The sequence below is a fragment of the Pseudomonas sp. XP1 genome (assembly GCF_053557675.1).
In genome coordinates, this window is record NZ_JBNRIJ010000001.1 from 27,885 (window position 1) to 85,555 (window position 57,671).

Here is a 57,671-nt window from a genome sequence, read left to right on the forward strand (position 1 = left end):
GGCAGCGCACTCTGCGGGTGCTGTGGCTCCTGCAGGCTGGCCAGCCGCAACCCCGCCATGTCCAGCGCGCTCAGCCAGCTGGCCAGGGTACGGAAGTACCACGGCATCACCTGCCAATCCCCGGCGAACCCGGCAAACGATTCCTCCCGCCAGCCATCCTGGTAATCCCCATCCGCCACGCCCCACGGGTGCAGGGTCTGGATCACCAGCGCACCGCCGGGCGCCAGCAACGCATTCATCGCCGCCAGCAGCGGGATGATGTCCTGCTGCAACAGGGCGAAGTTGGCACAGATCAGGTCATAGTCCTTGCCAACATAGGCCTGCCCGGCGGCCAGCTGTGCATAGCTGGCCAGGTGTACCTCGGCGGAACCGGCAGCACGCGCGGCATCCACCAGCGCCCGGTCTCCATCCACACCTACCGCCTCGACACCCCGGTCAGCCAGCGCGCGCAGCAGCCAGCCTTCACCACAGCCCAGGTCGAGCACCCGTTCGGGTTGGCGGCCAAGAATGGCCAGCAGGATGGCCTGGTCGGTGACCTGGCGACGGCTCTCGATACTGCCGCTGCGCACGGCATCGATCCAGGCCTGGGCGTTGTACTGCCAGCTGTCGAGCAAGGCGTCTTCAGGATTGCGCATGGTCATCTCCGTTGTGCTCGATTTCGCCAGCGGCCGCCAGGGCACTCAGCCGGCCGCAGCGCGCTGTCGCTTGATCCGGTACATATCGCCATCAGCATGGCGCAGCAGCATGTCGGCATCGTTGCCGTCATCGGGGAAACGGGCTACGCCAATGCTGCAGGATGGCGCATCGATGCCGGCAAACTCGGCGCCAAGTGGCTCGGCCATGGCGGCCAGGATGCGTGCCAGCTGCTCGGCGATGGCCTCTGGCGACACGTAGTCGGTCAACAGCACGGTGAACTCGTCACCGCCCATCCGCGCGACTGTATCGGTCGCACCTACGCAACCTTCCAGGCGCCGGGCCAGGGTGCACAACACGCGGTCACCCACGCTGTGGCCATGGTTGTCGTTGATGTCCTTGAAGTCATTGATATCGATGAACAGCAACGCCAGCGGCTGGTTGTGATGTCGGGCCGCGGCAAGGGCGGTGTCCAGCCGCTTGTTGAACATGGCCCGGTTGGCCAGGCGGGTGAGGGGGTCATGGTGGGCCAGGAAGCGCAGTTCTTCCTCGGCCTGGTGTTGGGCGGTGACATCCCGCGCCACACCGATGCGGGCATCGGCCTCATCGGACCAGCAGGCTGCCCACAGGATGTGCACGATACCGCCATCCTTGCGGATGTAGCGGTTGCGGAAGTCGTAATGGGATTGGCCGTTCATCACCCGGAGGATCGATGCACGGGTGATCGCCAGGTCGTCAGGGTGCATGTAGTCGGTGATCGGGGTGCCGATCAGTTCGCAGGCCCGGTAGCCCAGCAGCGCCTCGCAGGCATCGCTGACGAAAACGATCTGGTTGTCCCTGTCGACCACGAACACCGTGTCCAGCATCAGGTGGATCAGCCTGGGGTATAACGCTTGCAAGTCTACGGGCATGGGGCAGGGCGTCCGCGGCAGGGTGACCGATCATAGCCTGAAATGGAACAAAATGCGGCAGGTGCCGCATACCCTGTGGGAGCGGCCGTGCGTCGCGATGGGCTGCGCAGCAGCCCCAGGTTTTCAGCACCAATGCACAAATTGCCGGGGCCGCTTTGCGGCCCTTTCGCGACACAAGGCCGCTCCCACAAAGGCAGCATCAATTGGTAACCAATAGTTCCGGCCCGAGGTAATCGTTGATCTGCTGGATATCGTCATCCCCCAGGCTGCCCACCGACGATGCCAGGCGCAGCCGCGACATCAGGTAGTTCAGCTTCGCCTCGAACAGGTCATGCCGGGCGTCAAACAGCAATTCCTCGGCATTGAGCACATCCGAGTTGGTGCTGGTGCCGCCTTCCCTGAACCCCTTGCGGGCCGAAAGCAGCGAGCGTTCGTTGGATGCCACGGCCTTTTCCAGCGCCTGAATGCGCAAGGCGCCACTCTGCACGCCGCGGTACTCGCGGGTGGTGCCAGAGATCACTTCCTCGCGTGTGGCGTCCAGTTCATCCAGGGCCTTGGAACTGTTGGCGCTGGCCTGGCGGGTGAGGGCGCTGGTGCTGCCGCCGCTGTACAGCGGAATGTTCAGCTCCAGCCCGATCGAGCTGTAGTGGTTGCGCTGGTTCAGTTCGGAAATCGACTGGCTGCTGCCGGCGGTATAGCCTGCCACGAAATCCAGGGTCGGCCAGTGCCCGGCGCGGGCGCGTTTCACTTCTTCTTCGGCCAGCTCGTAATTGTGCCGGCGCGCATGAATCAACGGGCTGTCGGCCTGGGCCTTGACCAGCCAGTCCTGCAGGTTGCCCGGCATCAGCGGCGGGGTGCTGAAGCCCGGCTGCAAGGTGGTCAGCGACTCCGGCGTTTCACCGATGTACTCTTCCAGCTTTCGGCGGGCGTTGACCAGGTTGTCCTGGGCCTCGATCAGGTCTGCCTCGGCCAGGTCGCGACGGGCTACCGACTCGTCGATGTCGGTGATGGTGCCGGCACCCAGCTCCATGCGCCGCTTGGCCGACGCCAACTGCTCTTCGAAGGCATTCAGCTTGGCCTTGGCCAGGGTGATGGTTTCACTGGCCAGCAGCACGTCGAAGTAGGCGTCTGCCAGACGCACCGCAGCGTCCTGGCTCTTGGCATCGAACACCGCCACGCTGTAGTCGGCACGTTGCTGGCCCTGACGGTATTCGGCCATCTTCTGCTTGTTGAACAGCGGTTGGCGCAAACGCACGTTGGCGCCCTTGGAGTCATAGTCCAGGTCGCTGTCCCGGCCATTCTGACGCTGGCTGCCATTGACCTTGTTGAAGTAGCCCGCAGCGTTGATCTGCGGTAGCAGGCCGGCCTGGCCGATGGCGCGGTTCTCGCTGCCGGCTTCTTTCTCGTGCACCGCGGCGCGGTAGATCGGGCCTTGGTACTGCAGCAGGTCCCAGGCTTGCTTCAGGTCCATGGCACTGGCCTGTACGGACAACCCCAACAGGCACAACATCAGGCACGGGCGATTCATGTCATTGCTCCTTGAACGAGGCGTCCACGCGTTCGAGCATCGGCTTGAGCAGGTAGCTGAGCAGGTTGCGCTCGCCGGTCTTGATGGTGACGGTGGCCGGCATGCCGGGGCGGATGTGGTTGCTGCCCAGCAAGCCCATGCCGTCCTGCGTCACTTCCACCTGGGCCAGGTAGTACGGCTGCTTGCTTTCTTCGTCCATCAGGCGGTCGGCCGAGATCGTCTTGACCCGCCCCGGGATGTTTGGCGTCTGCGCATGGTTGAAGGCGGGGAAGGCCAGGTCCACGTCCAGGCCCGGCACCATCTTGTCGATGGCCTGCACCGGGATCATCGCGTCCACCTGCAACGGCTGGTCGAGCGGCACCACCTCCATGATCTTTGCCCCAGGCTGGATGATGCCGCCGACCGTGGCGATGCTCAGGGCCTGGACCATGCCGTCGATCGGCGAGCGGATCACCGTGTGGGTCACTTCATAGTCCAGCGCGCGCAGGCGATCGGCCAGGGTGGTGTTCTCCTTGGCGGTATCGGTCAGTTGCGATTCCACTTCCTTGAGGTAGTCGTGCTGGCGTTGCAGGATGCGCAGCTTGATCTCGGTGGCCTGGCTGCGCGTCCGGGCAATGTTGTTGAGGTTTTCGGCCTGGCCGGCGGACAGGTCGGCATTGTTGCGCTCAAGCTCCAGCAGGCGGTTGCGTGGCACATAGCCTTCGGCGGCCAGCACGCGTGTGCCTTGCAGTTCCTGGTTGAGGAAGCCGATCTGCGAGGCCCGGGCGCCATACACCTGCTGCAGCCCCTTGAGCTGCACCGCCGTGGCAGCAAGGTTTTCCTCGAGGATGCTCAGTTCACCGGCCAGGCCAGCGCGGCGTGTATCCAGCAGGCGCTGTTGCAGGTCCATGGCGGCCAGCAGGCGCGGGTCGCCGTCGTAGTGCTTGAGCAGTGCAGGGTCGAAGGTGACTGTGTCGCGGCCATCGCGTTCGGCTTCCAGGCGGTTTTCCACGGTCTTGCTGACGATGTACTGGGCACTGACCGCGCCCTGTTCGGCCACCGCGCGCAGGGCGTCCAGGCGTACCACTTCCTGGCCTTTCCTCACCACATCGCCTTCGCGCACCAGGATCGCCTCGACCGTGCCGCCGGTCAGGTGCTGCACCGCCTTGCGGTTGCTGGTGACCTTGACCGTGCCAGTGGCGACCACGCCGGCGTCCAGCGGCGCCAGGCACGACCACAGCAGGAAGCCGCCAAAGCCGGCGATGACCAGCCATACCCCCCAGCGTGCCGGCCGCCCTGCGTCCAGGTCGATCAGGTTGCGGGCCTCGGCAGGAATCAATTCGGCGTGTTGGGTCATCTGCATGATTCGGTCACTCCCGTACTTTTACCGAGGCCAGCGGCGCTGCGGTCGCCGCCGGGATCACGCTGGCCTTGCGCAGCGCCGCGAACACCTCGTCGCGGCTGCCGAGCATGTGCACGGCGCCGTCACGCAACATCAGCACCTTGTCGACCGCACACAGCACATTGGGCCGGTGGGAAATCAGGATTACCGTGGCCCCGCGCGCCTTGAGTTCGGCCAGCGCATCGACCAGGGCCTTTTCGCCGACGTCATCCAGGTTGGCATTGGGCTCGTCCAGCACTACCAGGTTCGGCTCACCATACAGCGCACGGGCCAGGGCGATGCGTTGCTTCTGGCCACCGGACAGCGGGCTGCCGTCGGCTGCCAGGCGGGTGTCGTAGCCCTGCGGGAAGCGCAGGATCATGTCGTGCACGCCGCTGCTACGGGCCGCACGGATCACCGCTTCGCTGTCCACCTCGGCGAAGCGTGCGATGTTCTCGGCGATGGTGCCCTCGAACAACTCCACGTCCTGGGGCAGGTAGCCCAGCCACGGGCCGAGTTCGGCCTTGTTCCAGGTGAAGATGTCGGCGCCGTCCAGGCGCACCTTGCCGGCCTGGGTCGGCCACACGCCTACCAGCAGGCGGGCGAGGGTGGACTTGCCCGAGGCCGAAGGGCCGATGATGCCCAGGCTTTCACCCGGGACCAGGCTGAAGCTGACCCCGCGCACGATGTTGTTGCTGGTGCCGGGGGCGCCGGCGATCACGTTTTCCACGGCCAGCATGCCCATAGGCCGCTGCAGCGACATGCTCGGTGGCCGCTGCGGGTAGTCGTGCAGCAGGTCGTTTAGCCGGCCCCAGGCAGAACGGCAGCCCAGCAGCTGCTTCCATGCGGCGATCACCTGTTCCACCGGGGCCAGGGCGCGGCCGGTAAGGATCGAGCAGGCGATCATCATGCCGGGGGTGATCTTGCCTTCGATCGCCAGCAGTGCGCCGGCACCGAGGATTACCGATTGCAAGGTGATGCGCACGAAGCGCCCGGTGCTGCTGATCACCGCGGCGCGGTCGGAGGCCAGTGTCTGCATCTGCAGGATGCGCAAGTGCCCCTGGTACCAGCGCTTGCCAATCGCCGGCAGCATGCCCATGGCTTCGATCACTTCGGCGTTGCGCAGGTTGTTGTTGGCATAGCTGGCCGAGGCCAGGGCCGCCTGGTTGGCTTCGGCCAAGGGTTTTTGCGTGGCCTTCTCGGTGAGGTAGGCCAGGCCTACCAGGATCAGCGAGCCGATCAGCGTTACCAGCCCCAGCAGCGGGTGGATCAGGTAGCAGACCAGCAGGTAGATCGGTGTCCAGGGGGCATCGAAGAAGGCAAACAGGCCGTTGCCGGTCAGAAACTGGCGCACCTGCGCAAGGTCCTGCAGGGCCTGGGCGGGGTTGCCGCCGGCGCGGCTCAGGTTGCGTTCGAAGGCAGCGCTGAAGATGCGTCGGTTCAGGTCCATGTCGAGGAAGTTGCCGACCCGGATCAGAACGCGGGTGCGGACCATCTCCAGGGCCGACATCAGCATGAACAAGCCGATCACCAGCAGGGTGAGCATGGTCAGGGTGGTGACGTTGCGGCTGACCAGGGCGCGGTCATACACCTGCAACATATAAATTGCTGGCGTCAACATCATGACGTTTATCACGCCGCTGAAGGCGGCCAGGGTAAAAAAGCTGCGGCGCAGGCGGAACAGCACATCGGCCAGCTCTGAGCGAGTGCGTGGTGGCTTGTGCATCGGGGCCTCCCTTTTATCGCAAATCGGGAAGCCCTTGCGGCGCCCCGTACAGCGGTAGTTGTGGCTTCTGGTCGGCTCGCAGGCGGGTCGCTCTAAGGGCGAATGGTCCAAAACGCTGCGCTGCTCCCACATGCTGGAGCGTAGGTTGCAGCTGGGTGGCCGGTAATATCGTTTCGCTCTATAAAATCTCTGAACTTTTCATAAGTGCCAAAAAAACAGCTAGTTGCATCGCATTATCATCGAGCGATGATTTTTTTGACGGGATATTGACAATGTTTTGCCCTACGACTTTAGTCTGAAGTATTCGGGCCCTGTGCGAGCTGGGGTCGATGCATGTGCGTTACAGCTGTATCGCATGCTTAACAAGGCCCCCTGACAGCGGTGCCGGCTTGCGAATGATTAGGCCAGTGGGAGCCAGCACAAGAGTGTTGTGCCCACTGCACCTGTAATACCGAACCAGTATCTGCGCACGTCAACACTGACTGGGCGCGGGAAGGACCCTGTTGCCCTGTGTCATCTCCGGACAGATCGAGGGCAATTGAAATGGCAGATTTCAGCAAGTCGGACCTGGAGTTCATCCTTCAGCAGATTTTCATCGCCGAAGCCCACGCCGATGGCGCGAGCCTGATCGACCTGCTGCCCAACAGCCAGGTACCGTTCGGCCTGCGCACCGTGGACGGCAGCTACAACAACCTGGTGACCGGGCAGAGTGAGTTCGGCGCCGCCGACAATTCGTTCCTGCGCCTGCTCAGTCCGTCCTTCACCGGCGCCTATGCCGGCACCGGTACGGTCACCGACTCGCAACCACGTACCATCAGCAACCTGATCGTCGACCAGACGGCGAACAACCCGGCCGCAGTCGAAGCCAATGGCGGCGCCGCCCCGGTGATCAGCCCCGGCATCGACGGGGTATTCGGTACCGCTGACGACAAAGAAGTGTTTTTCATTCCCAACGTGTCGCCCGACGTCGGCCTGACCGCCGGCTTCAACGCCTGGATGACCTTCTTCGGGCAGTTCTTCGACCACGGTCTGGACCTGGTCACCAAAAGCAGCACCGACGTCGTGTTCATCCCGCTGCAGCCGGACGACCCGCTATTCGTTGAGGGCAGCCCGACCAACTTCATGGTGCTGCCGCGTGCCGTACGCACTGCCGGCGCCGATGGTGTGGTGGGTACGGCCGACGATGGTCAGACCAACACCACCTCGCCGTTCGTCGACCAGAGCCAGACCTACAGCTCGCACCCCTCGCACCAGGTGTTCCTGCGTGAATACACGCTCAATGCCGCAGGCGACCCGGTAGCCACCGGGCGGCTTATCACCAACCGTGATCTGGGCGCCGATGGCCGCTTCGGCACTGCTGACGATGGCAATGGCGAAAACGGTGGCATGGCCACCTGGGCAGTGGTCAAGGCCCAGGCCCGCGACCTGCTCGGCATCAACCTGACCGACGCCGACGTGCACAGCGTGCCGCTGCTGGCCACCGACCCCTACGGCAACTTCCTGCGCGGGCCCAACGGCATGCCGCAGGTAGTGATGCGCGTGAACAATGGCGCCGACGGCATCGCCGGTACCGCCGACGACGTCACCACGCTGGTCGAAGGCAACCGCGACGCGCCGATCAGCCTGGCCAATGCCGTGAGCACCGGGCATGGCTTCCTTGACGACATCGCCCACAACGCCGCGCCGGTGATCGTGAACGGTGTGCTGCAGGCCGACGCCGATACTGCTGTGGGCAACGCACAGCCGGTGGGGCCGGGTGGCAACAACCTGACCTACGACAACGAACTGCTCGACGCCCACTACATCGCCGGCGACGGGCGGGTGAACGAGAACATCGGCCTCACTGCCGTGCACCATGTGTTCCACTCCGAGCACAACCGCCTGGTGCAGCAGACCAAGGACACCCTGTTGGCTTCTGGCGATGTGGCGTTCCTCAACCAGTGGCTGATCGATGATGTTGCTGCCATCCCCACCACGCCCGCCGAAATCGCCGCGCTGGTATGGGACGGCGAGCGGCTGTTCCAGGCTGCCAAGTTCGGCACCGAGATGCAGTACCAGCACCTGGTGTTCGAAGAGTTCGCCCGCACCATCCAGCCGCAGATCGACGAATTCCTCGCCCCCAACGGCTACGACACCTCGATCGACCCGGCCATCCTCGCCGAGTTCGCCCATGTGGTGTACCGCTTCGGTCACTCGATGCTGACCGAGACCGTCGACCGCTTCGACCCGGCATTCGCCCCGGTGAACGGCGACCCGCAGCTCGGCCTGATCGCTGCCTTCCTCAACCCGCTGGCCTTCGCTGGCAGTGGCGCTACCGCCGATGAAGCGGCCGGCGCGATCATCCGTGGCGTCACCCGTCAGCTGGGCAACGAAATCGACGAGTTCGTCACCGAGGCGCTGCGCAACAACCTGCTTGGCCTGCCGCTGGATCTGCCCGCGCTGAACATTGCCCGTGGCCGTGACACCGGCATCCCCACCCTCAACGAGGCGCGGCGCGATTTCTACGCCATGACCGGCGACAGTCAGCTCAAGCCGTACATCAGCTGGGCCGACTTTGCCGACCATCTCAAGCACCCGGCGTCGCTGATCAACTTCATCGCTGCCTACGGCACCCACGCCACCATCACCGGGGCGGACACCGAAGCGGCCAAGCGCGCCGCCGCCGTGGCGCTGGTGCTTGGTGGTGACGGCGCGCCAGCGGACCGCCTGGACTTCCTCAACGGCACCGGCGCCTATGCCAACGTGACACTGGCCGGCGCGGACGGCATCCCCGGCACCGCCGATGACATCAGCGGGGTGACCGTGACCGGCGTCGATGATATCGACTTCTGGGTCGGTGGCCTGGCAGAGCAGAAGATGCCATTCGGCGGCATGCTCGGCTCCAGCTTCAACTTCGTCTTCGAGACCCAGCTGGAAGCCCTGCAGAACGGCGACCGGTTCTACTACCTGTCGCGCACCGCGGGCATGAACTTCGGCACCGAACTGGAGAACAACTCCTTCGCCAAGCTGATCATGCTCAACTCCGATGTCACCCACCTGTCGAACACCGTGTTCCTCACGCCCACCTTCACCCTGGAGGTGGACCAGACCAAGCAGTTCACCGGCCTGGGCGCCGACGGCCGGGCCGACCCGACGGGCGGCATCATGATCAACGGTGTCGAAGTGGTGCCGCTGGTGATTCGCGACAACCCCGATACCGTGGGTACCGACACGAACTTCCTGCATTACACCGGCGAAGACCACGTGGTGCTGGGCGGCACCTCCGGCAACGACATCATCATCTCCGGTGAGGGCGACGATACCCTATACGGTGACGCCGGCAACGACACCCTTGAAGGCGGTGCGGGCAACGATGCGGTCCTGGGCGGCGCCGGTGACGACATCATCACCGACTCCTTCGGCGACAACCGCCTGGAAGGCAACGACGGCAACGATGTGATCGTCGCCGGCAGCATGCTGGTGGGCGGTAACCTGATCCTGGGCGGCAACGGCCAGGACTTCATCATCACCACCGAAGACATCAGCACCACATTCGGCGGCCAGGGCGACGACTTCATCCTCGGCGCCAAGACCAACCTGCCACCGACCGGCAACGAGGGGGACGACTGGATCGAGAAGGGCACCCAGGACGGTGCACCTGGCGACAACTTCGCGCCGCTGCTGGGTGACGAAGTGATCGGCAACGACATCTTCGTCGGTGGCGGTGGCTTCGACGAAATGATCGGCGAGGGCGGTGACGACATCTTTGTCGGCAGCGACGCCCAGGACAAGATGGACGGCATGTCCGGCTTCGACTGGATTACCAACAAGAATGACCAGGTTGGTGTCACCGTCGACCTGAGCCTGGCTGCCCTGGCTCAACCCCATGGCAACGCACCGAACCAGAACACCGGCATTTTCAACCCGGTCGGCGCTTCGCCGGCTTCCATCCTCGACCGCTTCGCCGAAGTCGAGGGCGTGTCCGGCTCGAACTTCGCCGATGTGCTCAAGGGCGATGATGTCGATGCCGTGACCATCCTCAACCACGGCGGTGCCACCGGCAGTGCGCTGACCAACGTGGCACTGATCCGTGGCCTGCAGCAGTTCCTGGCCGATGCCGGGTTGCCGACCACCGGCTTTGCCACCGGCAACATCATGCTTGGCGGCAACGGCAGCGACCTGATCGAAGGCCGCGGGGGGGATGACCTGATCGACGGCGACAAGTGGCTCAACGTGCGCATTGCCGTGTATGCCCCGGGAGACGTCGACCACACCGGCCCCGAGATCGCCAGCTTCGACAGCATGGTCGACATGATCCCGTTCATGCTCGACCGTACCTATAACCCCGGGCAGCTCAAGGCCGTGCGGGAAATCCTGCCTGGCACCTCGACAGGTGGAGCGGCGTTCGACACGGCGGTGTTCTCGGGGGTGCAGAGCGAGTACACGGTGACTCAGAACACCAAAGGTACGCTCGACACATCCGATGATGTCTGGACGGTGACCGACAACGTGGCTGGCCGCGATGGCGTCGATACCCTGTTGCACATCGAACGCCTGCAGTTCGCCGACAGCCAGCGGGTGCTGGTGGAAGGCGTGAATGCGCAACCTGTCGGCAGCCCGGCCATTACCGACGGCAACGGCGGTGCTATCACCGTGGGCGATCTGCTTACGGTTAACGTGGCCGGCGTGCGGGATGCCGATAACATCAGCGCCGGCAACCCGTTGGGCACGCTCGCCGACCGGTCGGTGTCGTACTACTGGCAGTTCGAGGCTACCCCGGGCAGCGGTGTGTTCGAAGACATCATCCTGCTGCCGGCCGGCGACCTGGCGTTCCAGAGTGCCGACGGCACCTCGTTCAAGGTGTCACCAGACCTGGCCGGGTTGTCCCTTCGGGTCAAGGCGATCTACCAGGACGCCCATGGCACCACCGAAGTGCTGTTCTCCCAGCCCACCACCGTGGTGCAACCGGGCGCGCCTGTGGTACCGACACCAGCCACGCCGGTGGCGGATGCCACGGCTGGCGGTGCCGGGTTGCACATGGTGCGTTCCGACCTCAACTTCATCCTCGAGCAGATTAAGATTGCCGAGGCCGACGCCAACGGGGCAGATATCCTCTCGCTGCTGCCCAACATTCGCGCGCCACTGGGCCTGCGGGCGGTGGATGGTTCGAACAACAACCTGATGAACCTCAACGGTATCAACAACACGCAGTACGGTGCTGCCGACAACGTCTTCCCGCGCGTGACCGACCCAGTGTTCAACCCGGCCGAGGGTGCACCGGCCGGCTTCTTCGGCCCTGGTTCGCCGGCCATTCCGGGCTCGTCGTACGAGCAGACCAGCGGCCCGGTATTCGACTCGCAACCACGCACCATCAGTAACCTGGTGGTCGACCAGACCTCCAACAACCCGGCGGCCTATGCCACCGCGTATGACCCCGGTGCGGACGGCGTGCTCAACTTCGGCGCCGTGGGCAACGACGACGTGCTCAAGGACGGCGTGCGCATCGTCGCCAGCCCGGGCATGGACGGCCAGTTCGGCACCGCCGACGACCACGACGTGTACCTGTTCGAGAACACCGCCGCCGATGCTGGCCTGTCCGCGCCGTTCAACGCCTGGATGACCTTCTTCGGGCAGTTCTTCGACCATGGCCTGGACCTGGTCACCAAGGGGGGCTCCGGCACCATCTACATCCCGCTGCAACCGGATGACCCGCTGTACGTGGAGGGCGGTTTCACCAACTTCATGGTGGTGACCCGTGCCACCAACCTGCCCGGGCCGGATGGCATCCTCGGCAATGCCGATGACATCCACGAGCACACCAATACCACCACCCCGTTCGTGGACCAGAACCAGACCTACAGCTCGCATCCTTCGCACCAGGTGTTCCTGCGCGGTTATGTGCTGACCGACGACGGGCCTGTCGCTACTGGCCGGTTGATCACCAACCGGGACTTGGGCGCCGACGGCCGTTACGGTACCGCCGACGACACCGAAATTGGTGGCATGGCGACCTGGAAGGTGGTCAAGGCCCAAGCCCGTGACGTACTGGGCATCAACCTGACCGATGCTGACGTCGACAACGTGCCGCTGCTGGCGACCGATGCCTACGGCAACTTCATCAAGGGGCCCAACGGCTTCCCGATGGTGATCATGAAAGGGGCCGATGGCATTGCCGGCACGGCCGACGACCAACAGGTCGAAGGCAATCCGCTAGCGCCGATCGACCTGACCAACGCCGTGCGCACCGGCCACCAGTTCCTTGCCGACATCGCGCACAATGCCGTGCCGGTGTTCAGCAATGGCATACTGGTGCCTGATGCCGATACCGACGTGGGCAACGCCGTGCCGGTGAACCCCCAGACCGGCGCCAACCTGGCCTACGACAACGAGCTGCTCGATGCGCACTACATCGCCGGCGACGGCCGGGTCAACGAGAACATCGGCCTGACTGCCGTGCATGCGATCTTCCACTCCGAGCACAACCGGCTGGTGGCGCAGACCATGGACACCGTGCTCGACTCGGGTGACCTGGCCTTCATCAACGAGTGGTTGCTCAACCCGATAGCCGTGCTGCCGGCCGACCAGGCCGCAATCGACGCACTGGTGTGGAATGGCGAGCGCTTGTTCCAGGCGGCGAAGTTCGGTACCGAAATGCAGTACCAGCACCTGGTGTTCGAGGAGTTCGCCCGCACCGTGCAACCGCGTGTCGACCTGTTCTTCGCCCCGACCCAGGTGTATGACGTCGACCTCGATGCGTCGATCGTTGCCGAGTTCGCACACACCGTGTACCGCTTCGGCCACTCGATGCTGACCGAGACCGTCGACCGCTTCGACGTCGACTTCAACGTCATCAGCGACCCGGCCAGCGCCAATCCCGACCAGCAACTGGGCCTGATCGCGGCGTTCCTCAACCCGCTGGCGTATGCCGCCAGCGGTGTCACCCCCGAGGATGCCACCAGCGCCATCGTGCGCGGGGTCACCCGCCAGGCCGGTAACGAGATCGACGAGTTCGTCACCGAGGCGCTGCGCAACAACCTGCTCGGCCTGCCCCTGGACCTGCCGGCGATCAACATCGCCCGCGGCCGCGACGTCGGTATCCCTTCGCTGAACGCTGTGCGCCGCGACATCTACGCGCAAACCGGCGATACCCAGCTCAAGCCTTACACCAGCTGGGTCGACCTGGTGCAGCACCTGAAGCATCCGGAGTCGCTGATCAACTTCATTGCTGCCTACGGCACCCACAGCACCATCACCGGGGCTACCACGTTGCTGGAAAAACGTGCGGCAGCCATGGCCTTGGTGTTCGGCGGCGACGGTGCACCAGCCGATCGCCTGGACTTCCTCAACAGCACCGGTGCCTATGCCAATGTCACGCTTCCTGGCAAGGATGGCGTACTCGGCACCGTCGATGACCTGCGGGCGGTGACCGTGACCGGGGTCGATGCCATCGACCTTTGGATCGGCGGCCTGGCGGAGGCGAAAACCCCGTTCGGCGGCATGCTCGGCACCACCTTCAACTTCGTGTTCGAGAACCAGATGGAGAAACTGCAGGACGGCGACCGCTTCTACTACCTGGAGCGCACTGCTGGCCTGTCGATGAACGCCGAACTGGAAAGCAACTCGTTCGCCAAGCTGATCATGGCCAACACCTCGGCCACCCACCTGCCGGGCCTGGTGTTCTCCGACCCGGGCTTCTACCTGGAAGTGGACCAGAGCAAGCAGTTCAACGAAGGCCTGGGCAATGCCGACCCACTGGGCGAAAACGGCGAGCAGGTGGTGTTCCGCGACAGCCCGCTGACAGCAGGCCCGGACACCAACTACATCCGCTATGCCGGTGACCAGCACATCGTGCTGGGTGGCACCGACGGTGACGACATCCTGGTCTCCAGCGAGGGTGACGACACGGTCTGGGGCGATGGTGGCAACGACCGCATCGAAGGTGGCGATGGCAACGACCAGCTGCGTGGTGGTGCCGGCGACGACATCATCAGCGACATGGGTGGTGACGACAACATCCAGGGCGGCGACGGCAACGATGTGCTGCACGGCGGTAATGGCGTCAACCTGATCATCGGCGGTTTCGGCAACGACTTCATCGTCACCGGTGAGGACGCCTCCGAAGCCATCGGCGGCCAGGGCAACGACTTCATCCTGGGCAGCAAGGCCAACGAGCAGGACATGGGCAACGAAGGTGACGACTGGATCGAGAAGGGCACCTCGGACGGTGCGCCTGGCGACAACTTCGACCCGCTCGGCAACGACCCGATCATCGGCAACGACGTGTTCATCGGAGGCAACGAGAACGACAAGTTCAACGGTGAAGGCGGCGACGACATCATGGTTGGCAGCCTGGGCTTCGGTGACCGCTACATCGGTGGTTCCGGCTACGACTGGGCGACCTTCAAGGGGCTGGCCCAGGGCGTGACCGTCGACTTCAGCGACCGCTTCTTCGATGTGCCGCCGGTACCGGGTTCGGGCGCGTCTGCGCTGGTGCGCTTCGACATCATGGAAGGCCTGTCGGGTTCGGCCCATGGCGACTTCCTGCGCGGTGACAGCGAAACTTCTGCCACCTTGCCTACCAATGGCGCCAACGGCAGCGTGCTGACCAACATCAGCCTGATTGACGGCCTGGCCGGCCTGCTGGCTGCCGGGGCAACGTTCTACGACGGTGGCAACATCATCCTCGGCGGTAGTGGTAGCGACCTGATCGAAGGCCGTGGTGGCGACGACATCCTCGACGGTGACAAGTGGCTGAACGTGCGCATCAGCGTGCGCGCCAACAGCGACGGCACCGGCCCGGAAATCGCCAGCTACGACAGCATGGAGCCGATGGTGCCGCTGATGCTCAATGGCACCTACAACCCGGGCCAGCTGGTGATCGTCCGTGAAATCCTGAGCGGCACCGACAGCTACGACACGGCGGTGTTCTCGGGGGTGGCCAGCGACTATAGCGTGGTGGTCGATGGCAACTCGGTGATCGTCACTGACCTGGTGGACGGGCGTGATGGTGTCGACCGCCTGACCGGTATCGAACGCCTGCAGTTCTCCGACAGCGCCCAGGCCTCCGGTGTGGGTACTGCGGTCAACGCCGGCCCAACGGGCCACCTGGCGATCCTCGACGCTGTCACCGGCCTGCGTAACGACACATCGGTCAGCGGTCAGTTGCTGCGGGTTAGCAACCTGGCGGTACACGATGCCGACAATGTCAGCGCCACCAATGCGAGCGGCGCCATCAACGGGCCTGTGGCGTACTATTGGCAAGTCGAGACCCTGCCAGGTTCGGGTGTCTATGAAGACATCACCTTCGTCGCTGCCGGCGAAGTTTCCCGGGCCACCGGCGCCACCTACCGGGTCACGGACGATGTGGCGGGGCTGAACATCCGCGTTCGGGCGGTGTATCAGGACGCCAAGGGCACGCTGGAAATCGTCGATTCGGCGGCGAACAGCGCGCCGACCGCCGGGCCGACCGTGACCGGGCTGCTGGTGCAGAACCAGACGCTCACCGCCAACACGGCGACCATCGTCGATGCCGACGGCCTGAGCAACCCGCAGTTCACCTTCCAGTGGCAGTCCAACCGAGGGCTCGGCTGGGTCAATATTGCCGGCGCCATCAGCAGCACCTTTGTCCTTACCCAGGAACAGGTAGGGCAGAACATGCGGGTGGTGGTCAGCTATGTGGACGACTTCGGCGTGCAGGAAAGCATCGCCTCCGACATCCTCGACCCGGTGGCCAACGTAAACGATGCGCCTACCGGTGCCGTGCTGATCAGCGACACCACGCCAGCCCAGGGGCAGACGTTGACGGCGCTTACCGGCAGTATTGCCGACCTGGACGGGCTGGGGGCGTTCAGCTTCCAGTGGCAGCAAGGTACTGGCGGCATCTTCACCAACATCATTGGTGCCACTTCGGCCACCTTCGCCCCGGGCCTCGACCAGGGAGGCCAGCAACTGCAGGTGATCGTGCGCTACACCGACGCCTTCGGCACGCAGGAGTCACTCACCTCGGCGGCGACTGCTGCAGTGCCAGCCTTGACGCTGGTCGGCACCAATGGCGCCGATATCCTGATCGGGAGCGCAGGCAATGACGTGATCTCTGGCCTGGACGGTGCCGATCAGCTGTTTGGCGGGCTTGGCAACGACATCCTCAACGGCGGGCTTGGCGCGGATGCCATGAACGGCGGTGGTGGCAACGACACCTTCGTGGTCGACAACGTCGGCGACACAGTGATCGAGGCGCTTAACGGCGGTGTCGACTTGGTGCAGACCAGCCTGGCCAGCTACGCCTTGGGTGCCAACGTTGAAAGCCTGACATATACCGGGGTGGGTAACTTCATCGGTACCGGTAACGCGCTGGACAACGTCATCACCGGGGGCGCTGGCAACGATCTGCTCAATGGCGGTGCGGGTGCCGACCGTCTGGTGGGCGGTCTGGGGAACGACATCTATGTGGTGGATAACGCCGCGGATGTGGTGATCGAGGCCACGGGGGGCGGTACTGATACCGTGCGTACGACGCTAGCCAGCTACGGCATGGCCAGCAACATCGAGAACCTGATCTATACCGGGGTGGGCAATTTCTTCGGTGGTGGTAACACGCTGGACAACATCATCAGCGGAGGCGCAGGCAACGACTTGCTCAATGGCGGTATAGGTGCCGACCGTCTGGTGGGTGGTCTCGGTAACGATACCTATATGGTGGATAACGCCGGGGATGTGGTGATCGAGGCTGCGGGGGCCGGTACTGATACCGTGCGTACCTCGCTCGCTAGCTACGGTATGGCCAACAACATCGAGAACCTGATCTATACCGGGGTGGGCAATTTCTTCGGTGGTGGTAACACGCTGGACAACGTCATCACCGGTGGCGCTGGCAACGATCTGCTCAATGGCGGTGCGGGTGCCGACCGTATGGTGGGTGGCCTGGGGAACGACATCTATGTAGTGGATAACGCCGCTGATGTGGTGATCGAGACCACGGGGGCCGGTACTGATACCGTGCGTACGACGCTAGCCAGCTACGGCATGGCCAACAACATCGAGAACCTGATCTATACCGGGGTGGGCAATTTCTTCGGTGGTGGTAACACGCTGGACAACATCATCAGCGGAGGCGCAGGCGACGACTTGCTCAATGGCGGGATAGGTGCCGACCGTCTGGTGGGTGGTCTCGGCAACGACACCTATATGGTGGATAACACCGGGGATGTGGTGATCGAGGCTGCGGGGGCCGGTACTGATACCGTGCGTACGACGCTAGCCAGCTACGGCATGGCCAACAACATCGAGAACCTGATTTATACCGGGGTGGGCAACTTCTTCGGTGGCGGTAATACGCAGGACAACATAATTAGCGGAGGTGCTGGCAACGACGTGCTCAATGGCGGTGTGGGTAACGACCTGCTGAACGGTGGTGCGGGCAATGACCTGCTCAACGGTGGTGCAGGTAACGACCAACTGCTGGGTGGCATTGGCAACGATAACTTGGACGGTGGCGACGGCAACGACAGCCTGGATGGTGGCCTCGGTGTCGACATCCTGAACGGCGGGGCAGGCAACGACACGCTGTTCGGCGATGATGGCAACGACATCCTGTCGGGTGGTAGCGGAAGTGACTTCCTCAACGGCGCAGCAGGCGATGATACGGTCAACGGCGGTGCGGGCGATGACACGATGATGGCCACTGATGGCAATGATGTCTTCCAGTTCGCCGCAGGCTTCGGCAATGACCTGATCATCAACTTCGACAGCGATGCGACGGGTGGGCAGGACCTGCTGGATATCACTGCCTTCAACATCACCGCGGCTACCTTTGCCGCCAACGTTACCATCGCCGATGACGGCGCGGACACGCTGGTCAGCATCGGTGCTACCGACTCCATCCGCCTGGTGGGAGTGGCGGATGCAACCACAGTGACTGCAGCGGACTTCAACCTGTCGGTTTGAGGAACCGAAGGATAAGCTGTCGGCTTGAAATGCACGGGCTGCTGCGTGGCCCATCGCGACACAAGGCCGCTCCTACAGGAGATCCCCTGTAGGAGCGGCCTTGTGTCGCGAAGGGCCGCAAAGCGGCCCCATGTCGCACGCAGTTACTTGATGAACCGCACCTGGCTGTTGATCTTCTCGATCACCGCCCCCTTGCGTTCGTTGAACCGGGCCTTGTTCTGCTCGAACAGGTTGTTGCCCTTGGTGTCGATGGAGATGATCAGCGGGCCGAACTCGCGCACGCGGTTAACCCACAGCGTCTCCGGCATGCCCAGGTCCTGCCATTCCGCCCGCTCGATCTCTTCCACCTGGGTCGCTGCCAGCACCGCGCAACCGCCCGGGAACACTGCATGCACTGCCATGTTCTCCAGGCAACCGGTCGTGGTTTCCGGGCCCATGCCGCCCTTGCCGACGATCAGCTTGACGCCGGTCTGCTCGATGAACTGCTTCTCGAACTTTTCCATGCGCATGCTGGTGGTCGGGCCAATGGAGACCATCTCGAAGCTGCCATCGTCCTTCTTCCTGACGATGGGGCCCGCGTGGAAAATCGCGCCGCCACGCAAGTCGACCGGCAGCTCGCGGCCCAGCTCGATGAGCCGGCGGTGGGCAACGTCACGGCAGGTCACCAGTTGGCCGGTGAGGTAGACCACATCGCCCACGTTGAGGTTGGCCAGGTCTTCGTCGCTGATAGGTGTGCTCAGGATCTTTTTCACAGTACTACCCCTTCGTGCGAGAGGATGTCGTAGGACAGGTCGGCGTTGATGCGGATCTTGCCGCGGCGGTGCGCCCAGCAGCCGGTGGACACCGCCACACCGATGGTGGACGGGTGGCGGGCCGAAGACTCGATGTTCACGCCCATCACGCTGCTGTTGCCGGTAAGGCCCTGCGGGCCGATGCCGATTTCGTTGAGGCCTTCCTCCAGCAACTTTTCCATCATCGCCGCGCTTTCGTTGGGGTGGCTGGAGTCCACTTCGCGCAGGATGGCCTTCTTCGACAGGCGTGCCGCTGTCTCCACCGAGGTCGATACCCCTACACCCACCAGCAGTGGCGGGCAGGCATTGACACCGCGCGAGGTGATGACATCGAAGACGAACTCGGTCACCCCTTCATAGCCTTGCCCCGGCATCAGTACCTTGGCCGAGCCCGGTAGGGTGCAGCCACCGCCGGCCATGTACACGTCGATGATGGCGTAGTCGGCATCGGGGATGATTTCCCAGTCCAGCCACGGGATTTTCGAGCCAGTGTTGGTGCCGGTGTTCTTCTCGATGAAGGTTTCCACCGCATTGTGACGCAGCGGCCCCTGGATGGTGGCTTCCCTGGTGGCGTTCTCGAGGATGCCTTCCATCTCGCCCAGCAGCGGGAAGCGCGCGCCTGCCGAGACGAAGTACTGGATGACGCCGGTGTCCTGGCAACTGGGCCGGTTGAGCTTGTCGGCGTATTCCTGGTTGTCGGCCATCGAGTCGTACACGGCGATGGCCAGCGGGTTGGTTTCGGCGGCGCGCAACTTGGCGGTCTTTTCCTTGACGTCGCGGGGCAGGCGCTTGCCGATATAGGCGGTGAACTTGGCCATCACGTCGGTAAGCGATGACACGGCTGTTTCTTTGTCCATGATTATTTCCTCACTGCATCACAAGGCGGGTTCTTTTTGCTGATTTTCGAAAGGTCAGGGTGCGGGTGTGCCGGCCTCCATGCGTGCGAGGGCAGGGTGCGGCGCAGCGGCTTCGGGTTCGGGGGCGGCCGGCAGCTGGCCGTCCAGGGCCTGGGCCATGCGCTGCTTGTCCAGCGCACCCACCCAGCTGGCGATGGCCACGGTGCCGACCGCGTTGCCGATGGTGTTGGTGATGGCCCGGGCTTCGGACATGAAGCGGTCCACGCCCAGCAGCAGGACCATGCCGGCGACCGGGATGTTGTCCATGGTCGCCAGGGTCGCGGCCAGGGTGATGAAGCCCGAGCCGGTTACGCCTGCAGAGCCTTTGGAGGTGAGCAGCAGCACACCCAGCACGATCAGTTGGTCCATCAGGGGCAACGGTGTGTTGGTGGCCTGGGCGATGAAGATGGCGGCCATGGTGTAGTAGATGCACTGGCCGTCCGGGTTGAAAGTAAGGCCCGAAGGGATCACCAGGCCGACCACAGGCTTGGACACGCCAACCTTTTCCAGCTTGTTCATCAGTTGCGGCACCACCGACTCGGATGAGCTGGTACCCAGTACCGTGAACAGTTCTTCCTTGAGGTACTTGAGGAACTTCCACAGGTTGAAGCCGCACAGCCGGGCGATGGCGCCCAGCACCACCACCACGAACAGGAAGCAGGTCAGGTACATGGTCGCCATCAGCTTGCCTAGCGAAACGATCGAGCCCAGCCCGTACTTGCCCACGGTGAAGGCCATGGCCCCGCAGGCGGCCAGCGGTGCCACGCGCATGATCATGCCGACGATGAAGAACATGCCGTGGGAGAACGCTTCAAGCACATCCACCATCGGCTTGCCGCGCGGGCCCAGGTGGGAGAGGGCGATGCCGAACAGGGTGCTGAACAGCAGGATCGGCAGGATCTCGTTCTTGGCGAAGGCATCGGTCACGCTGCCGGGTATCACGTGCAGCAGGAAGTCGATGAAGCCGCCGCTGTTGCCGGCTGCCGCGGCGGTGTAAGTGGAGATGCTCTTGGCATCCAGGGTGGCAGGGTCGACGTTCATGCCCTGGCCGGGCTGCACGATGTTGACCACCACCAGGCCCAGTACCAGGGCAAAGGTGGACAGCACTTCGAAGTAGATCAGCGCGCGCACGCCGACACGGCCGAGTTCCTTCATGTTTTCCATCTTGGCGATGCCCAGCACCACCGTGGCGAAGATGATCGGGGCGAAGACCATCTTGATCAGTTTGATGAAGGCATCACCAATGGGCTTCAGGTCAGCGCCAACCTGTGGCCAGAACACCCCGATCAGCACCCCGAGGGTTACGCCGATCAATACCTGTACGTAGAGCTTGCCGAACAATCGCTTGGCCATTGCCGTCTCCGAATTATTGTTGTGAGTCGGATTTATCTGGCGGCCGGGCTGCTCGTGAGGGTGCAGGTCACACCTGGCCTTGGCGGCCGAAGAGCCCAGCTTTGTTGTGGTTAATCACGCAGGGCAAAAGGTAATGGTTTTTCAAAAATGCTGTAATACAATGAAATTCAACTCATTATTTCCCTCAGGTTAATTATGAATCCGGTATCGGAGCTGGCGTTCTTCACCCAACTGATCAGGGTGGGAAGCCTGGCGGGCACTGCTCGCGAACTGAACCTGACCCCGCCAGCTGTCTCCAAGCGCCTGGCGCAGCTGGAACAGCGCCTGGGCGTGCGCCTGCTAAACCGCACTACACGCAGCATCAGCCTTACCGCCGAGGGCGAGACTTACCTGGTGAATGCCAAGCGCATACTGGGCGAGATCGAGGAAATGGAGCGGCAGGTGTCCAGCAGCCGCGCCGAGCCCAAGGGCTTGCTGCGGGTCAATGCGCCGCTGGGCTTTGGCCGAACTCACGTGGGGCCGGCGGTGTCATCGTTTGCCAAGCGCTACCCCGAGGTGGAGGTGCAGTTGCACCTGACCGACCGCCCCATTGCCCTGCCGAACGACGCCATAGACGTGGGCATCCGCTTTGGCGAGTTGCCCGACTCGCGGCTGATCGCCCGCAAGATCGCGGCCAACCGCCGGCGATTGTGCGCGTCGCCCGGTTACCTGGAGGCCCACGGTACCCCTGAGGCGCCGAAGGACCTGGCCAGCCACAACTGCATCGTATTGCGCCAGAACGACGCCGCGTTCGGTATCTGGCGGCTCAGCCGCGGCAAGCAGAGCGAGTCGGTGAAGGTGCATGGCAGCCTCAGCACCAACGATGGCGAGGTCGCCCTGAACTGGGCGCTGGACGGGCAGGGTATCCTGCTACGGGCCGAGTGGAACCTGGCCGACCACCTGCGCAGCGGGCGCCTGGTGGAAGTGTTGGGCGATTACCAGACGCCGCCTGCGGACATTTATGCGGTGTACCTGGAGCGCCTCAACCTGTCGGCCAAGGTGTCGTGCTTCGTCGAGCACCTGAGGGCGTTCTTCCGCCAGGGCGACAGCCGGGCGGCGTGGCAGTAAGGCCGTGTCAGGAAGTTGGCAAGCACTGCAATTGCCCAGCCGGCCTCCGATCATGCAGTGACTACTTTCTTGAAGCCTTGCCGCTGGGCACATGCAGATAGGACATCACGCTTTCTGTCAATTCTGTCGCCAGCTTCACCGCTTCCTTGTTGCGCGCCATGGCGCCGGCTACCAGCCCTTCTATCAGTGCCAGCACGGCAATGTTGGAGCTGGTAAGCACCGGATGATCGGCGGGCGCGAACAACACATGGTGAGCGATGGCTGTAAGGGGGGAAGCGGGCGAATCGGTAATCGCCAGCACCGTGGCATTGCGCTCGCGGGCAAAGCGCGACAGCTGGAGGGTGTCCTGGGAGTAGCGGGGCAGGGTAATCGCCAGCAGCACGTCCTGCTCGGTGATGGCAGCCAGACGGTAGGCGGCATTCTCGTTGCCACCCTCCATGCTGATGGCACATGTGTCCTTACAGAACGGTACCAGCGTCGAGGCCGCGAGGCCGGCCATGTAGACACTGTTGCCGAAACCCAGCACGTAGACTTTGCGTGCCGCGATCAGGTTGCTGACGAAGGCTTCGAACGCATCGGCCTGGTTGTTGCTGGCGGCAGTGGCCAGGTTGCTGCTGGCGCTCTGGATCTGCTCATGCAGCCCAAAGTCGCCACCGGGCCGCTGGGCCAGCTCATTGCGCAGTTTGTCCACGGGCGAGACCATTTGCTGCAAGGTCGTCACCAGCTCGGCTTTCATGCCGCTGTAGCCGCCCAGTTGCAGGGCCTTGGCCAGGCGATTGACGGCCGCTGGCGAAGTGCCCGTGGCTTGGGCCATGTCTTCGATCGTCAGGGTCGCTGCCTTCAGCGGGTGACGCAGGATGTAATCGGCAACCTTGCGCAGCGAAGGCGGCAGGTCGGTCAGGCTCTCCGACAACTTGCGCATGACTGGCGAGGCGTACACGGTGGTGTTTTTCGAATTGCTCGGCATGCGGCTCAACACTCCCTGAATGAGTGCCGTAGTGTATCCCAAGGCTTCCCCGGCAGCAGCCGGGGGCGCTTGTCGAGGCTTACTTGAGGCTGCCAGCAAGGAATTGCTGCAAGCGTTCGGACTGCGGACGAACGAGTACCTCGCGCGGATCGCCACGCTCCAGGGCCAGCCCCTGATGCAGGAACATGACCTGGTTGGAGACCTCGCGAGCGAAGCCCATTTCATGGGTGACCACCACCATGGTCCGGCCCTCCTGGGCCAGCTCCTGCATGACCTTCAGCACCTCGCCGACCAGTTCCGGGTCGAGCGCCGAGGTCGGTTCATCGAACAGCATCACCTCCGGCTCCATGGCCAGGGCCCGGGCGATCGCCACGCGCTGCTGTTCGCCACCGGACATGTGTGCAGGGTAGGTGTCACTGCGATGGCTGACGCCGACCTTGTGCAGGTAGTACTCGGCTTTGTCACGGGCGTCCTTGCGGCTCATGCCCAGCACATGCACCGGGGCTTCCATGACGTTCTCCAGGGCGCTCATGTGTGACCAGAGATTGAAATGCTGAAAGACCATGCTCAGCCGCGAGCGCAGGCGCTGCAGTTGGCTCGGGTCAGCTGCCCGCAGCCCGGCGCGTGGGCAGGTGCGCAACTTCAGGCGTTCGCCATTGACCATGATCTGCCCGGCATTGGGTTGCTCGAGCAGATTGATACAGCGCAGGAAGGTGCTTTTGCCCGAGCCGCTGGAGCCGATGATGCTGATCACGTCGCCTGCCTTGGCCTGCAGCGAAACGCCCTTGAGTACCTGGTGGTTGCCGTAGCTTTTGTGCAGGTCCTGAATTTCCAGTTTGTTCATCGATGGGTACTCGTTGGTATCAGTCGCTGAGCAAGCGACCATGGCGAATGGGCAGGCTGCCAGCGACTTTCGCCAGCCAGAGGCCCGGTTGGGCGAAGCGAAGGCGTTCGCGGGCATAGAGAATGCCGTCGGTTGTGGCCCTGACTACGCTGTGGCGGTCACTGAGCGGGTCGATGACTTCGAACAGTGGGTCCCCGGTTCTAACCTGGGCACCCAGAGGTTGCAGATAGCTGACTACGCCGGGGTGTTCGGCATAGGCGTACTGGGCGCCGGCAAACGGCGTGGCCTGGCAGCAATGGGTCGGTGCCTCCGGCCATGGGCCGCTGACCAAGCCCTGGTCGGCCAGGTAGGCAAGAATGTGCTCTGCGTCGGCTTGGCAACGTTCTCGCTCGGTATCGGCCATGCCGCGCAGCTCGATGGTGGTGGCGATACAGGCCAACGGGATGTTTGCCTGCGTAAAATGCTCGGCCAGCTTCACCCATGGCAGCGCACAGGCTTCGTCGAACGCATTGCCGCCAGCATCCTCGGCCAGCAATGCAGCTTCAGCACCCAGGCGTGCCGCCAGCGAGCGCAAGCGGGGCCAGTTTTGCGGCAGTGCATACAGCAGCATCACCGATTCGAAATCACAGTGCAGGTCCAGCACCACATCGGCGTCGCACGCATGCTGCAGAAGCAGGCGACGAAGGCCTTCGAGCTCCGATGGCGCAGCAGGCAGGTCGTGGAGGATGTCGAGCATGGTGCGGCGAATGATGGCCACGTTGGCCTCGCCATCCTTGCCTAGGTGGCCCTCCAGGCGCCTGATAAGCGCTTCGGTCAGTGCCGGAAAATCGCGGTTGAAGTTCTTGCCGCTGCTGAACTCGAAACGGCCTTGATGGGTGGCCTGCAACATCTGGCCGATACCGATCGGGTTGGCCAGTGGCACCAGTTCTATCACGCCCGTGAGTCGGCCCTGGGCTTCCAGCTCGGTCAGACGGGCCTTCAATGCCACCGCCACGCGCATGCCGGGCAGTTCGTCAGCGTGCAGAGAGGCCTGAATATACGCTTTGCGCGGGCCGTTGCCGAAGCGGAAGAGGCGCAGAGTGCGCTGGGTACCGCAGGCACTCCAGGGCAGGATATGGTCGATTTGCTGCATGGATGCTCCTCAGTGCTTGCGTGGGGCCAGGTGCGTCAGCCAGCGGCGCTCGGCCAGCTTGAAGAGGCGAACCAGCAGGAACGTCAGGGCCAGGTAGATCAGCCCCGCAGTAATGAATGCCTCGAACGGAAGGTAGTAACGAGCGTTGAAGGTTTTTGCCGCGCCTGTGATATCGACCAGGGTGACGATCGAAGCCAGGCTGGTTGTCTGTAGCATCATCAGCACTTCGTTGCTGTACTGCGGCAGCGATCGACGCAGGGCCGACGGCAGCAGGATGCGCCGGTACAAGGCCAGGCGCGACATGCCCATGGCACGTGCGGCTTCAACTTCGCCGTGCGGCGTGGCCCGCAGGCTGCCGGCCAGCAACTCGGCGCTGTAGGCGCTGGTGTTGAGGGCGAACGCCAGGCAGGTGCAGAAGGTTGCGCTGGACAGGTACGGCCAGAGCGGGCTCTGACGCACAAGTTCGAACTGAGCCAGGCCGTAATACACCAGAAACAACTGCACCAGCATCGGTGTGCCACGAATGACATAGGTGTAGAGCCAGGCCGGGTAGCGCAGCAGGCAGGAGTGCGAAACGCGCATCAGTGCCAGTGGGATAGCCAGTGCCAGGCCGCAGGCCAGGGAAATCAGCAGCACCTTCAGGGTCAGCGCAATGCCGTTCAGGTACAGCGGCAGGTTCTGCCAGATAAGTGGGTAGTCAAGCATCATGCAAACCTTCCCTTCATAGGTCGGCGGCTTTGAAACCGAACGAATAACGCTTTTCCACGCTGCGCAGCAGGACCAGCGACAGGCTGGTCAGCAGCAGGTAGAGCCCAGCCACGGTGAGGAAGAACGTGAACGGTTCATGGGTGGCATCGGCTGCGTTCTTGGCCTTGAACATCATGTCCTGCAGGCCGATCACGGAAATCAGCGCAGTCGACTTGATCAATACCAGCCAGTTGTTGGTGAAACCCGGCAGGGCCAGGCGCACCAGCTGCGGCACGCTGATCCGCCAGAACACCTGGAGGCTGCCCATGCCAAAAGCGGCCCCCGCTTCGGCCTGGCCCTTGGGAATGGCGAGAAACGCCCCGCGAAAGGTCTCCGAAAGATAGGCACCGAAAATGAAACCCATGGTGCAGACTCCGGCGATGAACGGGTTGATGTCGATGTACTGCTCGTAGCCCAGTGCCAGCGCAAGACGGTTGATCAGGTCCTGTCCGCCGTAGAACACCAGCAGAATCAGGACCAGGTCAGGAATACCGCGCACTGCCGTGGTGTAGATCTCGCCCAGGGCTGCCAACCATCGCAGTGGTGACAGCCGGCAGGCGGCGCCGACCAGGCCGAGGCTGATGGCCAGGGCCATCGCCATCAGGGCCAGGCTGATGCTTAAACACGCGCCATCGAGAATGCTCGATCCGTAGCCGTGAAGCATGATGAAAGTCCTCGTCAGCCGGGGTCATTGGCCGTAGATATCGAACGGGAAGTACTTGCTCTGCACTTGCTGGTAGGTCCCGTTGGCGCGAATGGCCGCAATGGCGGCGTTGAAGCGCGCCAGGTTGGCGCTGTCCCCCTTGCGCACGGCAATTCCCGCACCCCGACCGAAGTAGCGGGGGTCGTTTATATCCGGACCGACAAGCGCAAAACCTTGGCCGGCGGGCGTCTTGATGAAGCTCTCTTCGGTATTGACGATGTCGGCGAGGGTGGCATCCAGCCGCCCCGCGGCCAGGTCGAGGAAAGCTTCGTTCTGCGAGGCGTAGCGCACGACCTCGACACCTGCACTCTCCAGCTGCTCGGTAGCGAAGCGGTCATAGGTGGAGGCGCGCTGCACGCCGAGTTTCTTGCCCTTGAGGTCCTGCATCGGGTCGCTGATCTGGCTGCCGGACTTCATCGCGAACTTGCCCGGGGTGTGGTAGTACTTGTCGGTAAAGTCGACGGACTTGAGCCGGTCTTCAGTAATCGACATTGACGACAGCACGGCATCAATCTTGCGCACCTTCAACGACGGGATCATCCCGTCGAACTCCTGGATCACCCACTGACACTTGACTTGCATCTGCGCGCACAGGGCGTTGCCGATGTCGTAGTCAAAGCCGGCGAGTTCGCCTTCGGGGGTGCGGTAGGAGAAGGGCGGATACGCCACTTCGATCCCGATGCGCAGGCTGCCTTCGTCAGCCTGGGAAAGTGCGCTGCAGGCACAGAGTGCCAATGCGCCTAGAAGTCCGGTCTTGTTCATATTCTTGACTCCGGTGGATAGGGCGGTACCAGCCTGGGCCCATTGTGGGGCTCGGTTCGGCAGGAAGAAAAATGACACGTTTAATTTCACAAATCAATATTAATGAAAATATATGTGTCAGTTCGGTGGCTGCCGGTCATCCGGCGTGCGCGGAGGTGGGTGAGAAGATGGCTGCTTCGTGAGGCGTGGGGTTGGCCAGGCGTATCGTGTCCTGGCTCGCTGGGCGACCACGGCACTTGCATCACGCTATACTCCGCGCCTTTTGCCAGCACCGGAATCCGCCCATGCGCCAGATTTTGCTCATCGTCGATGTCCAGTCCACCTTCAGCCCGCCCGAGTGGCTGGTCGATGGCCTGCGCCGGTTGTCGGCGAACATCCCCACCATTGCCTCGGTCGAGTTGCACGATGAACAGGTCACGCCGTTCGAGCGCCAGCTCGGCTGGCACCCGGCGGCGGAGGACGAGAGCCTGGTCGAAGCCGACCAGGTGTTCGTCAAGCATGGCTACGGGCAGAGTGCAGAGGCCATCGAGTACATTCGGCAACTGGGCGTGGAGAGAGTGCTGGTATGTGGGCTGCAGACCGAAACCTGCGTGCTGGCCGCGGGTTTTGCCCTGTTCGACGCGGGGCTGATGCCCACCCTGGTCACGGACATGACAGTAGGATCTTCGCTGGACAGGTCGGGCAAGCTGGGCATCGACCTTTGGAAGCATCACTTCCGCCAGGTCACCACCTCGGCCGAGGTGTTCGCTGAACTGGCCGCACGAGGCTAGTGCATGTCGTCATCATGCGGGGTAGCTTTAGCCGCGAAGAATCCAACGCGGAGCATGGCACCGGCTGCGCCGGTGTTCGCGGCTGAAGCCGCTCCCACAGAGTCCCTGCCAATTCAATGAGTCGTGTGCAGTTCTGCGGGAGCGGCCTTTGTCGCGAAAGGGCTGCATGGCAGCCCCGGCAATCTCAAGCTGTTTGCATGGCCCGCGGCCGCTGGCTGCGTTGCTCGTCATCCGCATGCGCTGCCGGCTGCAGACAGAAGTCGAACACCACCCGCGCCACGCCGCCCTCGAGCCGTTCCACCTCGCCCACCAACCCGTCGCGGGTAGCATGGGCAAAGTCATCCCACAGGTACGCGTCACCCGCCAGGTTGATCTGTGTGGTCAGGTGCCGGTACCCCGGTGCACTGATGAAGAAGTGGATATGCGCAGGGCGCTGGCCATGCCGGCCCAACTGGTCCAGGCAGGCCTGGGTCGGGCCATCGGCCGGGCAGCCGTAGCCGCTCGGGACGATGCTGTAGGCGCGGTAGCGGCCTTGGGCGTCGGTGACAATGCGGCGGCGCAGGTTGTAGGCCGACTGGCCGGAATCGAAGTAGGAATAAAGGCCTTGGGTATTGGCGTGCCACACGTCGACGATAGCCCCGGCCAGCGGCTGGCCGGCCAGGTCCAGCACCTGGCCTTCAAGCAGCATCGGCTGGCCTGGGTCACGGCCGTCGTCCAGCCGCGCCTCGCCTTCGCACAGCGGCGCACCGGCCACGTACAGCGGACCTTCGATGGTGCGCGGGGTGCCGCCGGTATGCCCAGCCTGGCTGTCGCGGGCATCGCTGAGCAGGTCGAGGAAGTGCTCCAGGCCAAGGCCGGCCATCAGCAGTCCGGCTTCGTTGCGGCTGCCCAAGCGGTTGAGGTAGTCGACAGCGGTCCAGAATTCGTCGTCGCTGATCGCCAGGTCCTCGATCAGCTTCGCGCTGTCCTGCAGTATGCGCAGCACGATCTGCTTCAGGCGTGGGTTGCCCTGGTCGTTGCCAACGCCTGCCGCTTTCGCGAAGAAGGCTTGTACTTCGGGGGAATGGGAAATCGCTACTGTCATGGTTGCCTCACCGGTCGTTGTTGTTTTGCGGTGCAAGGCTCGAGGCAAATGCGATGCCATATTCATAACTGTTTGATATAAAAAGAATTTTTATTTTTCACTTACCGGGTGCCGGCGCGCGCTCGATCATATGATCAATTCGCACCAGCACCATTGCGCAAATGCTCAAGGCTTGTCGGTCACGCTTTCGCCTGGGGCTTTCTTCAGCCGATAGGCCAGGGCCGGGCGGGTCATGCCGAGCAGGCGCGCGGCTTCCGAGACGTTCTGCCGGCAGCGCTGCATGGCTTCCTGCATCAGCGCTTCCTCGACGGCATCCAGGCTGGTGCCGCTGTCGAGGATCTGTGCCACCCAGCCGGGCGCGGCCTGGTCACTGGCCGCCACCAGCCGACCATCGCTGGCCAGGCCGATGCTGTCGGCGGCCGGTGGCGCATGCGGGAACAGTGCATCCAGGCCGATGCTCTGGTTTTCGTCGGTGATGATCACGCCGCGTTCCATGAGGTTTTCCAGCTCGCGGATGTTGCCCGGCCAGTCGTACTGCAGGCACACCTCCAAGGCCCGGTCGCTGAGGCCACGGGTTTTCTTGCCGTAGCTCTGGTGCAGGCGGCCGAGGAAGTGCTCAATCAGCAGCGGGATGTCTTCGCGGCGCTCGCGCAGCGCCGGGACATGCACCGGGAACACGTTCAGGCGGTAGAACAGGTCGGCGCGAAAACGCCCGTCCTTGACCGCCTGTTCGAGGTTTTCGTGGGTGGCGGCGATCACCCGTACATCCACCGGCCGCGTGCGGCTGTCACCCACCCGTTCCAACTCGCCCTCCTGCAGTACGCGCAACAGGCTGGCCTGCGCGCGCGGCGTGAGCTCGACGATTTCATCGAGGAACAGGGTGCCGCCGTTGGCCCGCTCGAAGCGGCCCATGCGCGCCTGCTGGGCGCCGGTGTAGGCACCTTTCTCGACGCCGAACAGCTCGGCCTCGATCAGGTCGGGCGGGATGGTCGCGCAGTTCAGCGCCACGAACGCCGCGCCGGCGCGCTCGCTGCGCAGGTGCAGGCTGCGGGCGATCACCTCCTTGCCGACCCCGGTTTCGCCCAGCAGCAGCACCGAGGCCTTGCCCGGGGCCACCTTGTCGGTCAGTGCGCAGCAGCGCCGGTACACCGCCGACTGGCCGATACCGTAGAACTGTCCCGACTCGTACTGCAGACGCTGGCGCAGGTTGGCCACCTGCACCTGCAGCGATTGCAGCTCGTCGATCACCGGGTCGCTCTGGAAGTAGCGCAGGAAAGTCTCGGCATCTTCCCACTGTTCCACCGGCTTGCCGATGATGCGGCATTCGCTGCCACCGCAGCCGCGGCAGCTGACTTCCTTGTAAAGCACCTGGCGACCGAGGAAGAACGAGCTGTAGCTGATCGCGTAACCCAGCAGCATCCAGCACACCGGCTGCTCGGAATGCAGGCCTTCGGACTGGCAGTTTTCCACCTCGAAGGAGTCCTGCCACTCGATGTCGGCGTAGAAGTGGCCGCTGTCCATGTCGATTTCCAGCTGTAGCGGGCGCACCTTGACCATGCCCTTGAGCGAGTGCAGCTGGGGGCCGATGAAGAACATCTCCACCGGGTTGCCGTTGGGGCGCAGCTTGCGCGCCAGTTCGGCGTCCTTCAAGCCCGACTGGTAGCCCAGGCGCAGGAAGAAGCCCTTGGCCCGTTCCACACCGAGCATTTCGATCAGCTCGCGGCGCATGCTGGCCATGGTCGCGGCCTGTACCAGCAACATTCGCTGCTCGTCCAGCCAGATCTTGCCTTCGGTGCCGAGGAACCGCACCCGCTCGGTAAGGTCCTTCAGCGCCGGTGCAGGCTCCGGCGCCCTGTACTGGGTAATCATTCGCTTGCGCCCCTTGCTTGTAGTTGTATGGGGAGGTGGCGTGCGCCCCGCTCAGGCAAGGCGGGTACTGGGCGCGCCGGGACGACCGCGGCGCTGCAGGCAAGGCTCGGGTCGCTCTTTTACTAAACCGCCTGAAAGCGGCGCAAAAGTCAATCGCCGGTCTTGTTCGCCATTTGCTCGAAGCGCCCTGGCCCGATTGAGCAAATGATCAATCGAGCCGGCTGTGGCGCGTCGGCCGCACAGGCGGTGGTCAACCCATCCATGATTAAAAGATTATTAAAAACAATTGGTTATGTCTTGGCTTTGAGGCTTTTCAAGCGCCTGGCACAGCCGTTGCTCTAGTCCTTGGCACGTCCAACCGGAGCACCTGCGCATGACCCCAGCCACCACACCCTTCGAGCAGATGCCGCGTTACGTCCGCGTACGCAGCGAGCCGGACTCCACCTTTGTCGAGTTCGACTTTGCCATCGGTTACCCGGACCTGTTCGTCGAACTGGTCCTGCCGCGTACTGCCTTCGCCAGCTTCTGCGCCAGCAACCGGGTCCGCCACATGGACGCTGCGATGGCCGCCGCCGTCGATGCCGACATGCAGAAGTGGCGCTATGGCGAAAGCCGCGACGAGGACGAATGAAGCGCCGTTTGTCGGCACGTTGCATCCCCACAACAACAAGTACAGGACGCCTTGCATGAGTATCGAGATCAAGACGGCCACGGTCGAGCCGATCCGCCAGACCTTCAGCCATACCCGCCGCCGTTTCGGCGACAAGCCGGCCAGCCGCTACCAGGAAGCCAGTTTCGACATCGAAGCGGCCACCAACTTCCACTACCGCCCGCTGTGGCAGCCCGACAAGCTGCTCAACGACCCCAGCCGCACCGCGCTGCAGATGGCCGACTGGTACGCCGTCAGCGACCCGCGCCAGTACTACTACGGCACGTACGTGCAGGCCCGGGCGCGCATGCAGGAAAACGCCGAGCACAGCTTTGCCTTCTGTGAAAAGCGCGAGCTGCTGGCCAGCCTGCCGGCGGCAACCCGTGCCCTGGTCGCACGCCTGCTGCTGCCGCTGCGCCACGCCGAACTGGGCGCCAACATGAACAACAGCGGCATCGCCGCCGACGCCTTCGGCACCAGCGTCACCCAGATGCACATGTTCCAGGCCATGGACCGCCTGGCCATCGCCCAGTACCTGTCGCGCATCGGCCTGCTGCTGGAGGACGATGGCCTGGCACTGCTGGCCGAGGCCAAGCAGCGCTGGCTGGACGATCCGGCCTGGCAAGGGGTGCGGCGCTATGTCGAGGACAGTCTGGTGATACGCGACTGGTTCGAGCTGAGCCTGGCGCAGAACCTGGTCAGCGACGGCCTGGTGTACCCGTTGCTGTTCGAATACTTCGATGCGCAGCTGGTGGCCGCCGGGGCAGGGCAGCTGGGCATGCTCACCGAATTCATGCGCCTGTGGTTCGCCGAGAGCCAGCGCTGGGTAGATGCGCTGGTCAAGACCGCGGTCGCCGAGAGCCCGCACAACCGCCAGCTGATCGAAGGTTGGGTCAGCCAATGGCGCGGACGAGCCGTGCAAGCGCTGCTGCCGCTGGCCGAGGCCGGCCCCGGCCGTGATGCGCTGGATGCCTGCGACAGCGCCTTTGGCGCACGCCTGAAAAAGCTCGGCCTCAGTGGAGACGCCGCATGACTTCCCTCGTCTACATCGCCTTCCAGGACAACGACAGCGCCCGCTACATCGTCGAGGCCATCACCCAGGACAACCCCCACGCCCAGGTGCAGCACCAGCCGGCGATGATCCGCGTACAGGCCGAAGGGCGCCTGGAAATCCACCGTGCCACGGTGGAAGAAAAAATCGGCCGTGAATGGGACGTGCAGGAAATGCTGATCGACGTGATCACCTTGGGTGGCAACGTCGAGGAAGACGAAGACTGCTTCGCCTTGCACTGGAACTGATCCGCACACGACAAGAACCCGGAGACCACCATGGCCGCCAAGCGCCTCAACCAGAAAGACAAGTACCGCTGCCTGACCCGAGACCTGGGCTGGGAGCCGAGCTACCAGAGCAAGGACGCCATCTACCCCTACGAGCGGTTCGAAGGTATCAAGATCACCGACTGGGACAAGTGGGAAGACCCGTTCCGCCTGACCATGGACGCCTACTGGAAATACCAGGCCGAGAAAGAGAAGAAGCTGTACGCCATCTTCGATGCCTTTGCCCAGAACAACGGCCACCAGAACATCTCCGACGCCCGTTACGTCAATGCCCTGAAGTTGTTCCTGAGCGGTGTCACTCCCCTGGAGTACCAGGCCTACCAAGGCTTTGCCCGGGTTGGCCGGCACTTTGGCGGCGCCGGTGCGCGGGTGGCCTGCCAGATGCAGGCCATCGACGAACTGCGCCACGTGCAGACCCAGGTGCACGCCATGAGCCACTACAACAAGCACTTCAACGGCCTGCATGACTTTGCCCACATGCACGACCGGGTGTGGTTCCTGTCGGTGCCCAAGTCGTTCTTCGAGGATGCGCGCACGGCTGGGCCGTTCGAGTTCCTCACTGCCATTTCGTTCTCGTTCGAGTACGTGCTGACCAACCTGCTGTTCGTGCCGTTCATGTCGGGCGCGGCTTTCAATGGCGACATGGCCACGGTCACCTTTGGCTTCTCGGCGCAGTCCGACGAGGCCAGGCACATGACCCTGGGCCTGGAGGTGATCAAGTTCCTGCTGGAACAGCACGAGGACAACGTGCCCATCGTGCAGCGCTGGATCGACAAGTGGTTCTGGCGTGGCTATCGGTTGCTGACCCTGGTCGGGATGATGATGGACTACATGCTGCCGAACAAGGTGATGTCCTGGGCCGAAGCCTGGGAGGTGTACTTCGAGCAGGCCGGCGGCGCGCTGTTCAAGGACCTGGAACGCTACGGCATTCGCCCGCCGAAGTATGTAGAGCAGACCACCATCGGCAAGGAACACATCAGCCACCAGGCCTGGTCGATCTTCTACCAGTACAGCCAGGCCACCAACTTTCACACCTGGATCCCCACCGACGAGGAACTGGACTGGCTGTCGGCCAAGTACCCGGACACCTTCGACCGCTACTACCGGCCACGCTACGAGCACTGGCGCGAACTGCAAGCGCGCGGCGAGCGCTTCTACAACCCGACGCTGCCGATGCTGTGCCAGGTGTGCCAGATTCCGCTGGCCTTTACCGAGCCGGATGCGCCCACGCAGCTGAGCCACCGCAGCCTGGTGCATGAAGGCGAGCGTTACCACTTCTGCTCCGATGGCTGCTGCGACATCTTCGCCTTCGAACCGGAAAAGTACGTGCAGGCCTGGCTGCCGGTGCACCAGATCCTGCAGGGCAACTGCGGTGGCGGTGATGTCGAGGCAGTGGTGCGCGACTACTACAACATCGCCCCCGGGCAGGACAACTTCGAGTATCAGGGCTCACCCGAACAGCAGCGCTGGCAGGCCGTGCAGGGCACCGAGCGCCAGGCCGGCTGAGCCACTGAAGCGCCAGGGCGCCGTTGCTGCGCCCTGGTTCCGACAAGAACAAGAGGAACATTGCCATGCCCGTGACCGCCATCGGCACCTACACTGCCCAACCCCTGGACCGCCAGGCCAACTTCCACGGCGCCCAGCTGGTGTACCTGTGCTGGGAAAACCACTTGCTGTTCTGCGCACCCTTCACCCTGCCGGTGGACCCGGCGCAACCCTTCGCCGCCTTCATCGAGCAGGTAGTCAAGCCGGCCATTGCCCTGCACCCGGATGCCGCCCGGGTCGACTTTACCGTGGCGCGCTGGCGCCTGGACGAGCAGCCGTTCAGCCCTGACCTGGCCTGTGGCCTGGCCGCCAACGGTATCGCCCACAAAAGCCTGCTGCACCTGCATACCCCTGGCCTCGAAGGCCTGGGCGGCAGCCATAACTGAGGAATGCTGCCATGAGCTACCAAGTCACCATCGAACCAACCGGCGAACAGATTGAAGTGGAGGAGGGCCAGACTATCCTCGAGGCCGCCCTGCGCCAAGGCGTGTGGCTGCCGTTTGCCTGCGGCCACGGCACCTGTGCCACCTGCAAGTGTCAGGTGCTCGAAGGCGAAGTCGACCTGGGGGGGGCCTCGTCATTTGCGCTGATGGACATGGAGCGCGACGAGGGCAAGGTGCTGGCCTGTTGTGCCATCCCGCAGAGCGACCTGGTGATTGAAGCCGACATCGATGTCGACCCGGACTTCGCCGGCCTGCCGGTGCAGGACTACCGCGCCGTGGTCACCCGACTTGTGGAATTGTCGCCGACCATCCGCGGTGTTCACCTCAAGCTCGACCGGCCGATGGCCTTCCAGGCCGGGCAGTACGTGAACCTGCTACTGCCGGGCATTGAAGGCACCCGGGCGTTCTCCCTGGCCAACCCGCCGCAGCAGGCCGACGAGTTGGAGCTGCATGTGCGCCTGGTGGAAGGCGGCGTGGCTACCGGGCACATCCACCGGCAGCTCAAGGTGGGCGACGCACTGGAGCTGTCCGGCCCTTACGGGCAGTTCTTCGTGCGCAGCTCGCAGCCGGGGGACCTGATTTTCATCGCTGGTGGTTCGGGGCTGTCCAGCCCGCAGTCGATGATCCTCGACCTGCTGGCGCGTGGCGACACCCGGCGCATCACCCTGTTCCAGGGCGCCCGCACCCGTGCCGAGCTGTACAACCGCGAGCTGTTCGAGGCGCTGGCTACCCGGCATGCCAATTTCAGCTACGTGCCGGCCCTCAGCCAGGCCGCCGAGGACGTGCAGTGGCAAGGTGTGCGCGGCTACGTGCACGACGCGGCCAGGCAGCATTTCGAGGGCCGTTTCAACGGCCACAAGGCCTACCTTTGCGGCCCGCCACCGATGATCGATGCGGCCATCACTTGCCTGATGCAGGGGCGCCTGTTCGAGCGCGACATCTTCATGGAGCGCTTCTACAGCGCCGCAGACGGTGCCGCCGACGGCCAGCGTTCGGCCCTGTTCAAGCGCATCTGAACCCTGTGCTGCCCGGCTCCCTGACCTGCGGGGGGCCTGCGTGCACCCGACCGATAACAACAACAAAGGTTGACCCGATGAACCCGACCCTAGCGAACCTGCTTCGCCTTGCCGTGTGCGCCTCGTTGTTTGGCGCTGCCAACCTGTCCCATGCCACCGAAGGGGGCGGCACCTCGTACCCGCTGGGTGCCGAAAACTACATGTCCGGCGCCATGCCGCCGCCGGGCTTCTATGGCCAGCTGTTCGTCAACCATTACGAAGCCGACAACCTGCGTGGCAACGACGGGCGCAAGCTGCCGGTGGACTTTCGCGTGCGCGCCAACGCCATCGTGCCGCGGCTGATCTGGGTGAGTGACTACACGGTGCTGGGCGCCAGCCTGGCGCTGCATGCGATCGTGCCGCTGGTGGACGTCAAGGTGTCGCTCAATGGTCAGTCGCAGCGCAACAGCGGCCTGGGCGACGTGATCTTCGGCCCGGCGCTGGGCTTTCACCACAGCGACAAGTTCCACAGCATCCTGGCTTTCGACATGATTGCCCCCACCGGCCGCTACGACAAGAATGACCTGGCCAATCCCGGGCGTAACTACTGGGTGTTCGAGCCGGTGTATGCGATGAGCTATGTCGACCCGGCCGGGCTCAATCTGGATGCCAAGGTGATGTACGACTTCAATCGCCGCAACCCGGCCACCGATTACCGCTCGGGCCAGGAATTTCATGTGGACTATGCCGTGGGTTGGGGGCTTGGGAATGGTTGGGTGCTGGGGGTAGGGGGGTATTACTACCGGCAGACGACAGACGACAATCAGGATGGCGAGCGCATCGACGACAACAAAGGGCGCAGCTTTGCCGTTGGCCCGTCAATCAAGTACAGCGGCAAGGATGGCTGGTTCGTGACGGCGAAATGGTCGAAGGAAACCGGAGTGCGCAACCGCGCACAGGGTGATGCCTACTGGTTGAAGCTGACCTTGCCCTTCTGAAAAGGGGCTGCTGTGCAGCCCATCGCCGCGGTTCGTGCCACGGCAAGCCAGCCCCCACAGGGACCATACAGGCCTTACATCAATTTTCAGGCCTGCATGGTTCCTGTGTTAGCTGGCTTGCCGGCGATGAGGCCAGCACAGGCAATACAAGGCAGCCTGAACTGGCCCGATCCATCAGGCCACATCCACCAGTACGATCTCGCTGTCCTCGATGGCGGTAACCCGCAGCACCTCCTCCTGCTCGATCGCCACGCCATCGCGCGCCTTGGCACGCAGCCCGTTGACCTCCACCAGCCCCTTGGCTGGCACCAGGTAACCCCGGCGAGCGGTATCGAAGCGGTACTCGGCAGTTTCACCGGCCCGCAGGGTGGCAGCCACCAACCGCGCATCGGTGCGGATCTGCAGGCTGTCCTCATCGCCCGCACGGCCGCTGGCCAGGGTTACGAAGCCTTCGCCACGCTCACCTTTGGGGAACGGCCGGGTACCCCATTGCGGTGCTTCGCCGGTGCGCTCCGGCACGATCCAGATCTGGAAAATACGCGTGTCGACGTCTTCCAGGTTGTACTCGCTATGCACGATGCCAGTGCCGGCGCTCATCACCTGCACGTCACCGGCTTCGGTACGGCCTTTGTTTCCCAGGCTGTCCTGGTGGCTGATCGCGCCTTCACGCACATAGGTGATGATTTCCATGTCGCGGTGCGGGTGCGGCGGGAAGCCGCTGCCGGCGGCGATCAGGTCGTCGTTCCACACCCGCAGGTTGCCCCAGTGCATGCGCGCCGGGTCGTAGTACTCGGCAAACGAGAAATGATGGTGGGCATCGAGCCAGCCGTGGTTGGCGTGGCCGAGGCTTTCGAACGGTCGCAGTTGCAGCATGGTCGTGCTCCTTGAATCAGTGGAATGAGGCCATGATGCGTCAAAGAAGCATCGAAAATAAGCGTAAATATCGGCTTAAAATAATCAGTAAAATAGATTTGTTGCCATGGCGTGTTTTATCCGTTTCATCGCCTAATCCACTGATTTGCATGCATTCGCTGGCGATTTTTTGTCGATGCGGCGAACATGCCCGCTGTTTTTGTTTTTCAACGGAGTGACCGTGGCCCACGAGCAACCCCAGGCCCCCGCCGACCTTGCCCCTCCTGCCCAGCTGCCCTGGTTTCGCCGCCTGGCGGCCCGCCTGCTGGGGCGTGGTCTGACCCGCTTGCAGGCCCAGCACCGCGACTCCTGGTTCCTCGGCCATGTCAGCGGCCAGCGCAGTGGCCATGCCGATGGCGTGCGTGAAGGGTACGAACGCGGGCGGGTGGAAGGTTACGAGGCCGGGCGCCAGGTTTTGGTGATCCGCGATACCCGGCCCGACACCGCCGCGGTGCCGGGCCGGGATGACAACCTGTTCGATGACTGGCGCCTGCCGCTGACTGCCGAGCTGAAAAAGCGCTTCAAGGCCGATGTCGCCCAGCGCCTGCCCGCCGAGGCGCAACCCAGTGCCGCGCAATGGAAGCTGATTTTCAGCGACACGCCATCCACCTGCGTGGTGGCAGGGGCCGGGGCGGGCAAGTCCACCTCGCTGGTGCTGCGCATCCTGCTGTTGCGCCACTACCTGGGCTACGAGCTGGATGCGATGACCGTGGTCACCTTCACCCGCGAGTCGCGCAAGGACTTCATCAAGCGCCTGCTGCAAGTGTTCGCCCTGTGGCAGATCAACCTGCAACCGCTGCAGGCCCGCGAGCTGGTGCGCACGTTCCATTCGCGCATCCTGCCGCTGGTGCGCAGCCTGCCGGGCTTTGGCCAGGTGCGCGCCTTCGAAACGCTGGGCAACGAGATGCCGGCCGGGCGTGAGGCCGAGGCCGAGAGCAACCCGTTCGACCTGCGCCTGAACGATGCCCAGCGCCAGCAGTTGAACCAGTGCTATAGCACTCTGCTGGGCGAGAGCCCGCGTTTTGCCGAGCTGGTCGGCCTGTTGCGCAGCGAAGCCCTGCAGCTGAAGCCGCTGGACCCGAACAATCCCGAAGTGCAGAAGCGCGCCCAGGTAACACAACTGGCTGCCCAGCGCGACGAAGAACTGTGTGACGTGATCGAAGACCTGTGGTTCGCCGCCGGCGCCTGGCCGATCAAGGGCATCGAACCCTGCCGCGAGACCATCCAGATCCGTGGCAGCCGCTTCCATGTACATGGCCGCCTGGCCGGCCAGGGGCCTTTGCTCGTGCTCGGCTTCGACCCGGCGGAAAGCGCGCAGTATCAGCGCCCCGGTGCCAAGCTGACAGTGCGCGCCGAGTGGGCGGTCAAGCGCACCCTGTTGCAGGCCTTCTGCGACCAGCCGCTGATCTGGCTCGACAACTACGCCATGGCCCGGCGCCTGGCGGCTTCGCTGGCCGGTGATGCCGTGGCCGGCCCCGGTTTCGAATACAAGGTCAAGGGCGAGCTGGCCCCGGCGCCGCTGCTCGATGCCTTTGTCGGTGCGGCGAATTTCATCGAGAACCTCGGCCTGGAAGTGAATACTGCCGTGGCGGCGATGAGTTTCCCGTCCGGCGACAGCGATGCACTGTTCTTCGAGGCCCTGGCTCTGTACTGGAAGGCCCTCGAGGCGCACCTGCTGGACCAGTCGCCGCCAGTGATGAGCTACAACCGCATGTTCGCCTTGTTCGGCGAGAACAACCCGGAAAACCTGCAGCTGCTGCCCGACCCGTTGCTGCGGCCGCTGGCGCACCTGATGATCGACGAGTTCCAGGATGTGTCACCGCAGATTGTCAGCTGGCTGCGTGCCAGCCTCGCCGAGATCCGTCGTCGCGGGCCGGCGATGCACACCGGGCGCCATGCCCAGCACTCGTCACTGCTGTGCGTGGGCGATGACTGGCAGTCGATTTACGGCTGGCGTGGCAGTTCGCCCAAATACTTCATGGAGTTCACCAAGGCCTTCCCGTCGCCGGCCAACACCCGTGTGATGCTGGTCGACAACTACCGTTGCCAGCAGCAGGTTATCGACGCGGCCGAACACTTGGTCAAGGGCACCCCGGCGATTGCCGGAAAGAAAGCTCGGGCCAGCGGCCCGGCGGCCGAGCTGCCAGGTTCGCCGGTCAAGGTGTTCGACCGAGACGAAGCTGCCCTGGGGGAAACGCTGCTCGAGCACTACCAGCGTGGCGAGACAGTGATGATGCTGTACCGCAAGGGCAGCGACAGGGCGCTGATGAACGAGCACCTGCAAGGCGTGCTGCACGCCGAGGCGGCGTTGCCGACCGAGCAGCGCCGGCTGCGCCAGTTGACCTACCACAGTGCCAAGGGCTTGCAGGCCGATGCAGTGTTCATGCTGGGCGACTGCCAGTACCTGACCAGTTCGCCCTACAAGAACCAGGTGTATCGCCAGGCCGGGCTGGGCAAGGCCGGTGATGCCCAGCCGTTCGATACCGCACAGAAAGAAGAGGTGCAGCGCCTGGCCTATGTGGCGGTAACCCGCGCGGTCAGGCACTGCTATTGGCATGTGGAGGCGGCCAACGCAGAGGCGGCGGCAGCGCCGCGTGCGTCGAGCCAGGTGGATGGGCGGCAGGCCTTCTTCGAAGACCTGCGGGGTCATTGATCAGCGTTCAGGCATCGAGGATGTCCGCTTGCCGGGTAAGGCTCAGCAGTAGCCCGGCTTCCACCTCCTGCTGTGCCTGGGTCAGGGCGTTCGTAGCCTTGACATAGGCTTCCTCATTGAGGGGAACCCGACGTAGCGTGCCGTTTTCGTCCAGCGCAGAGGTAGGCATTTGCGGGGCCAATGCACCTATGATCGCGTTGTCCAGGTGAGTGATCGGCTCCTGGCTTTCATCCAGGCAATAAAAGAGGTAATCGAGGCCTGGGCGCCAGAAGTCGGTAATGGCTTCGAACTGGCTGGCATACTGGCGCTTGAGAAAGTCAACCCAGACTGGCTGTTCGCTTATCCACTGCTGTCGGGCAGCGGTGTCGGCATCGAGTTCGACCACGGCATCGCGCACGTTGTCGATGATTTGCTGGTTGATCCTTGCGGCATCGCGATAGAGCATGTCGCTGCTGGGTTCGGGGAAGTCGAGGTCCTCGCTCAAGGACTGGCGCAATGCCAGGCGCACTTCTATATCGTCGACCAGGCCTGTGGCCAGGTCCGCATCGGGGAACGCCGCCGCGACATCCAGCACGTGACGGTCCGGTAACTGACCGGCATGGTCCTGCAGCGCCCGCTTGCGCAAACTGCGTTGCAGGCTGATGCGATCGGCCAGTTCGTTGACTTTCCCGCGACGGTACAGCTTGCGGTAAAGGTCGAGCAGCGGCTTGGCCGTGTCGTGTGCCCACCCAGACACCTGATTGGCCAGCAACTCCACTTCCAGGGCGCTGAACGCTTCGGCGCCGGCATCACCACAAGTTGGCGGGAAGGTTTGCGCCACCTCGTTCAAACGCTCGCGCAGCGCCGTGTCCCCATGGGCGTGCTCCAACAGCTCCCATACTCGCGCACGCAGGCCCTCCGGATCCCTTTGCGCTTCTCGCGATTGGGTCAGGCGCTCCAACACCGCTTGCAGGTCGCCATTGTCGTTCTGATCGAACAGGTCGGACCACAGTTGCTCCTGATGGTCGGTCGCGGAATCGCGCCAGAACCCTTGCCATTCCGGCCGTTCCGGCGTGTGCTCGAAGATATTGACGCCGCTGGCTCGTAGACGTCTGGCCGATTCGGCTTCCAGATCGTTGTAGTTGAACAGCCAGCGGCGCTCGGGCAAACGGGCGGCAACGTCCCGCGCATAGGGGCTGCGCAGGATGCTTGCCAGGTCCGGAACATGGTGAATGCGGTTGAATGAGAGGTCCAGGTAGCGCAACTGGTACTGTGTCTGGTTCATCAGGGTGGTCAGGCCAGTGGGAAATGCCTGCAGATCAGCGTTGGACAGGTTCAGGCGCTGCAGCCGCGCCATGTAGCGCACATCAGGCGCATGCTGCAGCGGGTTGAAGTCCAGGTCCAGTTGCTGCGGATGGATCATGTCCTGGAAGCGCATGGCGAGGTTTTCATCGAGCGTGATGCGATTGTGCCCCAGCTTGAGGACATCCAGTGGACGGCTGCAGAGGAACGTCAATGACGCTTGATCCAGTGTCAGCTGGTTGTACCGCAGGTTCAGCTGGCGCAGGTCTGGCATCGCTGCCAGCACTCGCTGTGCGGTGGGTGAGAGGGCAGCAAGGGTGTTGTTGGTCAGGTCCAGGGAGCGCAGCCTGGGTACCGCTTCGAGTGCCTGGAACAGCGCTTGCGCGTTGATTCCCCGGTTGTTGGTCACTTCCAGCACTTGCAGGTTGGGGAAGCGTGACAGGAACGCCCTGTCCAGTCGTTGCAGTTGCAATTCGTTCAGCTTGAGCTCACGGATGTGAGGCAGGCTGGCAGTGATCGCTGGCAACTCACGTAACCTCATTCGCTCCAGAACGAGCGTGCCCAGGTTGCCGGGGCTCTCTCGCCGCCAGGCATCCTTGAGGCGCTCGGCGCATCGTTGTCGCTCGAAGCGCTCGCTGATGTCGGGTGGGGTCAGGTACCAGGTCTCCAGATAGCGTTTCAGATCTTGCCACTCTGCCTGCAGTTGCCGTACTGCCGCGCCCAGGTCACCGGTCTGGCTCAGTTCGATCCGCAGGGTTCTGATCTGGTTGTTGTTCAGTGAGGGAAACAATGACTTGAGTCGGCGTGTCGCGGCGCTTTCGTCAAGAGGGCCTGGGCCCCGTCCACTGAGCGGGTAACCGAATCGCCCATGTGCCAGGCGCATGGGCGAGCGAAAGCGTGGCTTGATTGGTTGCTGGCCAAGCAGCACGGCGCAGCCCGAGCGGTCGGCGAGTGCGCTGGCGAACAGTTCGGCGTCATTCGCCTGCGGCTGTTCGGTTACCAATGCGTCACGCAGCAGTTGGCTGTCGGCATTGGCCAGGGCTGGTCGGTACAGGCCGGTCAGGGCACGATCGAGGCGGGCGCGGGCTTGCAGGTAGCGGGCTTCTTCAGCCACGCGCAAGGGCACGCGCCCACTCTTCAGGCGTTCGCGTTCGGCACTGTCGGTATGCGCGACCAGCTCTTCAAGGGCATTGTCGGGCAAACCGGGGAATTGGCGGCCCAAAGTCTGTGCTTCGTCGCCAAGCGGTACTCGATGGCTTTCCAGCATGCTCGCGTAGACTTCGCGACGACGCGCTTTCAGGTGGTTGGCCAGTAGCTCGTTCAGGGCGCCCGGGCGCTGCTCTGCTGGTGTATCGGGTAGCAGTTGCTGTATGGCATCTTCGTCCATCTGCGCCAGGACAATCTGGCTCAGTCCGCCTTCGTCAAGTTCTGTGCGGCCGATCTCGATCTGCAGCGTGTCGGCTTTTGGCTGCGCACCGAAGTAGACTGCGTCCCCCCATTTTTCGGCACCGGTGAAGACTTTCAGCCTGTAGTTCGCGGGCCAGCCAGGCAGCTGTACCAGTTCCGGCAGCGCGAAGTTCATATGTGCAGCCAAAGGCTGGCCATGGCGTACCTTGGTGATGATGCCATCCATGTCGTCAGCCAGTCGCAGGCGCAGCAAGGTATCGGCCAGCAGAGCCGGCGGCCGCGAGCCGGTGACCTGGCTGCGACGCAAGGTGTCTGCGTCGACTTCGGTAATGCGCAAGGCGGCAAGTTGCTCCGATGCCTCCAGCCCCTGGGCGAACTGGCCCAGCCCTTCGAGCAGCTGCGATTCGTCCCATTCGAGCGGGTTGTCGTGGGCCAGCTGCCAGCGCTGGTCGCCGAGGTAGTGCAAGGCCGGAGTGTAGGCATCCGGGGCGTTCGGGTGGCGCACATGCCACTGACCGTCGGTTTCGAACACCTCATACAGGGTGCCTTGAAGCCAAACATGGGTTTTGCCATCGATGACGTAGAGCCCTTGGGCGTTTTTCTGCACACTCACCGGCAACGAGCTCGAAGTGCTGTAGGGACCCATGTCAGGGTGCCAAAGCCTTTCGCGGCCATCTTTCCAGACGCTTTCCAGCGCATCGACGAACCCTGATGCCTTGAGCGCCTTGCTGCCGACGGCGAAACCGGCAATCACGGCGGCATTGACGGCAAGTGACTCGAGTTGTTGCAGCGCTTCCTGGGTATCGCCTTCTTCCCAGGCTTCGAACCCGGTGAACACCGAATCCATGAGGTCGTAGGCAAATACCCCAAGCATCGCGGCATCCAGCCCAGGCACGAAGAAGGCGGCCACGTTCAGTATGTTCATGCCTGCGTCCAGCCAGTGCTGCAGGCGCTCCTTGCGTGCCTTGGCGTCGGCAGCGGCGGTCGGTACCGCAATCGTTCTGGCAGTCGCCTTTACGCGGCGCTTGTGGTCCCTGTAAAGCACCTGCCAGACAGGAAGGGCCAGGCGCGTTCGTTTGAAGTGCAGCTCAGGTTTGGGTTTGCGTGTGGAGGCGTCGTGCTTGAACAGGGCATTTTCGAGCTTGCGGCTGAGCTCGTCCTGGTTGTCCTGGTCAGCGAAGCTGATCAAGTGCTGGCGAAACGTGGTTTGCACCAGACGTTGACGCATGAATGAGCCGGCCTTTTGCAAAGAAGCAAACTCCCTCACCGGGTGTTCGGTATCGTGGGGAATGTAGAGCATGCACGGATTGATCTGGTCGGCTTCATCAGGGCCTGTCAGCAGTACGCCATGAAGCGGGATGCCGAACAGGCTGAAGCGCCAGCAGTGAAGCTTGTGTTCGCCGTAACGCGGCGTGCTTTCGTTGTCGCATAGCTGTACCAAGGCATCGCGACCTTTGAGCGTTACCAGGTTCTTGAGGTAAGCGATCATTGTCTCGGTTTTCAGCGCCTGCTGGCTTGCATCGATCCACTGCTGTTCGATCGCGGCCTTTCTCGGGCCTTCATAAATGCTCTGCAAGTGGTCTTGATACTGCTGGCCCAGGTCCAGGCTGCGGCAAAGGCTGACGAACGCTTCGGGCTCGAGCCCGGGAAGCGAGGCGTCGTTGTCCGGGCCAAGGGTCAGGGTGTCGAACGGGCCCACTTCGTCGGGCCCTTCGAAATTGTGCAGTGCGGCCTCCAGCAGCGAGCGCTTCTGTGGCGGCCCTTCGGGGCGCTTGATGTATGTATCGTCACCGCCGAGCGAAAAATCGAGGCCGGGGGCATTTTCCAGCTTGGTGTACACCTTGAACGGCTGGTGCAGGTATCGGGCCTTGTCCGCGTTGATATCGGGGCCCAACCGGCTCTCGAGCAAAGGCTTGCAGAATTCGCTGATCTGCCTGAAGTCCTCGAGCAAGATTCGCAGCGATTTGAACGCGGCATCGCGGGCGCTGATCAGCTGCCGCACATGCGCCTGGTCTTCGTCGCTGGCAGCAGCGTACCAGGCGTAAGGCGAGCCGTTTTCGTCGAGGTAGTCCTTGCGCACGCTCTGGACGACGCGGCGGGTATGGTCGGGGTGCATCGTTCGGCACCAGGTAGGCAGGTTACGGACAATCTGGGCCTGATGGAAAGGCACGGGTGTGCTGGTCATGCTGAATACTCCGTGGTCAATGGAGGCGCCAGTCGACAGGTTTCGCCTCGGCATGCGGTGGTATTTAGTTGGATGCACAGGTCGGTCCTGTGCACGAGAGCGTCGGTAGCGGAGCAGCGCGGGCAGGGTCGTTGGGAGATGGTGGAGCAAGGCATGGGGTAGGCATGTCGTGTGGATGATGCCGGCGTATGGGGTATGGGCCGATGTCATGTGATGCCTGGCCATGGGCCGGCGTTCTATCAGGGAGAACTACGATGCATTCGCTGTGCAGTCCCAAGGATCACCTGCTGGACCTCGACGGTATTGAAATAGCGGTACGGACCTGGGGGGCGGAGGATGGCATCCCGGTGCTGGCCCTGCATGGCTGGCTGGACAACGCCGCCTCGTTCGAGCGCCTGGCACCGATGCTGGACGGCTGCTTCGTGGTGGCCCCCGACCTGGTCGGCCACGGCCGCTCGGACCACCGCCGCCACGACAGTGGCTACTACCTGTGGGAACATGCCCAGGACATGCTGGCGGTGACCGACAGCCTGGGCCTGGCGCAATTCCATGTACTGGCCCATGGCATGGGCACCGGGGTGGCGTCGCTGCTGGCAGCGATGACCAGCGGTATTGCCAGCATGACCTTCCTCGACGGCATGGGCGCACCGTTCACGGTGGCCGAGGATGACCGCGTGCAGCACCTGGCCCGGGCCTACCGGCTCAAGCGCATGGTACAGCGCAGCCAGCTGCAGGGTTTTGCCGAGCCGGACGTCGACCGTTTCGAGGACCTGGACACGGCGTTGGAACAACGCCGCGAGCGCCTGGACACCGAGCTGTCGGAAGAGGCGGCACGGCTGTTGGCAATGCGTGACCTGCTGCAGCTGGGCGAGGGCTATTGCTGGCGCCACGACCCACGGCTGGTGCTGCCCGAACCCATGCCGCTGACCGAGCGCGAAGCCTGCGATTTGCTCAGGCAGATCCGTTGCCCGTTGTACCTGCTGTTCGGCCGCCAGGGGGCATTCACCGGTGAAGCCTTTACCCGCCGCCAGGCGGCGTTGCCCATCCAGGCGAAGATCTCCTGGCATCCGGGCGGGCACCACTTCCACCTGGATGCGCCGGACCGGGCGCTGGTCGACCAACTGCTGCGCATCCTGGCTCGCCATGAAGGGGGCGTGCTGCAACGGTTGGTAAACGAGTAACTGCATATGGCCATGCCATGCGCGCGTGGGCTATGGTGGTGAGCCTCAGGAATCCACCGGCCACAAGGAGCCTTGGCATGCGACCATTCGCCATCAAGCATATCGACCATCTCGTCCTGCGGGTCAGCGACCTGGAGCGCAGCGTCGCCTTCTACACCGAACTGCTCGGCTGCACGGTCAGCCGCGTGCGCGAAGACCTGGGCATGGTCCACCTGGCCACGGGCACGGCGATGATCGACCTGGTAACCCTAGACGGCCCCCTGGGGCAGCCTGGTGGGGCGGCGCCTGGGGCCGAGGGGCGCAATCTGCACCATTTCTGCCTGCGCATCGAGCCGTTCGACGAGGCGGCACTTACGGCCTACCTGCAAGCCGCGGGAGTTGAAGTAGAACCTGCCGAAAAGCGCTATGGCGCCGAGGGTGAGGGGCTGTCGCTGTACTGCTACGACCCCGATGGCAACCAGGTCGAGCTGAAAGGGCCGGTACCGGCAACCAAGGCCCCATGAGTAACCTGCACACCCTCGAGCACTGGGTCGATACCGCACAAGGCAAGCTGTGGCTCTCTCCAGGCTGGCGCGGTCCTGCAGGGGCCGTGTAAGCCAAGTGGATATCCCGCCAAAGCCTATTATGCTTCAGTTACCTTGCTGCGATCCGAGGCGGCCTGCCTCGTCGTGCTTCGCATATCCAAAGCAAGCCCCCAGGGCCTGGGTGCGATGGTGTAAATGACATGAGGTGCTCCCGGCCTGAATGACGACAAGACGGAGGCACCCCATGGCGGTTCTCGACAGCACATCCACGGGCAGCGCGCCCCAACGCGGTATCACCCGGGAGGAGCGCAAGGTCATTTTCGCCTCGTCCCTGGGCACGGTATTCGAATGGTACGACTTCTACCTGTACGGCTCCCTGGCGGCGATCATCGCCAAGCACTTCTTTGCCGGGGTCAATGAAACCACCTCATTCATCTTCGCCTTGCTGGCCTTTGCCGCCGGCTTTGCCGTACGGCCATTCGGCGCCATCGTGTTCGGCCGCCTGGGTGACATGATCGGGCGCAAGTACACCTTCCTCATCACCATCGTCATCATGGGCCTGTCCACCGCTGTGGTGGGCCTGCTACCCAGCTATGCCACGATCGGCGTGGCCGCGCCGATCATCCTCATCAGCCTGCGCCTGCTGCAGGGCCTGGCATTGGGTGGCGAATACGGCGGCGCGGCCACCTATGTGGCCGAACATGCACCCAAAGGCCGGCGCGGCTTCTTCACTGCCTGGATCCAGACCACGGCCACCCTGGGGCTGTTCCTCTCGCTGCTGGTGATCATGGCCTGCCGCACGGCGATGGGTAACGAGGTGTTCGAGGCCTGGGGCTGGCGGGTGCCGTTCCTGCTGTCGATATTGCTGCTGGCGATTTCGGTATACATCCGCATGCAGCTCAACGAGTCGCCGGTTTTCATGAAGATGAAGGCCGAGGGCAAGGCGTCCAAGGCGCCACTGACCGAATCGTTCGCCCGCTGGGACAACCTCAAGGTGGTGATCATGTCGCTGCTGGGCGGCACCGCCGGCCAGGCCGTGGTGTGGTACACCGGGCAGTTCTATGCGCTGTTCTTCCTGTTGCAGATGCTCAAGATCGAGCCGCAGACCGCCAACCTGCTGATCGCCGGTTCGCTGCTGATCGGCACGCCGTTCTTCATCTTCTTCGGCAGCCTGTCCGACCGCATCGGCCGCAAGAAAATCATCATGGCCGGTTGCATCATCGCCGCGCTGACCTACTTCCCGATCTTCAAGGCGCTGACCCAGTACGGTAACCCGGACGTGTTCGTCGCCCAGGAGCAGAATCCGGTGGTGGTGATGGCAGACCCTGCCCAGTGCGCGTTCCAGTTCGACCCGGTGGGCAAGGCCAAATTCACAAGCTCGTGCGACATCGCCAAGAGCTTGCTGGCCAAGCGGGCCATCCCCTATACCAACGAAGCGGCCGAACCCGGCAGCGTGGCGCAGATCCGCATTGGTGAACGGGTACTGCCAAGTTTTGATGGCAGCAGCCTGGCGGCAGCGGACTTCAAGGCACAGAGCGACGCCTTTACCGCGACCTTGAGCGGGGCGTTGAAAGAGGCTGGCTACCCGGAAAAGGCCGACCCGGCGAAGATCCACTACCCGATGGTGCTGTTGCTGCTGACCATTCTGGTGATCTACGTGACCATGGTATACGGGCCGATCGCGGCCTGGCTGGTGGAGCTGTTCCCGGCGCGTATCCGCTACACCTCGATGTCGCTGCCTTACCATATCGGCAACGGCTGGTTCGGCGGCTTCCTGCCGACCGTGGCGTTTGCCATGGTGGCGGCGACCGGGGATATCTATTACGGCTTGTGGTACCCGATCGTGATTGCCGTGATGACGGCGGTGCTGGGGATCTTCTTCCTGCCGGAGACCAAGGACCGTGATATCAACCACACTTGAAGTTTGAGGCTGCCTGTAACGGCCTCTTCGCGGGCATGCCCGCTCCCACAGGGATACCACTGTGCCTGAGGGCAGTGAGGTACCTGTGGGAGCGGGTTCACCCGCGAAGAGGCCGGCACAGTCAACCCATCAGTCGAAATAGCCACGCAAGCCAAAGGCATACCCGGTATCCACTCCGGCAGCCTCACCCCGGCTCCAGCGCTTCTTCAACACGAACTCGAACGCCGGCTCGTACAGCCCGTCCCGCACCAGCGCACCCGCCAGCACCTCCACGTCATACCAGCCATTGTCCAGCTCGATGATCGGCCGTCCGGGTACCTGGTAGCGCGCCATCAGGTCACCCAGCGTCTTGGGTGTGAAGTGCTGCAGGATGCGCCAGGTGTACAGCATCAGCGCACCGTGCTCGACCTGCAGCACATAGCCATTACGGCGGTGCTTGAGGCGGCTGCCGGGTTCGCGCAGGGCCGGGGTATGGTTGTCCAGGGTGAACAGGATGCGGTAGGGCAGGTTATCGACCCCGGCCAGTGGCAGCACAATCCCTTCGCGCACCGCCTGGTCGCCGCTGTCGCCGTGGGTGAACGCATGGGCCAGGTCGTCGGGCAGTTCATGTTGTTGCTTGAAGCGCTCGAGCAACTGGATATCGCCGAGCAGAAAGTAGTCGACCAGGTCGTTGAGCACTTCGCTGAATTCGTGGCGCATCTGTTTTCCTTGTTGGTGCGCATGAGGGCAATGGCAAATGTAGCACTTCAGATTGGCTTCAGATTGCCCCCTGATACTGCCCCCTGGACCTGACTTGAAAGGGGGACAGCCATGACCCAGGCAGACAGCGCCAGCCTGTTTCCACTGGCTATCGGCAGCCACGGCGATCGCCTTGCCTACATGACGCTGAAACACCCGGGGGCGCCGGGGCGTGACGAGCTGGAACAGTTCATTCACGCCCGCTTTGCCTGCGCGCACCACGCCGATGTGCAGCACTACCTGCCTGAACTGCTCGGCCTGCATGACAGCCACGGGCGCCTGATGGCCGCTGCCGGCATACGCCTGGCCAGCAGTGGCCCGACCTTCATCGAGCGTTACCTGGATGAACCGCTGGAAGCGGCTGTGACCCGGCTGTCGGCCAGCCCGGTGAGCCGTGCGCAGTTGGTCGAAGTGGGCAACCTGGCCGCGCTCAGCGCCGGCAGCGCGCGGATCATGATCATTGCCGTGACCTGGTTGCTGGCCGCCCGCGGCTTGCAGTGGGTGGCCTTCACCGGTGCCGCGACGCTGGTCAACAGCTTTCATCGCCTGGGCCTGGTGCCCACGGCGTTGGCCGTGGCCGACCCTGGCCGGCTGAACGGCGATGCCGACAGTTGGGGCAGCTACTACGCGCAGCACCCGCAAGTGTTCGTCGGCAACATCGACTACGGCCATGCAGCCCTGGCCCGCGGCGGCGTGTTCGAGCGGCTGGGCTTGCCCGCGAGCGTGCAGGAGGCCGGCCATGCCGCGTGAATGCCAGCTGTTCAGGGACGTGTTGCAACTGCATGCCCGCCACCGAGGGGCGCAACCGGCGTTGCTGGGCCTTGGCGGGCCGTTCACGTATCAACAGTTGCTGGACGAGGTCGAGCAGCGCCAGGCCTGGTTGAGCGTGCAGCCACCGGGCACCTTCGCCCTGGCCCTGGAAAACGGCCCCGAGGCGCTGTTCTGGGACCTGGCGGCGCTGTTCGCGGCGCGCCCCATCGTCATCCTGCCGGCGTTCTTCAGCAGCGCCCAGCGCCGCCACTGCCTGGCACAGAGCGGGGCGGTACTGGCGCTGGCCGACGACGCCTTCGCTGACGACTTGCATGCCAGCGGCTTCACTAGCGGTGAGCGCTTCTGGAGCCGGCAGCTGCCAGCGGCCGCACCCTTGCCCCCGGGCACCGCGAAGGTTACCTACACCTCCGGTAGCACCGGTGCACCCAAGGGCGTATGCCTGAGCGCTGATGCCATGCTGCGGGTAGCGCTTGAACTGGAGGCCGCCAGCCGGCCCACGGCACCAGGCAAGTACCTGGCGGTATTGCCCATGGCGGTGCTGTTGGAAAACCTGGGCCTGTACGCAGCCCTGCTGGCCGGGGCGAGCATTGCCCTGTACCCGCAGGCGCAACTGGGTTTTCGCGGTGCCAGCCAGGTCGACTTCAAGCAATTGCTGGGCGCCATCGCCTTGAGTGGTGCCGAAAGCCTGATCCTGGTGCCGCAATTGCTGCTTGGGTTGGTCACCGCCATCGAGCGCGGCCTGATGCGGGTCGGCCCGTTGCGCTTCGTGGCGGTAGGCGGCGCGCGGGTGGCGCCGAGCCTGCTGGCCCGGGCCGAGGCCGTCGGGCTGCCGGTGTTCGAGGGCTATGGCTTGTCCGAATGTGCCTCGGTGGTCTGCCTCAATCGCCCTGGGGCGCACCGCGCGGGCAGTGTCGGGCGGCCGCTGCCGCATGTGCAGGTGCGCGTTGCCGAGGACGGCGAAGTGCAGGTGGCCGGTTCGGCGTTGCTCGGCTACCTGGGCGAGCCACCCTTCGAAGAGCCGTGGTTGCCGACTGGTGACTTGGGCCACTTCGACAGCGACGGCTTCCTGTACCTGGCCGGGCGCAAGAAGCACCAGTACAGCACCAGCTTCGGGCGCAACGTCAACCCCGAGTGGGTCGAGGCCGAACTGACCCAGGGCGGGGTGATCGCCCAGGCATTTGTCCACGGCGAAGGCCTGGCACACAACCTGGCGCTGATCTGGCCGCTGGACCCGCAGGCTGACGACCACACCCTCGAGCAGGCCATCCGTCAGGCTAATGCCGGCCTGCCGGACTATGCCCGGGTGCATGCCTGGCGGCGCCTGCCCGAACCCTTGAGTGCCGCCGGGCAAACCCTTACCGCCAATGGCCGGCCACGCCGCGAACAGATCCTGCGGTGTTACCAGTCCTTGTTATCCGACCTTCAATGACCCACGAGGTTTGCCATGCTTTTCTTCGATACGCTGCAGCAGGAAACCGCCGACGAGCGTACGGCATTGTTCAGTGTTCCGGTCATCCGCGACGCGCTGGCCGGCAAGGCCAGCCTCGAGGCCTATGTGGCCTTTCTGACCCAGGCTTACCACCACGTGCGCCACACCGTACCCTTGATGATGGCCTGCGGGGCCCGTTTGCCGGCTCGGCTGGAGTGGCTGCGCGGCGCGGTGTGCGAGTACATCGAGGAGGAGTACGGCCATGAGCGCTGGATTCTCGATGACATCGCCGCCTGTGGTGGCGACCCACACAAGGTGGCGGGCGGCCGCCCGGCATTGCCTATCGAGCTGATGGTGGCCTTTCTCTACGACCAGATTGCCCGTGGCAACCCGGTCGGGCTGTTCGGCATGGTCAACGTGCTCGAAGGCACCAGCATTGCCCTGGCCACCCAGGCTGCCGGTACCCTGCAGGGCAGCCTGGGCCTGCCGGACCAGGCGTTCAGCTACCTGAGTTCCCATGGCGCCCTGGACCAGGACCACATGGCCACCTACCGTGGCCTGATGAACCGCCTGGACCAGCCCGAGGACCAGCAGGCGGTAATCCACGCTGCCAAAGTGGTGTACCGCCTGTACACCGCCATGTTCGAAGGGCTGCCGCGTGCCGCAAAGCAGGAGGTACAGCATGCGCTTGCCTGATTGCGTGGCGGTGCTCACCGGCGCCAGCGGTGGCATCGGCCTGGAGCTGGCGGACCAGCTTTGCAGTGCCGGGGCCCGCGTACTGGCGGTCAGCCGGCAGCAGGGCAAGCTGGCCGAACTGATGGCGCGCTACCCCGGGCAATTGCGCTGGCAGCAGGCCGACCTGCGCTGCGCCGAAGGCCGCCGTGAAGTGCTGGAGGCAGCGCGGGACATGGGCAGTTGCAACCTGTTGATCAACGCTGCCGGGGTCAACCGCTTCGCCCTGCTCGAACAGATGGACGAGGCCGCCCTGGACGAGTTGTTCGACCTGAACATCAAGGCCGCCGTGCAGCTCACCCGCCTGTGCCTGCCGTTGCTGCGCGCGCAGCCCAGTGCACTGGTGGTGAACGTGGGGTCGATCTACGGCTCCATCGGCTACCCCGGTTATGCCACCTACTGCGCCAGCAAGTTTGCCTTGCGCGGGTTCTCCGAGGCATTGCGCCGCGAGCTTGCCGACACCTCGGTGAACGTGCTGTATGCCGCACCGCGCACCACCCGCACGACGATGAACAGTAGCGCCGCGCAGGCCCTGAACCAGGCGTTGAAGGTGGGCGTCGATGACCCTCAGGATGTCGCCCGGGCGGTGCTCGACGCAGTACAGGCCGAGCGTAGCGAACTGTACCTGGGCTGGCCGGAAAAACTCTTCGTGCGCCTTAACGGCATGCTGCCGGGCGTGGTTGATCGCGCCTTGCGCAAGCAACTGCCGCTGATCCGTCGCTACAGTGCCTGGCACAGCAAGGAGTCGAGCAAATGAAACGTCTGATTCTGGCCAGTCTGCTGGCCATCGCCCCGTTCACCTGGGCCCTCGACCAGAACGGTACCCAGCAACTCAATGCCATCCAGCAGCGCTGGGCGGTGATTCGCTACAACCTGCCCGAAGCCGAACGTGCCGGGGCGTTCGAGGCCCTGGCGGTACAGTCGGCGGCGTTGGTGCGCCAGCAGCCGGGCTCGGCCGAGCCGCTGATCTGGGACGGCATCGTCAACAGCAGCTGGGCCGGTGCCACCGGCGGGTTGGGGGCGCTGGGCAAGGTCAAGGCTGCCCGCGCCAGCCTGGAAAAGGCCCTGGCCGTTGACCCCAAGGCCCTGCAAGGTTCGGCCTACACCAGCCTGGGCGCGCTGTACGACCAGGTGCCCGGCTGGCCGCTGAGCTTCGGTGACCAGGCCAAGGCCGAGGCCATGCTGCGCCAGGCGCTGGTGATCAACCCCGACGGTATCGACAGCAATTACTTCTGGGCTGACCACCTGTACCGGCAGAACCGCTACGACGAAGCCCGCGCCGCCCTGCAAAAGGCGTTGCAGGCACCGCCCCGGCCCGGGCGGGAGCTGGCCGACCAAGGCCGGCGCGGTGAAATCGATGCTTTACTCAAAGCGATCAAGGACAAACAGGATTAAGCATGCGCCTGCTGCTGGTAGAAGACGACGCCGCGTTGGGGGAGGGGATCTGTGACGGCCTGCGCCGCGAGGGCTATACCCTCGACTGGTTGCAGGATGGTGCCAGCGCCCTGCATGCCCTGTGCCACGAGGAGTTCGACCTGGCCATTCTCGACCTGGGCTTGCCGCGCCTGGATGGCATCGAGTTGTTGCGGCGCCTGCGTGCAGCCGGGAAGAGCCTGCCGGTGCTGGTGCTGACCGCCCGCGACGCCACCGAGGACCGCATCGCCGGGCTGGACGCCGGCGCCGACGACTACCTGGTCAAACCCTTCGACCTCAACGAACTCAAGGCCCGCTTGCGGGCCTTGCTGCGGCGCAGCAGCGGCCGCGCCCGGGTGCTGATAGAGCATGCCGGTGTGTGCCTGGACCCGGTCAGCCAGCAGGTGCACTACCAAGGCCAGCCGGTGGTGCTAACGCCCAAGGAATACCTGCTTTTGCACGAACTGCTGGCCCAGCCGGGCAAGGTGTTCACCCGCGAACGCTTGACCCAGTTGCTGTATGGCTGGGATGAAGAGCCGGAAAGCAACACCCTGGAAGTGAATATCTATCACCTGCGCAAGAAGCTGTTCAACAGCCTGATCCGCACCGTGCGCGGAATCGGCTACCTGGTGGAACGCAAGGCATGAGCTCGCTGCGCCAACGTACCTTGTGGCGGGTGATGCTGCTGTTGCTGGTCGGCAGCGGGTTGCTGGCGCTGTACAACTACCACGACAGCCGCCACGAAATAAACGAGGTGTACGACGCCCACCTGGCGCAGAACGCTCGGCTGTTGCAGGGCATCATGAGCCTGCCGGTGCAGGAACAGAGCCGTGACGAGTTGTACCGCGCCTTCGACGAGGCCTTGAGCAAGGCCGGGCACCACAAGGTGGGGCACCGCTACGAGAGCAAGCTGGCCTTTCAGGTGTGGGCCGACGACAACGGGCTGCTGGTGCATACACCCAGCGCCCCCCAGCTGGAGCAGGCACCGCGGGTGCCAGGTTTTGCCGATGTGGTGGTGGAAGGGCGCCGTTGGCGCAGTTTCGTCCTGCCGGTGCCGGAAAAACACTGGGTGATCTGGGTGGGCGAGCGCAACGACGTACGTGACGACCTGATCGAACGCATCGTGCGGCACACGCTGTTGCCCTTCCTCTTCGGCAGCCTGGCCCTGGCCTTGCTGGTGTGGGCGGCCATTGGCTGGGGGCTGAAACCGCTGCAGAACATGGCCAGGGTGATCCGCGCTCGCCACGCCGAGTCGCTGGAGCCGCTGCAGTTGGTGCCGCTGCCGAAGGAGCTTGAACCGATGCAGGCGGCGATCAACCGCCTGCTCGGGCAGATCGATGACTTGCTGCGCCGTGAACACCGTTTCATCGCCGACGCTGCCCACGAGATGCGTACGCCCTTGGCCATCCTGCGCCTGCATGCGCAGAACGCGCTCAATGCAGACAGCGCTGCCGAGCGGGACAAGGCCCTGCAGTTCCTGATGGGCGGCGTCGACCGCCTTGCCCGGGTGGTCAACCAGCTGTTGACCCTGGCCCGCCTGGAGCCGCGTCCAGGCCGCCGTGACTGGCCGCGGGTGGACCTGGAGGGCGTGGTGGCCGAAACCCTGGCCGAGCTGACCCCATGGATTCTGGAGCGCGGGCTTGAGCCTTCGCTGGACATCGCTGCAGGCGACTACCACTTGCACACCGACGCGGGCTTGCTGGGTATCGCCTTGCAGAACCTGGTGGCCAATGCCGTGGACCATTCGCCGGCAGGCGGTCGGGTTACGGTGACACTGCAGCGCGAAGGGCAGGCCTTGCTGGTCAGTGTCGACGACGAAGGGCCGGGCATTGCCGAGGTGGACCAGCAGCGGGTGTTCGAGCGTTTCTACAGCAAGGGCTCGACCAATGGCGCCGGGTTGGGTTTGTCGATCGTCAGCACCATCATGACCCGCCTGGGCGGCAGCGTGCAGTTGCGCAACCAGGCGCCCCACGGGTTGCGCGCGACCTTGCGCCTGCCCGTGGGGCCCTGAACGTTGCTAGTGTTTCTGTAGGATCTGGATCAGGTTGCCGCAGGTGTCATCGAACACGGCTACGGTGACGGGCCCCATGGCGGTAGGCGGCTGGGTGAACTGCACGCCCGCCGCGCACAGCCGGGTGTATTCGGCCTGGATGTCGCGCACGCCGAAAGAGGTGGCGGGGATACCGTCCTGCTTGAGTGCGGCCTTGTAGTCCTTGGCGGCCGGGTGCGCGTCGGGTTCGAGCAGCAGCTCGACGCCGTTGGGGTCGTTGGGGGAGGTCAGCGTCAGCCAGCGGTGTCGGCCCATGGGCATATCGTGCTTGGGCTCGAAACCGAGTACATGGTGGTAGAAAGCCAGGGCTTTGGCCTGGTCATCGACGAGAATGCTGGTGACCACGATCTTCATGAATGCACGCCCTATGCCTGGAACCGTTGAGTATCAGTAAAGACAATCGGGGGCGTTTGGCCAGGTCTCTCTCGGGCGCCTGCGAATATCACGATGCGGTCCGACAGCATTTCTCTTTCCGGTCAAAGTTCCAGATGGGTTGGTGGCAATGGCGGCTGTAGCTTCGGTAGGGCAATACCACACAACCCAAGGAGTGAACCCCATGCAAGAAAAACCCATGAACGAGCCAGACGACACTCTCGACCAGGAACAGCTGGAAAATGCAGAACCGCAGGCAACACTGTCCCGGCGCAAGCGCGGTATAGGGCCCGTAGTCGGCATGCCCTGCGCGCCAGGGTACAAATTGATTGGTGATGACTGTGTAATCGCTAATATCGATTTCGAGTGAAGCAAAGGGGGCGCCCGACGCCCCCTTCGTAAAAACCTGCTCAAGCCATAGGTAAATCCTTCATTACCCGCCCCCCAACCAGCCGCTGCCAAGGGTAAAGTGACAGGCATGATCCCAGCGCGCCCAGACCGGCGTCAGAGAGGTGCCCGTGGCGGCCTACACATTGCGACAACTCAAGTACTTCGTCACCACCGTGGAAGCCGGCAGCGTGGCCGAGGCTTCACGCCAGCTTTACATCGCCCAGCCTTCCATCTCCACGGCCATCAAGGGCCTGGAGGAAAGCTTCGGTGTGCAGCTGTTCATCCGCCACCACGCTCAGGGTGTGTCACTGACGCCCAGCGGCAAGCGCTTCTATGCCAAGACCAAGTCGCTGCTGCAGATGGCCCACGAATTCGAGCAGAACGCCCTGGCCGACAACGACACCGTGGCCGGGCAAATCGATATTGGCTGCTTCGAAACCGTGGCCCCGCTGTACCTTCCGCGCCTGATCGCCGGCTTTCGCCAGCGTTACCCGGGGGTGGATATCCGCCTGCGCGACGGCGAACAGCAGGACCTGATCCAAGGCCTGACCGCAGGTACCTTCGACCTGGCGTTCCTCTACGACCATGACCTGGACGGCACCATCGAGGCCGAGCCGCTGATGCCGCCGCAGAAACCCT

General features: G+C 63.7%; 43 protein-coding genes (1 of these 43 only partly in view). 23 read left to right on the forward strand and 20 right to left on the reverse strand.

Going from position 1 to position 57,671, the window contains the following annotated elements; genetic code table 11:
* The 5 genes from ACK1U9_RS00135 to ACK1U9_RS00155 all read right to left on the reverse strand — a co-directional run.
* The coding region (locus tag ACK1U9_RS00135) for a class I SAM-dependent methyltransferase (protein ID WP_449109586.1) at nt 1–635 on the reverse strand (635 nt) is incomplete at its 3' end.
* 45 nt (nt 636–680) lie between these two features.
* Nucleotides 681–1,544 carry a diguanylate cyclase domain-containing protein gene (locus ACK1U9_RS00140; protein ID WP_449109587.1) on the reverse strand — a complete coding sequence of 288 codons (864 nt, stop codon included), beginning with the start codon at nt 1,542–1,544 and terminating at the stop codon, nt 681–683.
* A 199-nt stretch (nt 1,545–1,743) separates the two neighbouring features.
* Nucleotides 1,744–3,072 carry a TolC family outer membrane protein gene (locus ACK1U9_RS00145; RefSeq protein WP_135002153.1) on the reverse strand — a complete coding sequence of 443 codons (1,329 nt, stop codon included), beginning with the start codon at nt 3,070–3,072 and terminating at the stop codon, nt 1,744–1,746.
* 1 nt (nt 3,073) lies between these two features.
* Nucleotides 3,074–4,414 carry an HlyD family type I secretion periplasmic adaptor subunit gene (locus ACK1U9_RS00150; RefSeq protein ID WP_046613999.1) on the reverse strand — a complete coding sequence of 447 codons (1,341 nt, stop codon included), beginning with the start codon at nt 4,412–4,414 and terminating at the stop codon, nt 3,074–3,076.
* Between the two features lie 7 nt (nt 4,415–4,421).
* Nucleotides 4,422–6,158 carry a type I secretion system permease/ATPase gene (locus ACK1U9_RS00155; protein ID WP_085601330.1) on the reverse strand — a complete coding sequence of 579 codons (1,737 nt, stop codon included), beginning with the start codon at nt 6,156–6,158 and terminating at the stop codon, nt 4,422–4,424.
* Nucleotides 6,159–6,701: 543 nt separating this feature from the next.
* Here ACK1U9_RS00155 and ACK1U9_RS00160 point away from each other — a divergent pair.
* Entirely contained in the window at nt 6,702–18,080 is an 11,379-nt protein-coding gene (locus ACK1U9_RS00160; RefSeq protein WP_449109588.1) for a peroxidase family protein, read from the forward strand.
* Nucleotides 18,081–18,223: 143 nt separating this feature from the next.
* Here ACK1U9_RS00160 and ttdB read toward each other — a convergent pair whose 3' ends face one another.
* Genes ttdB through ACK1U9_RS00175 form a run of 3 tightly spaced genes read right to left on the reverse strand, consistent with a single transcriptional unit; the run spans nt 18,224 to nt 21,120 of the window.
* Nucleotides 18,224–18,832, reverse strand: a complete 609-nt coding sequence (gene ttdB / locus ACK1U9_RS00165; protein WP_013972066.1) for a L(+)-tartrate dehydratase subunit beta — start codon at nt 18,830–18,832, stop codon at nt 18,224–18,226.
* On the reverse strand, nt 18,829–19,728 hold the full coding sequence (gene ttdA / locus ACK1U9_RS00170) for a L(+)-tartrate dehydratase subunit alpha (RefSeq protein ID WP_080958421.1): 900 nt from the start codon (nt 19,726–19,728) through the stop codon (nt 18,829–18,831). The genes ttdB and ttdA overlap by 4 nt, the downstream gene beginning before the upstream one ends.
* 54 nt (nt 19,729–19,782) lie before the next feature.
* Nucleotides 19,783–21,120, reverse strand: a complete 1,338-nt coding sequence (locus tag ACK1U9_RS00175) for a dicarboxylate/amino acid:cation symporter (protein ID WP_449109589.1) — start codon at nt 21,118–21,120, stop codon at nt 19,783–19,785.
* 195 nt (nt 21,121–21,315) lie between these two features.
* Between ACK1U9_RS00175 and ACK1U9_RS00180 the strand changes: the two genes are divergently transcribed.
* Nucleotides 21,316–22,227: a LysR substrate-binding domain-containing protein gene (locus tag ACK1U9_RS00180; protein ID WP_046613996.1), complete on the forward strand. Its 912-nt coding sequence runs from the start codon at nt 21,316–21,318 to the stop codon at nt 22,225–22,227.
* A gap of 61 nt (nt 22,228–22,288) precedes the next feature.
* Here ACK1U9_RS00180 and ACK1U9_RS00185 read toward each other — a convergent pair whose 3' ends face one another.
* The 6 genes from ACK1U9_RS00185 to ACK1U9_RS00210 all read right to left on the reverse strand — a co-directional run bounded on the left by ACK1U9_RS00185 (nt 22,289) and on the right by ACK1U9_RS00210 (nt 27,382).
* The gene (locus ACK1U9_RS00185) at nt 22,289–23,194 is read right to left on the reverse strand and encodes a MurR/RpiR family transcriptional regulator (RefSeq protein ID WP_046613995.1); all 906 of its coding nucleotides are present in this window, start codon (nt 23,192–23,194) and stop codon (nt 22,289–22,291) included.
* Between the two features lie 79 nt (nt 23,195–23,273).
* Nucleotides 23,274–24,038, reverse strand: a complete 765-nt coding sequence (locus ACK1U9_RS00190; RefSeq protein ID WP_196173440.1) for an ABC transporter ATP-binding protein — start codon at nt 24,036–24,038, stop codon at nt 23,274–23,276.
* Between the two features lie 19 nt (nt 24,039–24,057).
* Nucleotides 24,058–25,170 carry a succinylglutamate desuccinylase/aspartoacylase family protein gene (locus ACK1U9_RS00195; protein ID WP_135002158.1) on the reverse strand — a complete coding sequence of 371 codons (1,113 nt, stop codon included), beginning with the start codon at nt 25,168–25,170 and terminating at the stop codon, nt 24,058–24,060.
* Nucleotides 25,171–25,179: 9 nt separating this feature from the next.
* Nucleotides 25,180–25,878 carry an ABC transporter permease gene (locus ACK1U9_RS00200; protein ID WP_449109590.1) on the reverse strand — a complete coding sequence of 233 codons (699 nt, stop codon included), beginning with the start codon at nt 25,876–25,878 and terminating at the stop codon, nt 25,180–25,182.
* 13 nt (nt 25,879–25,891) lie between these two features.
* Entirely contained in the window at nt 25,892–26,581 is a 690-nt protein-coding gene (locus tag ACK1U9_RS00205; protein WP_085601335.1) for an ABC transporter permease, read from the reverse strand.
* A 24-nt stretch (nt 26,582–26,605) separates the two neighbouring features.
* Nucleotides 26,606–27,382 (reverse strand): ABC transporter substrate-binding protein, encoded by a 777-nt coding sequence (locus ACK1U9_RS00210; protein WP_046613990.1) that lies wholly within the window; start codon nt 27,380–27,382, stop codon nt 26,606–26,608.
* Nucleotides 27,383–27,666: 284 nt separating this feature from the next.
* Here ACK1U9_RS00210 and ACK1U9_RS00215 point away from each other — a divergent pair, with 284 nt between their 5' ends.
* Complete coding sequence (locus ACK1U9_RS00215; protein ID WP_108480587.1) at nt 27,667–28,152, forward strand: isochorismatase family protein; 486 nt, start codon at nt 27,667–27,669, stop codon at nt 28,150–28,152.
* Between the two features lie 184 nt (nt 28,153–28,336).
* Here ACK1U9_RS00215 and catA read toward each other — a convergent pair whose 3' ends face one another.
* Entirely contained in the window at nt 28,337–29,236 is a 900-nt protein-coding gene (gene catA, locus ACK1U9_RS00220) for a catechol 1,2-dioxygenase (RefSeq protein ID WP_085601337.1), read from the reverse strand.
* Nucleotides 29,237–29,401: 165 nt separating this feature from the next.
* Nucleotides 29,402–31,105, reverse strand: a complete 1,704-nt coding sequence (locus tag ACK1U9_RS00225) for a sigma-54-dependent Fis family transcriptional regulator (RefSeq protein ID WP_085601338.1) — start codon at nt 31,103–31,105, stop codon at nt 29,402–29,404.
* A 373-nt stretch (nt 31,106–31,478) separates the two neighbouring features.
* Here ACK1U9_RS00225 and ACK1U9_RS00230 point away from each other — a divergent pair, with 373 nt between their 5' ends.
* The 7 genes from ACK1U9_RS00230 (at nt 31,479) to ACK1U9_RS00260 (ending at nt 37,073) form a co-directional block, all read left to right on the forward strand.
* The gene (locus tag ACK1U9_RS00230) at nt 31,479–31,736 is read left to right on the forward strand and encodes a phenol hydroxylase subunit (RefSeq protein WP_063913725.1); all 258 of its coding nucleotides are present in this window, start codon (nt 31,479–31,481) and stop codon (nt 31,734–31,736) included.
* 55 nt (nt 31,737–31,791) lie between these two features.
* Complete coding sequence (locus ACK1U9_RS00235) at nt 31,792–32,787, forward strand: aromatic/alkene monooxygenase hydroxylase subunit beta (RefSeq protein ID WP_108480585.1); 996 nt, start codon at nt 31,792–31,794, stop codon at nt 32,785–32,787.
* Nucleotides 32,784–33,053, forward strand: coding sequence for an MmoB/DmpM family protein (locus ACK1U9_RS00240; RefSeq protein ID WP_019097310.1), 270 nt, complete (start codon nt 32,784–32,786; stop codon nt 33,051–33,053). Before ACK1U9_RS00235 ends, ACK1U9_RS00240 begins: the two co-directional genes overlap by 4 nt.
* A gap of 30 nt (nt 33,054–33,083) precedes the next feature.
* Complete coding sequence (locus ACK1U9_RS00245) at nt 33,084–34,598, forward strand: aromatic/alkene/methane monooxygenase hydroxylase/oxygenase subunit alpha (protein ID WP_063913723.1); 1,515 nt, start codon at nt 33,084–33,086, stop codon at nt 34,596–34,598.
* Nucleotides 34,599–34,663: 65 nt separating this feature from the next.
* Nucleotides 34,664–35,023, forward strand: a complete 360-nt coding sequence (locus ACK1U9_RS00250; protein WP_108480584.1) for a phenol hydroxylase subunit P4 — start codon at nt 34,664–34,666, stop codon at nt 35,021–35,023.
* 11 nt (nt 35,024–35,034) lie between these two features.
* Nucleotides 35,035–36,096 (forward strand): NADH:ubiquinone reductase (Na(+)-transporting) subunit F, encoded by a 1,062-nt coding sequence (locus ACK1U9_RS00255; RefSeq protein ID WP_108480583.1) that lies wholly within the window; start codon nt 35,035–35,037, stop codon nt 36,094–36,096.
* Between the two features lie 77 nt (nt 36,097–36,173).
* Complete coding sequence (locus ACK1U9_RS00260; protein WP_085601343.1) at nt 36,174–37,073, forward strand: SphA family protein; 900 nt, start codon at nt 36,174–36,176, stop codon at nt 37,071–37,073.
* Nucleotides 37,074–37,247: 174 nt separating this feature from the next.
* Here ACK1U9_RS00260 and ACK1U9_RS00265 read toward each other — a convergent pair whose 3' ends face one another.
* Nucleotides 37,248–37,946, reverse strand: coding sequence for a pirin family protein (locus ACK1U9_RS00265; protein WP_013972071.1), 699 nt, complete (start codon nt 37,944–37,946; stop codon nt 37,248–37,250).
* A 175-nt stretch (nt 37,947–38,121) separates the two neighbouring features.
* On the opposite strand from ACK1U9_RS00265, the gene ACK1U9_RS00270 reads away from it, so the two are divergent.
* Nucleotides 38,122–40,638, forward strand: coding sequence for a UvrD-helicase domain-containing protein (locus ACK1U9_RS00270; protein ID WP_196173436.1), 2,517 nt, complete (start codon nt 38,122–38,124; stop codon nt 40,636–40,638).
* 7 nt (nt 40,639–40,645) lie between these two features.
* Here the strand turns inward: ACK1U9_RS00270 and ACK1U9_RS00275 are convergent, their stop codons facing one another.
* On the reverse strand, nt 40,646–45,511 hold the full coding sequence (locus ACK1U9_RS00275; RefSeq protein WP_449109591.1) for an NEL-type E3 ubiquitin ligase domain-containing protein: 4,866 nt from the start codon (nt 45,509–45,511) through the stop codon (nt 40,646–40,648).
* A gap of 254 nt (nt 45,512–45,765) precedes the next feature.
* On the opposite strand from ACK1U9_RS00275, the gene ACK1U9_RS00280 reads away from it, so the two are divergent.
* The 3 genes from ACK1U9_RS00280 (at nt 45,766) to ACK1U9_RS00290 (ending at nt 49,137) form a co-directional block, all read left to right on the forward strand.
* Entirely contained in the window at nt 45,766–46,692 is a 927-nt protein-coding gene (locus ACK1U9_RS00280) for an alpha/beta fold hydrolase (RefSeq protein WP_046613985.1), read from the forward strand.
* A gap of 77 nt (nt 46,693–46,769) precedes the next feature.
* Nucleotides 46,770–47,195, forward strand: coding sequence for a VOC family protein (locus ACK1U9_RS00285; protein ID WP_046613984.1), 426 nt, complete (start codon nt 46,770–46,772; stop codon nt 47,193–47,195).
* A 265-nt stretch (nt 47,196–47,460) separates the two neighbouring features.
* Nucleotides 47,461–49,137, forward strand: coding sequence for an MFS transporter (locus ACK1U9_RS00290; protein ID WP_046613983.1), 1,677 nt, complete (start codon nt 47,461–47,463; stop codon nt 49,135–49,137).
* A 129-nt stretch (nt 49,138–49,266) separates the two neighbouring features.
* On the opposite strand, the gene ACK1U9_RS00295 is transcribed toward ACK1U9_RS00290, so the two are convergent.
* Nucleotides 49,267–49,836 carry a hypothetical protein gene (locus ACK1U9_RS00295; RefSeq protein WP_023662794.1) on the reverse strand — a complete coding sequence of 190 codons (570 nt, stop codon included), beginning with the start codon at nt 49,834–49,836 and terminating at the stop codon, nt 49,267–49,269.
* A gap of 111 nt (nt 49,837–49,947) precedes the next feature.
* On the opposite strand from ACK1U9_RS00295, the gene ACK1U9_RS00300 reads away from it, so the two are divergent.
* The 7 genes from ACK1U9_RS00300 to ACK1U9_RS00330 are packed head-to-tail and all read left to right on the forward strand — an operon-like array spanning nt 49,948 to nt 56,231.
* A complete protein-coding gene (locus ACK1U9_RS00300) occupies nt 49,948–50,625 on the forward strand; it encodes a thermostable hemolysin (protein ID WP_046613982.1) in 678 nt (225 codons plus the stop codon).
* Complete coding sequence (locus tag ACK1U9_RS00305; protein WP_046613981.1) at nt 50,615–52,075, forward strand: AMP-binding protein; 1,461 nt, start codon at nt 50,615–50,617, stop codon at nt 52,073–52,075. The genes ACK1U9_RS00300 and ACK1U9_RS00305 overlap by 11 nt, the downstream gene beginning before the upstream one ends.
* 15 nt (nt 52,076–52,090) lie before the next feature.
* The gene (locus tag ACK1U9_RS00310) at nt 52,091–52,771 is read left to right on the forward strand and encodes a TenA family transcriptional regulator (RefSeq protein ID WP_108480577.1); all 681 of its coding nucleotides are present in this window, start codon (nt 52,091–52,093) and stop codon (nt 52,769–52,771) included.
* On the forward strand, nt 52,758–53,564 hold the full coding sequence (locus ACK1U9_RS00315) for an SDR family oxidoreductase (RefSeq protein WP_046613979.1): 807 nt from the start codon (nt 52,758–52,760) through the stop codon (nt 53,562–53,564). Before ACK1U9_RS00310 ends, ACK1U9_RS00315 begins: the two co-directional genes overlap by 14 nt.
* On the forward strand, nt 53,561–54,202 hold the full coding sequence (locus tag ACK1U9_RS00320; protein WP_046613978.1) for a tetratricopeptide repeat protein: 642 nt from the start codon (nt 53,561–53,563) through the stop codon (nt 54,200–54,202). The genes ACK1U9_RS00315 and ACK1U9_RS00320 overlap by 4 nt, the downstream gene beginning before the upstream one ends.
* A gap of 2 nt (nt 54,203–54,204) precedes the next feature.
* Nucleotides 54,205–54,867: a response regulator gene (locus ACK1U9_RS00325; RefSeq protein ID WP_046613977.1), complete on the forward strand. Its 663-nt coding sequence runs from the start codon at nt 54,205–54,207 to the stop codon at nt 54,865–54,867.
* A complete protein-coding gene (locus ACK1U9_RS00330) occupies nt 54,864–56,231 on the forward strand; it encodes a sensor histidine kinase (protein WP_046613976.1) in 1,368 nt (455 codons plus the stop codon). Before ACK1U9_RS00325 ends, ACK1U9_RS00330 begins: the two co-directional genes overlap by 4 nt.
* A gap of 6 nt (nt 56,232–56,237) precedes the next feature.
* Here ACK1U9_RS00330 and ACK1U9_RS00335 read toward each other — a convergent pair whose 3' ends face one another.
* A complete protein-coding gene (locus ACK1U9_RS00335) occupies nt 56,238–56,624 on the reverse strand; it encodes a VOC family protein (RefSeq protein WP_046613975.1) in 387 nt (128 codons plus the stop codon).
* Nucleotides 56,625–56,826: 202 nt separating this feature from the next.
* On the opposite strand from ACK1U9_RS00335, the gene ACK1U9_RS00340 reads away from it, so the two are divergent.
* Nucleotides 56,827–57,012 carry a hypothetical protein gene (locus ACK1U9_RS00340; protein ID WP_046613974.1) on the forward strand — a complete coding sequence of 62 codons (186 nt, stop codon included), beginning with the start codon at nt 56,827–56,829 and terminating at the stop codon, nt 57,010–57,012.
* 148 nt (nt 57,013–57,160) lie between these two features.
* Nucleotides 57,161–57,671 carry the 5' portion of a LysR family transcriptional regulator gene (locus tag ACK1U9_RS00345; protein ID WP_046613973.1) on the forward strand. Its footprint extends 395 nt past the window's final position, so only the first 511 of its 906 coding nucleotides appear in the window; it begins with the start codon at nt 57,161–57,163; its stop codon lies beyond the right edge, outside the window.

Excerpts from the sequence above, each read along its gene's own strand:
- ACK1U9_RS00140 (WP_449109587.1), bottom strand. The coding sequence starts at position 1,544 with ATGCCCGTAGACTTGCAAGCGTTATACCCCAGGCTGATCCACCTGATG.
- ACK1U9_RS00145 (WP_135002153.1), bottom strand. The coding sequence starts at position 3,072 with ATGAATCGCCCGTGCCTGATGTTGTGCCTGTTGGGGTTGTCCGTACAG.
- ACK1U9_RS00150 (WP_046613999.1), bottom strand. The coding sequence starts at position 4,414 with ATGCAGATGACCCAACACGCCGAATTGATTCCTGCCGAGGCCCGCAAC.
- ACK1U9_RS00155 (WP_085601330.1), bottom strand. The coding sequence starts at position 6,158 with ATGCACAAGCCACCACGCACTCGCTCAGAGCTGGCCGATGTGCTGTTC.
- ACK1U9_RS00160 (WP_449109588.1), top strand. The coding sequence starts at position 6,702 with ATGGCAGATTTCAGCAAGTCGGACCTGGAGTTCATCCTTCAGCAGATT.
- ttdA (WP_080958421.1), bottom strand. The coding sequence starts at position 19,728 with ATGGACAAAGAAACAGCCGTGTCATCGCTTACCGACGTGATGGCCAAG.
- ACK1U9_RS00175 (WP_449109589.1), bottom strand. The coding sequence starts at position 21,120 with ATGGCCAAGCGATTGTTCGGCAAGCTCTACGTACAGGTATTGATCGGC.
- ACK1U9_RS00180 (WP_046613996.1), top strand. The coding sequence starts at position 21,316 with ATGAATCCGGTATCGGAGCTGGCGTTCTTCACCCAACTGATCAGGGTG.
- ACK1U9_RS00185 (WP_046613995.1), bottom strand. The coding sequence starts at position 23,194 with ATGCCGAGCAATTCGAAAAACACCACCGTGTACGCCTCGCCAGTCATG.
- ACK1U9_RS00190 (WP_196173440.1), bottom strand. The coding sequence starts at position 24,038 with ATGAACAAACTGGAAATTCAGGACCTGCACAAAAGCTACGGCAACCAC.
- ACK1U9_RS00195 (WP_135002158.1), bottom strand. The coding sequence starts at position 25,170 with ATGCAGCAAATCGACCATATCCTGCCCTGGAGTGCCTGCGGTACCCAG.
- ACK1U9_RS00200 (WP_449109590.1), bottom strand. The coding sequence starts at position 25,878 with ATGATGCTTGACTACCCACTTATCTGGCAGAACCTGCCGCTGTACCTG.
- ACK1U9_RS00205 (WP_085601335.1), bottom strand. The coding sequence starts at position 26,581 with ATGCTTCACGGCTACGGATCGAGCATTCTCGATGGCGCGTGTTTAAGC.
- ACK1U9_RS00210 (WP_046613990.1), bottom strand. The coding sequence starts at position 27,382 with ATGAACAAGACCGGACTTCTAGGCGCATTGGCACTCTGTGCCTGCAGC.
- ACK1U9_RS00215 (WP_108480587.1), top strand. The coding sequence starts at position 27,667 with ATGCGCCAGATTTTGCTCATCGTCGATGTCCAGTCCACCTTCAGCCCG.
- catA (WP_085601337.1), bottom strand. The coding sequence starts at position 29,236 with ATGACAGTAGCGATTTCCCATTCCCCCGAAGTACAAGCCTTCTTCGCG.
- ACK1U9_RS00225 (WP_085601338.1), bottom strand. The coding sequence starts at position 31,105 with ATGATTACCCAGTACAGGGCGCCGGAGCCTGCACCGGCGCTGAAGGAC.
- ACK1U9_RS00230 (WP_063913725.1), top strand. The coding sequence starts at position 31,479 with ATGACCCCAGCCACCACACCCTTCGAGCAGATGCCGCGTTACGTCCGC.
- ACK1U9_RS00235 (WP_108480585.1), top strand. The coding sequence starts at position 31,792 with ATGAGTATCGAGATCAAGACGGCCACGGTCGAGCCGATCCGCCAGACC.
- ACK1U9_RS00240 (WP_019097310.1), top strand. The coding sequence starts at position 32,784 with ATGACTTCCCTCGTCTACATCGCCTTCCAGGACAACGACAGCGCCCGC.
- ACK1U9_RS00245 (WP_063913723.1), top strand. The coding sequence starts at position 33,084 with ATGGCCGCCAAGCGCCTCAACCAGAAAGACAAGTACCGCTGCCTGACC.
- ACK1U9_RS00250 (WP_108480584.1), top strand. The coding sequence starts at position 34,664 with ATGCCCGTGACCGCCATCGGCACCTACACTGCCCAACCCCTGGACCGC.
- ACK1U9_RS00255 (WP_108480583.1), top strand. The coding sequence starts at position 35,035 with ATGAGCTACCAAGTCACCATCGAACCAACCGGCGAACAGATTGAAGTG.
- ACK1U9_RS00260 (WP_085601343.1), top strand. The coding sequence starts at position 36,174 with ATGAACCCGACCCTAGCGAACCTGCTTCGCCTTGCCGTGTGCGCCTCG.
- ACK1U9_RS00265 (WP_013972071.1), bottom strand. The coding sequence starts at position 37,946 with ATGCTGCAACTGCGACCGTTCGAAAGCCTCGGCCACGCCAACCACGGC.
- ACK1U9_RS00270 (WP_196173436.1), top strand. The coding sequence starts at position 38,122 with ATGCGGCGAACATGCCCGCTGTTTTTGTTTTTCAACGGAGTGACCGTG.
- ACK1U9_RS00275 (WP_449109591.1), bottom strand. The coding sequence starts at position 45,511 with ATGACCAGCACACCCGTGCCTTTCCATCAGGCCCAGATTGTCCGTAAC.
- ACK1U9_RS00280 (WP_046613985.1), top strand. The coding sequence starts at position 45,766 with ATGCATTCGCTGTGCAGTCCCAAGGATCACCTGCTGGACCTCGACGGT.
- ACK1U9_RS00285 (WP_046613984.1), top strand. The coding sequence starts at position 46,770 with ATGCGACCATTCGCCATCAAGCATATCGACCATCTCGTCCTGCGGGTC.
- ACK1U9_RS00290 (WP_046613983.1), top strand. The coding sequence starts at position 47,461 with ATGGCGGTTCTCGACAGCACATCCACGGGCAGCGCGCCCCAACGCGGT.
- ACK1U9_RS00295 (WP_023662794.1), bottom strand. The coding sequence starts at position 49,836 with ATGCGCCACGAATTCAGCGAAGTGCTCAACGACCTGGTCGACTACTTT.
- ACK1U9_RS00300 (WP_046613982.1), top strand. The coding sequence starts at position 49,948 with ATGACCCAGGCAGACAGCGCCAGCCTGTTTCCACTGGCTATCGGCAGC.
- ACK1U9_RS00305 (WP_046613981.1), top strand. The coding sequence starts at position 50,615 with ATGCCGCGTGAATGCCAGCTGTTCAGGGACGTGTTGCAACTGCATGCC.
- ACK1U9_RS00310 (WP_108480577.1), top strand. The coding sequence starts at position 52,091 with ATGCTTTTCTTCGATACGCTGCAGCAGGAAACCGCCGACGAGCGTACG.
- ACK1U9_RS00315 (WP_046613979.1), top strand. The coding sequence starts at position 52,758 with ATGCGCTTGCCTGATTGCGTGGCGGTGCTCACCGGCGCCAGCGGTGGC.
- ACK1U9_RS00320 (WP_046613978.1), top strand. The coding sequence starts at position 53,561 with ATGAAACGTCTGATTCTGGCCAGTCTGCTGGCCATCGCCCCGTTCACC.
- ACK1U9_RS00325 (WP_046613977.1), top strand. The coding sequence starts at position 54,205 with ATGCGCCTGCTGCTGGTAGAAGACGACGCCGCGTTGGGGGAGGGGATC.
- ACK1U9_RS00330 (WP_046613976.1), top strand. The coding sequence starts at position 54,864 with ATGAGCTCGCTGCGCCAACGTACCTTGTGGCGGGTGATGCTGCTGTTG.
- ACK1U9_RS00335 (WP_046613975.1), bottom strand. The coding sequence starts at position 56,624 with ATGAAGATCGTGGTCACCAGCATTCTCGTCGATGACCAGGCCAAAGCC.
- ACK1U9_RS00340 (WP_046613974.1), top strand. The coding sequence starts at position 56,827 with ATGCAAGAAAAACCCATGAACGAGCCAGACGACACTCTCGACCAGGAA.